The sequence below is a fragment of the Streptomyces sp. NPDC048496 genome (assembly GCF_043200055.1).
Lineage (GTDB): Bacteria > Actinomycetota > Actinomycetes > Streptomycetales > Streptomycetaceae > Streptomyces.
In genome coordinates, this window is record NZ_JBICXB010000018.1 from 1 (window position 1) to 57,238 (window position 57,238).

The 57,238-nt window shown below is 70.5% G+C and carries 50 protein-coding genes and 4 pseudogenes (1 of these 54 cut by a window edge); 27 read left to right on the forward strand and 27 right to left on the reverse strand.

Annotated elements, in window-relative coordinates:
• Positions 1-444: 444 nt before the first annotated feature.
• The 7 genes and pseudogenes from ACGFSA_RS18210 to ACGFSA_RS18240 all read right to left on the reverse strand — a co-directional run bounded on the left by ACGFSA_RS18210 (position 445) and on the right by ACGFSA_RS18240 (position 4,927).
• The gene (locus ACGFSA_RS18210) at positions 445-831 is read right to left on the reverse strand and encodes a hypothetical protein (RefSeq protein WP_393305327.1); all 387 of its coding nucleotides are present in this window, start codon (positions 829-831) and stop codon (positions 445-447) included.
• A 21-nt stretch (positions 832-852) separates the two neighbouring features.
• On the reverse strand, positions 853-1,683 hold the full coding sequence (locus ACGFSA_RS18215; RefSeq protein WP_393305329.1) for a substrate-binding domain-containing protein: 831 nt from the start codon (positions 1,681-1,683) through the stop codon (positions 853-855).
• 15 nt (positions 1,684-1,698) lie between these two features.
• On the reverse strand, positions 1,699-1,905 hold the full coding sequence (locus ACGFSA_RS18220) for a hypothetical protein (protein WP_393305331.1): 207 nt from the start codon (positions 1,903-1,905) through the stop codon (positions 1,699-1,701).
• A gap of 889 nt (positions 1,906-2,794) precedes the next feature.
• Positions 2,795-3,007 (reverse strand): annotated as a pseudogene (locus tag ACGFSA_RS18225) (hypothetical protein); the annotation flags it as partial.
• A gap of 10 nt (positions 3,008-3,017) precedes the next feature.
• Positions 3,018-3,221: pseudogene (locus ACGFSA_RS18230) on the reverse strand (hypothetical protein); the annotation flags it as partial.
• Positions 3,222-3,381: 160 nt separating this feature from the next.
• Positions 3,382-4,068: a hypothetical protein gene (locus ACGFSA_RS18235; protein WP_393305333.1), complete on the reverse strand. Its 687-nt coding sequence runs from the start codon at positions 4,066-4,068 to the stop codon at positions 3,382-3,384.
• Between the two features lie 364 nt (positions 4,069-4,432).
• Positions 4,433-4,927 (reverse strand): NUDIX domain-containing protein, encoded by a 495-nt coding sequence (locus tag ACGFSA_RS18240; RefSeq protein WP_393305335.1) that lies wholly within the window; start codon positions 4,925-4,927, stop codon positions 4,433-4,435.
• A 151-nt stretch (positions 4,928-5,078) separates the two neighbouring features.
• On the opposite strand from ACGFSA_RS18240, the gene ACGFSA_RS18245 reads away from it, so the two are divergent.
• Positions 5,079-6,194 (forward strand): glycerate kinase, encoded by a 1,116-nt coding sequence (locus ACGFSA_RS18245; protein WP_393305478.1) that lies wholly within the window; start codon positions 5,079-5,081, stop codon positions 6,192-6,194.
• A 170-nt stretch (positions 6,195-6,364) separates the two neighbouring features.
• Complete coding sequence (locus tag ACGFSA_RS18250; RefSeq protein ID WP_393305480.1) at positions 6,365-8,911, forward strand: SpoIIE family protein phosphatase; 2,547 nt, start codon at positions 6,365-6,367, stop codon at positions 8,909-8,911.
• A gap of 109 nt (positions 8,912-9,020) precedes the next feature.
• Here the strand turns inward: ACGFSA_RS18250 and pssA are convergent, their stop codons facing one another.
• The 10 genes from pssA to ACGFSA_RS18300 all read right to left on the reverse strand — a co-directional run bounded on the left by pssA (position 9,021) and on the right by ACGFSA_RS18300 (position 20,907).
• The gene (gene pssA, locus ACGFSA_RS18255) at positions 9,021-9,875 is read right to left on the reverse strand and encodes a CDP-diacylglycerol--serine O-phosphatidyltransferase (protein WP_393305337.1); all 855 of its coding nucleotides are present in this window, start codon (positions 9,873-9,875) and stop codon (positions 9,021-9,023) included.
• On the reverse strand, positions 9,862-10,509 hold the full coding sequence (locus ACGFSA_RS18260) for a phosphatidylserine decarboxylase (protein WP_393305339.1): 648 nt from the start codon (positions 10,507-10,509) through the stop codon (positions 9,862-9,864). Before ACGFSA_RS18260 ends, pssA begins: the two co-directional genes overlap by 14 nt.
• A 181-nt stretch (positions 10,510-10,690) precedes the next feature.
• Positions 10,691-11,932, reverse strand: a complete 1,242-nt coding sequence (locus tag ACGFSA_RS18265) for an acyl-CoA dehydrogenase family protein (RefSeq protein WP_393305341.1) — start codon at positions 11,930-11,932, stop codon at positions 10,691-10,693.
• 2 nt (positions 11,933-11,934) lie between these two features.
• Complete coding sequence (locus ACGFSA_RS18270; protein ID WP_030916550.1) at positions 11,935-12,462, reverse strand: MaoC family dehydratase; 528 nt, start codon at positions 12,460-12,462, stop codon at positions 11,935-11,937.
• A gap of 2 nt (positions 12,463-12,464) precedes the next feature.
• The gene (locus tag ACGFSA_RS18275) at positions 12,465-13,484 is read right to left on the reverse strand and encodes an HpcH/HpaI aldolase/citrate lyase family protein (RefSeq protein WP_393305344.1); all 1,020 of its coding nucleotides are present in this window, start codon (positions 13,482-13,484) and stop codon (positions 12,465-12,467) included.
• A complete protein-coding gene (locus tag ACGFSA_RS18280) occupies positions 13,481-15,493 on the reverse strand; it encodes a protein meaA (protein ID WP_393305346.1) in 2,013 nt (670 codons plus the stop codon). The genes ACGFSA_RS18275 and ACGFSA_RS18280 overlap by 4 nt, the downstream gene beginning before the upstream one ends.
• A gap of 1 nt (position 15,494) precedes the next feature.
• A complete protein-coding gene (gene ccrA / locus ACGFSA_RS18285) occupies positions 15,495-16,832 on the reverse strand; it encodes a crotonyl-CoA carboxylase/reductase (RefSeq protein ID WP_358858604.1) in 1,338 nt (445 codons plus the stop codon).
• Between the two features lie 353 nt (positions 16,833-17,185).
• The gene (locus ACGFSA_RS18290; RefSeq protein ID WP_393305349.1) at positions 17,186-17,983 is read right to left on the reverse strand and encodes a GNAT family N-acetyltransferase; all 798 of its coding nucleotides are present in this window, start codon (positions 17,981-17,983) and stop codon (positions 17,186-17,188) included.
• Between the two features lie 127 nt (positions 17,984-18,110).
• Positions 18,111-18,926, reverse strand: a complete 816-nt coding sequence (locus tag ACGFSA_RS18295; protein WP_393305351.1) for a TetR family transcriptional regulator — start codon at positions 18,924-18,926, stop codon at positions 18,111-18,113.
• Positions 18,927-19,125: 199 nt separating this feature from the next.
• Positions 19,126-20,907, reverse strand: a complete 1,782-nt coding sequence (locus tag ACGFSA_RS18300; RefSeq protein ID WP_393305482.1) for a 3-hydroxyacyl-CoA dehydrogenase family protein — start codon at positions 20,905-20,907, stop codon at positions 19,126-19,128.
• 359 nt (positions 20,908-21,266) lie between these two features.
• On the opposite strand from ACGFSA_RS18300, the gene ACGFSA_RS18305 reads away from it, so the two are divergent.
• Positions 21,267-21,854, forward strand: a complete 588-nt coding sequence (locus tag ACGFSA_RS18305) for an adenylosuccinate lyase (RefSeq protein WP_393305353.1) — start codon at positions 21,267-21,269, stop codon at positions 21,852-21,854.
• Between the two features lie 224 nt (positions 21,855-22,078).
• Here ACGFSA_RS18305 and ACGFSA_RS18310 read toward each other — a convergent pair whose 3' ends face one another.
• Positions 22,079-23,671: an alpha/beta hydrolase gene (locus ACGFSA_RS18310; protein ID WP_393305355.1), complete on the reverse strand. Its 1,593-nt coding sequence runs from the start codon at positions 23,669-23,671 to the stop codon at positions 22,079-22,081.
• Positions 23,672-24,086: 415 nt separating this feature from the next.
• On the opposite strand from ACGFSA_RS18310, the gene ACGFSA_RS18315 reads away from it, so the two are divergent.
• From ACGFSA_RS18315 to ACGFSA_RS18360, 10 genes are all read left to right on the forward strand, one after another.
• Entirely contained in the window at positions 24,087-24,530 is a 444-nt protein-coding gene (locus tag ACGFSA_RS18315; RefSeq protein WP_393305357.1) for an SRPBCC family protein, read from the forward strand.
• A gap of 187 nt (positions 24,531-24,717) precedes the next feature.
• Entirely contained in the window at positions 24,718-27,186 is a 2,469-nt protein-coding gene (locus ACGFSA_RS18320) for an MFS transporter (RefSeq protein ID WP_393305359.1), read from the forward strand.
• Positions 27,176-28,189, forward strand: coding sequence for a chitinase (locus ACGFSA_RS18325; protein WP_393305361.1), 1,014 nt, complete (start codon positions 27,176-27,178; stop codon positions 28,187-28,189). Before ACGFSA_RS18320 ends, ACGFSA_RS18325 begins: the two co-directional genes overlap by 11 nt.
• Before the next feature lie 419 nt (positions 28,190-28,608).
• Positions 28,609-29,442, forward strand: a complete 834-nt coding sequence (locus tag ACGFSA_RS18330; protein ID WP_393305363.1) for a M55 family metallopeptidase — start codon at positions 28,609-28,611, stop codon at positions 29,440-29,442.
• Positions 29,435-30,778, forward strand: a complete 1,344-nt coding sequence (locus ACGFSA_RS18335) for a M20/M25/M40 family metallo-hydrolase (RefSeq protein ID WP_393305365.1) — start codon at positions 29,435-29,437, stop codon at positions 30,776-30,778. Before ACGFSA_RS18330 ends, ACGFSA_RS18335 begins: the two co-directional genes overlap by 8 nt.
• A gap of 20 nt (positions 30,779-30,798) precedes the next feature.
• The gene (locus ACGFSA_RS18340; protein WP_393305367.1) at positions 30,799-32,787 is read left to right on the forward strand and encodes a prolyl oligopeptidase family serine peptidase; all 1,989 of its coding nucleotides are present in this window, start codon (positions 30,799-30,801) and stop codon (positions 32,785-32,787) included.
• Positions 32,784-33,728 carry an LD-carboxypeptidase gene (locus ACGFSA_RS18345; protein WP_393305369.1) on the forward strand — a complete coding sequence of 315 codons (945 nt, stop codon included), beginning with the start codon at positions 32,784-32,786 and terminating at the stop codon, positions 33,726-33,728. Before ACGFSA_RS18340 ends, ACGFSA_RS18345 begins: the two co-directional genes overlap by 4 nt.
• Positions 33,729-34,250: 522 nt before the next feature.
• Complete coding sequence (locus ACGFSA_RS18350) at positions 34,251-34,490, forward strand: lipopolysaccharide assembly protein LapA domain-containing protein (protein ID WP_393305371.1); 240 nt, start codon at positions 34,251-34,253, stop codon at positions 34,488-34,490.
• 27 nt (positions 34,491-34,517) lie between these two features.
• Entirely contained in the window at positions 34,518-35,099 is a 582-nt protein-coding gene (locus tag ACGFSA_RS18355; protein WP_393305373.1) for a GNAT family N-acetyltransferase, read from the forward strand.
• A gap of 284 nt (positions 35,100-35,383) precedes the next feature.
• A complete protein-coding gene (locus ACGFSA_RS18360; RefSeq protein ID WP_393305375.1) occupies positions 35,384-35,929 on the forward strand; it encodes a DoxX family membrane protein in 546 nt (181 codons plus the stop codon).
• Positions 35,930-36,287: 358 nt separating this feature from the next.
• Here the strand turns inward: ACGFSA_RS18360 and ACGFSA_RS18365 are convergent, their stop codons facing one another.
• On the reverse strand, positions 36,288-36,803 hold the full coding sequence (locus ACGFSA_RS18365) for a MarR family winged helix-turn-helix transcriptional regulator (protein WP_393305377.1): 516 nt from the start codon (positions 36,801-36,803) through the stop codon (positions 36,288-36,290).
• Between the two features lie 88 nt (positions 36,804-36,891).
• On the opposite strand from ACGFSA_RS18365, the gene ACGFSA_RS18370 reads away from it, so the two are divergent.
• Positions 36,892-37,521 (forward strand): NADPH-dependent F420 reductase, encoded by a 630-nt coding sequence (locus tag ACGFSA_RS18370; protein ID WP_393305379.1) that lies wholly within the window; start codon positions 36,892-36,894, stop codon positions 37,519-37,521.
• A gap of 13 nt (positions 37,522-37,534) precedes the next feature.
• On the forward strand, positions 37,535-37,723 hold the full coding sequence (locus ACGFSA_RS18375; RefSeq protein ID WP_393305381.1) for a hypothetical protein: 189 nt from the start codon (positions 37,535-37,537) through the stop codon (positions 37,721-37,723).
• A gap of 601 nt (positions 37,724-38,324) precedes the next feature.
• Here ACGFSA_RS18375 and ACGFSA_RS18380 read toward each other — a convergent pair.
• Together ACGFSA_RS18380 and ACGFSA_RS18385 are read right to left on the reverse strand one after the other, a co-directional pair.
• The gene (locus tag ACGFSA_RS18380; protein WP_393305383.1) at positions 38,325-40,547 is read right to left on the reverse strand and encodes an NADP-dependent isocitrate dehydrogenase; all 2,223 of its coding nucleotides are present in this window, start codon (positions 40,545-40,547) and stop codon (positions 38,325-38,327) included.
• 181 nt (positions 40,548-40,728) lie between these two features.
• Positions 40,729-42,279 (reverse strand): esterase, encoded by a 1,551-nt coding sequence (locus ACGFSA_RS18385; RefSeq protein WP_393305385.1) that lies wholly within the window; start codon positions 42,277-42,279, stop codon positions 40,729-40,731.
• 589 nt (positions 42,280-42,868) lie between these two features.
• On the opposite strand from ACGFSA_RS18385, the pseudogene ACGFSA_RS18390 reads away from it, so the two are divergent.
• A pseudogene (locus ACGFSA_RS18390) lies at positions 42,869-43,360 on the forward strand (MFS transporter); the annotation flags it as partial.
• Between the two features lie 113 nt (positions 43,361-43,473).
• A complete protein-coding gene (locus ACGFSA_RS18395) occupies positions 43,474-43,791 on the forward strand; it encodes a hypothetical protein (RefSeq protein WP_393305496.1) in 318 nt (105 codons plus the stop codon).
• Positions 43,792-44,011: 220 nt separating this feature from the next.
• Here ACGFSA_RS18395 and ACGFSA_RS18400 read toward each other — a convergent pair whose 3' ends face one another.
• On the reverse strand, positions 44,012-44,371 hold the full coding sequence (locus ACGFSA_RS18400) for a metalloregulator ArsR/SmtB family transcription factor (RefSeq protein WP_266979516.1): 360 nt from the start codon (positions 44,369-44,371) through the stop codon (positions 44,012-44,014).
• A 188-nt stretch (positions 44,372-44,559) separates the two neighbouring features.
• Here ACGFSA_RS18400 and ACGFSA_RS18405 point away from each other — a divergent pair, with 188 nt between their 5' ends.
• The 3 genes from ACGFSA_RS18405 to ACGFSA_RS18415 all read left to right on the forward strand — a co-directional run bounded on the left by ACGFSA_RS18405 (position 44,560) and on the right by ACGFSA_RS18415 (position 47,174).
• Positions 44,560-45,534, forward strand: coding sequence for a cation diffusion facilitator family transporter (locus ACGFSA_RS18405; RefSeq protein WP_393305484.1), 975 nt, complete (start codon positions 44,560-44,562; stop codon positions 45,532-45,534).
• A gap of 153 nt (positions 45,535-45,687) precedes the next feature.
• On the forward strand, positions 45,688-46,146 hold the full coding sequence (locus ACGFSA_RS18410; protein WP_393305388.1) for a hypothetical protein: 459 nt from the start codon (positions 45,688-45,690) through the stop codon (positions 46,144-46,146).
• 125 nt (positions 46,147-46,271) lie between these two features.
• On the forward strand, positions 46,272-47,174 hold the full coding sequence (locus ACGFSA_RS18415) for a hypothetical protein (protein ID WP_393305390.1): 903 nt from the start codon (positions 46,272-46,274) through the stop codon (positions 47,172-47,174).
• Positions 47,175-47,312: 138 nt separating this feature from the next.
• Here the strand turns inward: ACGFSA_RS18415 and ACGFSA_RS18420 are convergent, their stop codons facing one another.
• Positions 47,313-47,666, reverse strand: a complete 354-nt coding sequence (locus tag ACGFSA_RS18420) for a DUF6204 family protein (RefSeq protein WP_393305392.1) — start codon at positions 47,664-47,666, stop codon at positions 47,313-47,315.
• A 66-nt stretch (positions 47,667-47,732) separates the two neighbouring features.
• On the opposite strand from ACGFSA_RS18420, the pseudogene ACGFSA_RS18425 reads away from it, so the two are divergent.
• From ACGFSA_RS18425 to ACGFSA_RS18435, 3 genes and pseudogenes are all read left to right on the forward strand, one after another.
• Positions 47,733-47,895, forward strand: a pseudogene (locus ACGFSA_RS18425) (arginase family protein); the annotation flags it as partial.
• A 195-nt stretch (positions 47,896-48,090) separates the two neighbouring features.
• On the forward strand, positions 48,091-50,061 hold the full coding sequence (locus tag ACGFSA_RS18430) for a DUF5107 domain-containing protein (protein WP_393305394.1): 1,971 nt from the start codon (positions 48,091-48,093) through the stop codon (positions 50,059-50,061).
• Between the two features lie 28 nt (positions 50,062-50,089).
• Positions 50,090-50,632 carry an AAA family ATPase gene (locus tag ACGFSA_RS18435; RefSeq protein ID WP_393305396.1) on the forward strand — a complete coding sequence of 181 codons (543 nt, stop codon included), beginning with the start codon at positions 50,090-50,092 and terminating at the stop codon, positions 50,630-50,632.
• 27 nt (positions 50,633-50,659) lie between these two features.
• Here the strand turns inward: ACGFSA_RS18435 and ACGFSA_RS18440 are convergent, their stop codons facing one another.
• Complete coding sequence (locus ACGFSA_RS18440) at positions 50,660-51,013, reverse strand: VOC family protein (RefSeq protein WP_393305398.1); 354 nt, start codon at positions 51,011-51,013, stop codon at positions 50,660-50,662.
• 82 nt (positions 51,014-51,095) lie between these two features.
• Complete coding sequence (locus tag ACGFSA_RS18445) at positions 51,096-51,905, reverse strand: class I SAM-dependent methyltransferase (RefSeq protein WP_393305400.1); 810 nt, start codon at positions 51,903-51,905, stop codon at positions 51,096-51,098.
• A 328-nt stretch (positions 51,906-52,233) separates the two neighbouring features.
• On the opposite strand from ACGFSA_RS18445, the gene ACGFSA_RS18450 reads away from it, so the two are divergent.
• Positions 52,234-53,502: an aminotransferase class I/II-fold pyridoxal phosphate-dependent enzyme gene (locus ACGFSA_RS18450; RefSeq protein ID WP_393305402.1), complete on the forward strand. Its 1,269-nt coding sequence runs from the start codon at positions 52,234-52,236 to the stop codon at positions 53,500-53,502.
• 101 nt (positions 53,503-53,603) lie between these two features.
• Positions 53,604-54,719, forward strand: a complete 1,116-nt coding sequence (locus ACGFSA_RS18455) for an MBL fold metallo-hydrolase (protein ID WP_393305404.1) — start codon at positions 53,604-53,606, stop codon at positions 54,717-54,719.
• Here ACGFSA_RS18455 and ACGFSA_RS18460 read toward each other — a convergent pair.
• Positions 54,709-55,329, reverse strand: coding sequence for a DedA family protein (locus ACGFSA_RS18460; RefSeq protein WP_393305406.1), 621 nt, complete (start codon positions 55,327-55,329; stop codon positions 54,709-54,711). The genes ACGFSA_RS18455 and ACGFSA_RS18460 overlap by 11 nt on opposite strands.
• Positions 55,326-56,108 (reverse strand): MBL fold metallo-hydrolase, encoded by a 783-nt coding sequence (locus tag ACGFSA_RS18465; RefSeq protein WP_393305408.1) that lies wholly within the window; start codon positions 56,106-56,108, stop codon positions 55,326-55,328. The genes ACGFSA_RS18460 and ACGFSA_RS18465 overlap by 4 nt, the downstream gene beginning before the upstream one ends.
• A 248-nt stretch (positions 56,109-56,356) precedes the next feature.
• Between ACGFSA_RS18465 and ACGFSA_RS18470 the strand changes: the two genes are divergently transcribed.
• Positions 56,357-56,761, forward strand: coding sequence for a hypothetical protein (locus tag ACGFSA_RS18470; protein WP_393305410.1), 405 nt, complete (start codon positions 56,357-56,359; stop codon positions 56,759-56,761).
• 137 nt (positions 56,762-56,898) lie between these two features.
• Positions 56,899-57,238 carry the 5' end (the start) of an alkaline phosphatase family protein gene (locus tag ACGFSA_RS18475; protein WP_393305486.1) on the forward strand. The gene runs 1,742 nt beyond the window's last position, so 340 of the gene's 2,082 nt are visible here — the first part of the coding sequence; the start codon lies at positions 56,899-56,901; the stop codon falls past the right edge of the window.

The window sequence follows — 57,238 nt, forward strand, 5'->3', positions numbered from 1 at the left end:
AGATCGACTACTTCGTCTCGGACGACGGCCTCGACGAACAGGCGCGGTCAGTGCTGGCCGAGTCCGTGGGCGAGCTGATCCTCGCGGACACCGGCAGGTCCTGACCGCTCCTCCGCTCCGACGACCGCGGAGATCGGCCGCCGCCCTCGACCTCCGCCGACTGATGAGCCTCGGACTCACCCGGACCGGCACCACCTGGCACCTCACACCGGCCACCACATAGCGCTAAGGGCTGTCCGGCCCACGGCCGGACAGCCCCAACAAGACTTTCAGCAGCCTTCCAGTGCCGTGACCGGCAGTTTTTTCCCCATGAGGAGCGTCGTCCAGTGCGTGCGATCGCAAGGCGGTCGGAAGCCCTGGTAGCTGAGCTACCGGGGCTTTTGGCCAACGTGGCGAGCGGGCGTGCCGGGCGGCGCGACGGGGCAAAGCCTGCCGGGAGGGGCACTAGGTGGGGAGACCTATGCGGCGTTCCTTGTTGCGGCGCTGCTGGATGACGACGGCGATGACCAGCAGCGCGCCCTGGGCGACGTTCTGCCAGAAAGTGTTGATGCCCTGGACGGTGAGGCCGTTCTCGAGGGCGCCGAGCAGGACGACCGCGAGCAGGGTGCCGCCGATGCCGCCCTTGCCGCCCTTGAGGGCGCATCCGCCGAGTGCGGCGGCGGTGATGGCCTTGAGTTCCAGGCCCTCGCTGCCGGAGACGGGCTGTCCCGATCCGGTGCGTGCGGTGAGCAGGATGCCTCGCAGGCAGGAAGCGGTTTCCGTTACAGCGGTGACGACGGGGCGGCGCAGGGGCCCGGGGAGGCCGGTACGGCGGGTACTGGTCCGCCGCACCGGCGGATGGGGAGTGTCAGGTCAGCTGCACGTGACCCCGGAGGCCTTCCAGTTGGAGGCGTCGACCATCTTGGTGGGCGCGAAGGCCTCCTTCGGGAACTCCTTGCCGTTCTTGAGCTTGTCGTACATGGTCTGGACGGCCAGGGCGCCGACGTCACTGCCGTTGATGAACAGGGCCGCCTTCATGCCGGACGGCTTGCCCGAGCTCCAGTTCTTGCAGGCCAGGTAGGCGCCGAGGCCGATGCCGATGACGTCGTTCGCCTTGAAGCCGGCGTTCTCCAGCGCGGTGACGCCGCCCTGGACGTTCTCGTCGTTGCAGCCCCACATGATCCAGTGCTTGACGTCGGGGTTGGCAGTGACGGTGGCCGCGATCTTGTCCTGGGCGCCGGTCGCGGTGTTGTCCGTCGCAACGTCGATGTTCTTCACGTCCGCACCCGCACCGCCCCCGAACGCCTTCTTGGCGGCGTTCACCCGGTCGGAGCAGACGGTGACATCCTGCTTCCAGGCGGAGATGGTCCGGGTCTCGGCAGGCTTCCAGCCGGCCTTCTTGAACTCTTCGGCGGCGCGCTTGCCGACCTCGCCGCCCATCTGGGCGCCGCTGAACCCGATCCGCGGCACCAGCGCCTCGGGACCGCAGGCGGACGGGTCCGGGCCGGTGGTGCAGATCTGGTCGTCGGAGGTGAGCAGCGCGACCTTGCCGTCCTTGGCGGTCTGGACGAGCTGCGGCCCGACTGCGGGATCCGGGACGACGACGATCAGACCGTTGCTCTTCTGGGCGATCGCGGACTGGACCTCACTGATCGTCTTGTTGGCGTCGTTGCCCAGGTTGACCACCTTCAGGTCGATGCCCAACTCCTTGGCCTTGGCCTAGGCCCCCGCGGCCTCACCGACGAAGTACTCCTGGTCGCCCTGCTTCTGCAGATACGTCAGAGAGATCTTGCCGTCGACCTTCGCAACGCCGTCGTCGCCCGGCTTCGCGGCCTCCTGGCCACTGGAACACGCCCCAAGTGCCAGCGTCGCGACCATGCCCAGAGCGACGGCTGCGACACCTCGACGGCTGCAATGAATGGACATGGTATTTCTCCTTGGAAGGATGGCTGGGGAACACGCGGCGGTGTACGGACGACATCAGGTCACCGAATCACCCAGAATCAAAAAAGGGCTCGTGTCATCCCTGCACGGGCCTTCAGAACCTGGGAGATGGAGTGGGGCTTCCTCTGTCGACGGGGTCCCTTTTCCGTCGACGAGAATCAACTGCGGACATGATTAAACACGACAGCTCAAGAGTCAACGCCCTTGGTGTGGGCAACGTGTTGCCGCGTGGGCCGAGGTGCCGTGCTTTCGCGCACCTCCATGCCACGCGCCGGACCGCACAGCGGTCAGAGGCGGCCGAAGATGTTCGGCCCCTGCGAGCCGTCGGATCCTGCCCGCGGATGTCGGCGGGGACCTGTCGGCCCGCCTTGCGAAGGGCCCGACGCACCAAGCGCCATCCCGCCGTTGACGTCGGTGGCCAACAACGGCCTGGTGTCCGGCGCGGTGAACGGCCGGCAGGACAACCTCCGCAGTGACCAGTGCGGCAAGTTCGCCGCCTGTCTGTCCGGCGCCCCGCAGCGCGTGGAGACCTCCACCGGCGTCCGGTTCGACTCCACTTCCGGTCAACGGGCCCGACACCGACTACTGGCACGCCGGCGGACGCCGGCGCGGTGGTGGTCTTGTGCTGTCAGTCGACGGCCCGGCGCTTGGCTTTCGCGCGCAGGTCGGCGATCCGGTCGTAGGTGCGGTGCGGGCGGCGCGACATCCTCTCGCCCGGATTGCGGCGCTTCTTGCGCCGGGTGGCCCGCTGCTCCAGACGCAGAAGCCTGGCCCGCTCGGATTCCGTCAGCCACTCGCACGGCCGTCGGCGAGCTTGGTGGCGGTCTTCTTCACGGCTTCCGCTCTGTCTGTTGCGTGCGCCCCCGCTCTCTTACTGCTCAGAAACTCGGCAAAAGTAAACACTAAGCAATATTTTTGAACATGGGGGTTGCCCACCATGTTCCCTCCAGCCCGTCGTCACCATCGCCGCGGCGGCCGGCCCGTCGAGCATCCGCCAGGCCGATGGCCGCGCCAGTACCCCGCTGAGCAGCCGTGCGCCGAAACCCAGGGAAGCGAACCAGCAGACGCCTGCACGGGGCGCGCCGGGAGGGGCGCTAGCCGCCGGTCCCCGTGGCTGCCTCGGCGGACAGCCGCGCGAGCAGCGACGGCAGCGCGGTCCCGATGGGCTCCCGGATCGTCTCCTGTGCCAGTTCGTCGTACGGCGTCGGCTCGGCATTCACCACGATCAGCCGCGCCCCGTGCTCCACCGCGATCCCCGCCAGCGATGCGGCGGGCTGTACCTGCAACGACGTACCGACCGGCGGTTGCCCGGGCCCCCGCCGGTCCGGCAGGAGCCGTAGGGGGATGGTGGACGAGTCCTTCCGCATACCTGTGAACGACACCCTCAAGGGCCAGTACTGGGCGGTCAACCAGCATGTGATCAGGGCCTGAGCGAACCCGATCACGCCAAGCCGGTGGTCACCGCCTCCGCTCAACAGGTGTGAACGGGCCGGTCTCGGGATGCCCGAACGCTTCAATGACGATCTTCGATCCGGTCGTTGAACCGTCCAGGCAGAGCGAGCTGCCCATGGAGCGCAGGTCGAGGAAGAACCGCGTGGCCGCGCCGGACTGCTTGAGGTTGTGGATGCGCTCGTTGATGTAGCCGAGATCGTTCAGGACCTTCCTGACCTGGGCGGGGGTGGGGTCCGCCAGGCCGCTGAGTGCCCTGGTGATCCGCTCGATATGGAGGTGGCCCTCGCACTTCTCGGCAGCGTCGAGCTCCGCTCCCTTCGGCGTTGCGGGGGCGTCGGGCGCCGGGCGGGCGCTGGCCGGCGGGGTCTTGTCGATCGGCAGCATCTCCACCGGGGCGGTGGGGGGCTTCTCCCCCGGAGCGATCGGCTCACCGGACGGGGCGTCAGGGAAGCACGGCTGCCCAACCGTGTTCAGCATGTCCATGAAAGCCACCTGCTGATCGGGGCTGGGCGGAACGGCGACGGGCTGGGCTCCGATGCTGTCGGCGGGCCTGCTCCGCGAGCCGCCGGCACCCGTCTGCTCGGTGCCGCAGGCGGCGAGCGCCAGAGCAGTGAGGGCTGTTACCGCGAGGATGAGCCGCGGGCGGCGCGGGGAGCGGGCAACCGTGCCGGTCGGGGCAGAGATTCGTGTCATGTGCGCAGTCTCCGGTCAAGCCGCCCGCTTCACATGAGTACGTGTACTCAGACGAATCCCCCTGCACAACCGGGAGTTGATGAAGCATCGCTGATGGGGCCAAGCGGATTCTCCCACTCCTGTTCTGAGCCCTTGTGAACGCGTTCGCTCACGTTCCGGACGACTCGCTGGGAGCGTGTGCAGTGGCTGTAGGTGGTCAGTGAGTGGCTGACCGTCTGACCGGTCCGGAAGGTGCGCCGGATCGCGGCGGCGGCACGAAGGCGAACGCGTGCGCCCGACAGCCGTCGACCGGATAGCGAACCGACGCGCTGTCACAACCGCGCGGTGCAAGGCGGATAGGTGATGAGAGTCCCGACCGCCCGAGTCAGGAGGCGACGGGCCTGCCGTCCTCCAGCTCCACGGCGCCCGCTCCGGAATCGAGCACCTCCAGCGCCGCCCGGACCCGGTGTCCGAGGGAACCGGGCAGATACCGGTCGAGTGCGCGGCGTTCCACCATCTTCCAGGAGAGGAGCTCCTCCTCCTGCAGCCGGATCGCCGTCAACTGAGCCTCGTCCAGGACCCCGCCGTCGTACAGGTAGGCGGCGATCGGAGGCCGCTCGGGGCTGCGTGCCCAGTCGATCGCCAGCAGCCGTCCCGGCTCCAGATCGAGGCCGATCTCCTCGACCGTTTCGCGGTGTGCGGCCTGCCGCGGGGTCTCGCCCTCGTCGGACTCGATCGTTCCACCGGGCAGGGCCCAGCCGTCCCGGTAGTTCGGCTCGACGAGCAGCACTCGTCCTTCCCCGTCCCGGAAGACGGTTGCCGCGGCGGCCAGCACCTTGGGCAGTCCTGCGATGTACGTGGCGTAGTCAGTGGTGGTCACGTGCGCAGCGTAATGGGGGCCGGCGCGTCCGCAGTTCCGCAGATCCAGGGCCCGGACACCCATGGGCAGAGGGCCGGTGCTCCGGATAGGGTCGGGGCGGCGCGACTGCCTGTTCGAAAGCAAGGGATGCAAGGTGACGGACGGAGCAGTGTTGGAGACCGCCCGCGTGCTCGTCGCGGCGGACAAGTTCAAGGGCTCGCTCACGGCGGTGCAGGTCGCGGAGCGGGTGACGGCCGGGCTGCGGCGCGTTGTCCCCCAGGTGCAGGTCGAGACCCTGCCCGTGGCGGACGGCGGCGACGGCACGGTGGCGGCGGCGGTGGCCGCCGGATTCGAGCGGCGCGAGGCGCGGGTGACCGGGCCGCGAGGGGAGACCGTGACCGCGGCGTACGCCCTGCGGGGCACCACCGCGGTGGTGGAGATGGCCGAGGCATCCGGCCTTCAGCATCTTCCGGCGGGGGTGTTCGCCCCCCTGACGGCCACGACGTACGGCTCCGGCGAGCTGCTGGCCGCGGCGCTGGACGCGGGTGCCCGGACCATTGTGTTCGGGGTCGGCGGCAGTGCCACCACGGACGGCGGCGCGGGCATGCTCGCCGCACTCGGCGCCCGCTTCCTCGACGCGGACGGCAAGCCCGTCGGCCCCGGGGGCGGTGGCCTCGCGGAGCTGGCCGAGGCGGATCTGACCGGCCTCGACCCGCGGCTGGCCGACGTGGACCTGATCCTCGCCAGCGACGTGGACAACCCGCTGACCGGCCCGAAGGGTGCCCCGGAGGTCTACGGGCGGCAGAAGGGCGCGACCGAGGACGACATCGCGACCCTCGACGCGGCACTCACCCACTACGCGTCCGTCCTCGGCCCGGACCACGCGAAACTGCCCGGGGCGGGTGCGGCGGGCGGCATCGGTTACGGGGCGCTCGTCGCTCTCGGCGCCCGGTTCCGCCCCGGCATAGAGGTCATGCTCGACGTCCTCGGCTTCGCCCCGGCGCTGGCCCGCGCCACGCTGGTGATCACGGGGGAGGGCTCCCTCGACGAGCAGACCCTGCACGGCAAGGCTCCGGCGGGCGTCGCGGCGGCGGCTCGCACGGCGGGCCTGGAGGTGGTGGCGGTCTGCGGCCGCCTCGCGCTGCCCCCGGAGGCCCTGGGACGTGCGGGCATCCGGCGCGCGTACGCCCTCACGGACCTGGAGCCGGACCCCGCCGTGTGCATGGCGCAGGCGGGACCATTGCTGGAGCGGGTGGCGGAGGGGATCGCGCGCGACTTCCTGTCGTGAGCAAAGCCCCTGTCGAACTGAGCTGAGTCGAGCTGATCGGGCGGGGTGAGGCCGCGGGCGGGACGGGGCGCCCGCGGCCGGCCCGTTCCGGATCTGTCCCCTGCCCCACCGCTCGCCCCACCCGTCCGGCGGCCCACGCCTTGCGCGACCTTCCCACCCGGGGCACCGAGGTGCGCCGCGGGCGGGCCGGGGCGCATCCTGGCTGTGTGACCTCGTACGGCCTGCCCCCGTACCCTCCGCCCGAGACCATGGTGGTGCCGGGGAGGGCGAGCGGCGGCGGGGTGCCGGACGAATTGTCCCTGGTGCTCGCGCAGGCCGCAGTGAGCGCGATCGAATCCGTCGATGGGTATGCCGGCGGCATATTTCTCTGCTCCCGTGACCCCGAGCTGCTGCGCCTCTCCGTGCTTGCCGGGCTGCCGACCCAGCTGTTCCGCCCCTGGTGGCGCATGCATGTGAACCGGCCCTTCCCCATTGCCGAGGCGTACCGCTCGGGGAAGTCCGTCCACCTCGCCGACGTCGAGGAGGGCATGCGCCGGTTCCCGCAGCTGATGACGGGCATGCCGTTCCCGTTCGGTTCGCTGTACGTGCCCGTCTTCGGCGGCCAGGAGAAGTTCGGCGTCCTCGTGGTGCTGCGCCCGGCCACCCCCGGCAAACCCGTCTCGCAGGCCGACCGGTGCGCACTCCGCGACATCGCCCATCGGCTCGGCGCCGAGCTCGCCGGACTGGCGGCCGGAGGCACCAAGGTCGTATGGGACGGTGAGCCGGTCCCCGTGCAGCTGCCCTCCGTCACCGTGCCACCGGTACGGATCGGGCACTTCGACTGGGACATCGAAACCGGTGCCGTCGACGCCGACGCGGAGCTGTGCGGGATCCTCGGCACCGAGCCCGCGCGGTTCCCGGGCACCATCGACGCCCTGATGGCACTGCTGGCACCGGAGGACGTGTACGGACTGTGGACCCTCGCCCGCCGGGCGGCGAGCGCGGACGGACTGCTCGTACGCAGGATGCGGTTGCGCGGCCCCGACGGCCGGACCAACCTCCTGGAACTCTCCAGCCGCTGGACCCAGCCACCGCACAGCAGTGCGGCCGGGACGCTGACCGGATTCCTGATGGACCTCGGGGCCGGACCGGTCATCGCCGAGGCCGCCGACCGGCTCCCGCGCGGCATGTTCTCGCTCGACCGGCTCGGACGGATCACCTACGTCAACCAACTGGCGGAGGAGCTGCTCGGCCGACAACGGGCCGAGCTGGTCGGAAGCCTCCTGTGGGAGGCCCTGCCATGGTTCGGGCATCCCGCCTACAAGGACCACCACCGGGCCGCACTGCTGTCCCACGAACCCGTGCACTTCCTCGCGCGCCGCACCGAGCGGGACTGGCTGGCGGTATCCCTGTACCCGGGCCACGACGGCGTGACCGCCACACTCTCCGCCACGGAAGAGCCCTCCTTCCCGCCGGACGACTCCGTCGCATGGGGCGAGGGCCTGGGTTCCCCGGTGGAGGGCGCGGCCGGGGTGTACCGTCCCGTCGCCCTCGCGATCGCGCTGACGGAGGCCGTCACCGCCCGCCAGGTGTCCGCGGTGGTCACCCAGGAACTGCTCCCCGCATTCGGCGGCAGGCAGCTGGCGATCTACCTGCTGCATGAACGCCACCTCTCCCTGGCCTGGGAGACCGGCTTCTCGCACGGCTTCCTGAACCGCTTCGACGGCGTCGGGCTCGACGCCCATCTGCCCGGCGTCGAGACGCTCACCTCCGGCCGCCCCATCTTCTTCGAATCCATGCAGCGCCTGGCCTCCGCCTACCCCAACATGCCCCTGGACGTGAGCGTCGGCGCGCGAGCCTTCCTACCGCTCATCGCCTCCGGGCGGCCCGTCGGCTCCTGCATCCTCGGCTTCGAGCAGCCACGCGGCTTCAGCCCCAAGGAACGCACGGTTCTCACCGCGCTCGCCGGACTCATCGCCCACGCCCTCGAACGAGCCCAGCGGTACGACACCGAGTCCGCCGTGGCCCGCGGCCTGCAGAACGCCCTGCTGCCGCACCGGCTGCCCGTACTCGACCAGGTCGACACCGCGGGGCGGTACCTCCCCGGTACCCAGGGCATGGACATCGGCGGCGACTGGTACGACGTCATCGAGACCGACCGGGGGCTGGCCCTGGTCATCGGCGACGTCCAGGGGCACGGTGTCGCCGCCGCGGCGACGATGGGCCAGCTGCGCAGCGCCGTACGCGCCTTCGCGCTCAGCGGGCACGACCCGCAGGAAGTGATGAGCGGCACCAACCGGCTGCTCATCGACCTCGACCCGGGACAGATCGCCAGCTGCTGCTACATCGTCCTCGACCCCGCCACCGGTCGGACGCGGCTCGTCCGGGCCGGGCACCCGCATCCCCTGCTCCGCCACCCCGATGGCACGACCGAGGTCCTGGAACTCCCCGGCGGGGTGGTGCTCGGCGTCACCCCCGAGGCCACCTACCCCGTCAGCAGCCTGCGGCTGCCCCCGGGCGCGATCCTTGCGCTCTACACCGACGGACTGGTCGAGCAGGCGGGGGCCGATATCGACGACGGAGTCGAGCGGCTGCGCGGCATCATCGAGGCAGCCGACGCACCGTCCCTCGCCGGCATGGCGGACCTGGTGATCAGGGAGGCGAGACGGGAGCCCGACCGCCCCGACGACATCGCCGTCCTGCTCGCCGCCCGCTGGGTCGGCGCGCGAGGCGCGTAGCGGGTGCCCGACCGGACATGCGAGAGGGCCCGGACATGCGAGAGGGCCCGGGTGCTGGGGGAGCACCCGGGCCCTCGTCGTACGTTCTGTGCGGCTCTGGCGCGCAGCCCTAGGGCAGCTGAGCAGCCCGGGCCTCGCGCCGGTTGCCGCGGAAGGTGTTCACCCGCCGCGCCGTCGCGAAGAGCGGGATGACCGCTCCCAGGACCACCTGCAGCGCGCAGCCGGTCTGCAGGAGCAGCTGACCGCCGGGGGCGTCGAACGCCCATGCGGCGAGCAGACCCATCGCGGCCACGATCCAGCTGAGCATCGCCACCGCGAGGACGCCCCGCGGCTTCGGGTACTCGACCCGGCTGACCATCAGCCACGCCACTCCGATGATCGCGATGAGCGTCGGTACGAAGGGCAGCTCCAGGAGCACGATCGAGACGACCGTGAGCGCTCCGAAGGGGCTCGGCATGCCCTGGAACATGCCGTCCTTCATGGTCACGCAGGAGAATCTGGCCAGTCTCAGCACCACGGCCAGCAGGACCACGATCGCCGCGAGCGCCGACACCCGCTGGTACGCGTCGTCCGCGACCATGCCGTACACGAGCACGAAGTACGCCGGGGCCAGCCCGAAGCTGATCAGGTCCGAGAGGTTGTCCAGCTCCGCGCCCATCGGCGAGGAGCGGAGCTTGCGCGCCACCAGCCCGTCGAAGAGGTCGAAGACCGCGGCGAGGAGCATCAGGATCACGGCGGTGGCCGCGGAGTGCCGGGCCATGCCGCTCTCGTCGCTGCCCGTGAGGTGCGGGATGAGGATTCCCGTGGTGGTGAAGTACACCGCCATGAAACCGCACGTGGCGTTACCGAGAGTAAGAGTGTCCGCTATGGACAGCCGCAGCGAGAGCGGCATGTCCTCGACGTCGTCCTCGCACTCGCTCTCGGGCACCCAGCCGGCCTGCGTGTCGGGATCAATCACGGTCAATTCGAGTCACCCCCGCGGTGGTTGCCTGGCCGACCTCGACCGCGACCTCGACACCCTCCGGAAGGTAGATGTCGACCCGGGAGCCGAAGCGGATCAGACCGATGCGCTCGCCCTGCTCGACCTTCGTGCCCTGCGGGAGGTACGGGACGATGCGACGGGCGACCGCACCCGCGATCTGCACCATCTCGATGTCGCCGAGTTCCGTGTCGAAGTGCCAGACAACGCGCTCGTTGTTCTCGCTCTCCTTGTTGAACGCCGGAACGAACCCGCCGGGGATGTGCTCGACCGACGTCACCGTGCCGGCCAGCGGCGCACGGTTGACATGGACGTTCAGCGGGCTCATGAAGATCGCGACGCGGGTGCGTCCGTCCTTCCACGGCATGATGCTCTGCACCACACCGTCGGCCGGAGAGATGACCCGGCCCTGGGTGATCTCGCGCTCGGGGTCGCGGAAGAACCACAGCATGCCCGCCGCGAGGGCGGTGGTGGGCACGGCCACCGCGGCCCAGCGTCCGGACCTGCGGGCCCGGGCGAGGCTGAGGGCCGCGGTGGCGACGGTCGGGAGGAGCCACGGCGAAGCTCCGCGCGCAAGGCGGACTCCGCCGCGTGGTGCAGAGGTTTGGCTGTCGGGCATGGATGACCTTCGTAGCGGATGAGGCCGCGCTGGCAACGGGGGACGGCGGCTTTTCCGGCGATGTTATCGGTTGCGGGCCGCAACTGGGCAAGCCAGCAGCCGAGTCGGACGGCTTGAAGTCACCGGCAAAGGATGACAGGGTGTGATCTTCTTCGCTGCCAAATCGCCTCGAAGGGGACAATCAGCCCTGGAATCGGTACTCCTCGAGGAGTCGGCGCCCAATGATCATTTTCTGGATCTCGGCGGTACCTTCACCGATCAACAGCATCGGGGCCTCCCGGTAGAGGCGCTCGATCTCGTACTCCTTGGAGAAGCCGTAGCCGCCGTGGATGCGGAAGGCGTCCTCGACGACTTCCTTGCAGTACTCCGAGGCGAGGTACTTCGCCATCCCTGCCTCCAGGTCGTTTCGTTCCCCGGAGTCCTTTTTGCGTGCTGCATTGACCATCATCGCATGGGCGGCTTCGACCTTGGTGGCCATTTCGGCCAGCTTGAACTGGATGGCCTGGTGCTGGGCGATCGGCTTTCCGAAGGTGTGGCGTTGCTGAGCGTAGGAAACACCCAGCTCGAATGCACGCTGCGCGACTCCGCAACCACGCGCGGCCACATTTACCCGGCCGACTTCGACGCCGTCCATCATTTGGTAGAATCCGCGGCCGGTGGTGCCGCCGAGTACACGATTGGCCGGAATGCGCAGTCCGTCCATGATGAGTTCGGTCGTGTCGACGCCCTTGTAACCCATCTTGTCGATCTTTCCGGGGATGGTGAGCCCCGGCCGGACCTCGCCGAAGCCCGGTTCCTTCTCCACCAGGAAGGTCGTCATCGACTTGTGCGGGGCCGTGCCCTCCGGGTGGCCTTCGTCACTCCGGCACAGTACGGCGACGAGTGAGGACGTGCCGCCGTTCGTCAGCCACATCTTCTGGCCGTTCAGGACGTACTCTCCCCCACTCTCGGCTCCGCTCGAGCGGGAGGCGCCCCCTCCGTCCCAGACGCCCTTGGAGGTGATCGCGGAGACGTCGGAGCCCAGGGCGGGCTCGGACATCGAGAACGCGCCCCGTACCTCGCCCAGAGCCATTCGGGGCAGGAACGTGTCCTTCTGCTCCTGGGTGCCGTGCTGCTTGAGCATGTACGCCACGATGAAGTGCGTGTTGATGATTCCCGACACGCTCATCCAGCCGCGGGCGATTTCCTCCACGCAGAGCGCGTATGTGAGAAGCGACTCACCCAGACCCCCGTATTCCTCGGGAATCATCAGCCCGAACAGGCCGAGTTCCTTGAGCCCCTCGACGATCTCCGTCGGGTACTCGTCGCGGTGCTCCAGCTGGGTCGCGACAGGAAGGATCTCCTTGTCGACGAAATCCCGGACCGTGGAGAGGATTTCCTGCTGGATGTCGTTCAGGCCGGCGGTCTGGGCGAGTCGCGTCATGGCTACTTCTCCACGTTCTTCTGCGAAGGCTGGTTCAGCTCCGGGCGGCCGGGCTGCTCGCCGCCCCGCTCCTTGATGTACGTCTCGGTGGGGACCATCACCTTGCGGCGGAACACACAGACCAGCGTCCCGTCCTGCTTGTACCCCTTGGTCTCCACGTAGACGATTCCGCGGTCACTCTTGGACTTTGAGGGAGTCTTGTCGAGAACGGTCGTCTCGCCGTAGATCGTGTCGCCGTGGAAGGTCGGTGCGACATGCTTCAGTGACTCGACCTCCAGGTTGGCGATCGCCTTTCCGGAGACGTCCGGCACGGACATGCCGAGCAGCAGCGAGTAAATGTAGTTGCCGACTACAACGTTCTTGCCGAAATCGGTCGTCTTCTCCGCGTAGTTGCTGTCCATGTGCAGCGGGTGATGATTCATGGTCAGCAGGCAGAAAAGATGGTCGTCGTACTCGGTGACCGTCTTTCCCGGCCAGTGCTTGTAGACCGCACCGACCTCGAACTCCTCATAGGTACGTCCGAACTGCATGATCAGCCCTCCGGAGCCTCGAACTTGGAGGTGCGCTGCATACCGGCCGCGCGGCCCTTGCCCGCGATGACGAGCGCCATCTTCCGGCTGGCCTCGTCGATCATCTCGTCGCCGAGCATCGCCGAACCCTTCTTGCCGCCCTCTTCCGAGGTGCACCACTCGTATGCGTCGAGGATCAGCTCGGCGTGGTCGTAGTCCTCCTGCGAGGGCGAGAACACCTCGTTGGCCGCGTCGACCTGACCGGGGTGCAGCACCCACTTGCCGTCGAAGCCCAGCGCCGCCGCACGGCCCGCGACCTCGCGGTACGCGTCCACGTCACGGATCTGCAGGAAGGGGCCGTCGATCGCCTGGAGGTCGTGCGTACGGGCCGCCATCAGAATGCGCATCAGGATGTAGTGATACGCGTCCGCGCCGTAGCCGGGCGGCTGCTGACCGACGACCAGGGTCTTCATGTTGATCGACGCCATGAAGTCGGCCGGGCCGAAGATCAGCGTCTCCAGGCGCGGCGAGGCGGCGGCGATGTCGTCGATGTTCACCAGACCCTTGGCGTTCTCGATCTGCGCCTCGATGCCGATCCTCCCGACCTCGAAGCCCATCGTCTTCTCGATCTGGGTCAGCAGCAGGTCGAGCGCGACGACCTGCTGGGCGTCCTGCACCTTCGGGAGCATGATGCAGTCGAGGTTCTGGCCCGCGCCCTCGACGACCGTGATCACATCGCGGTACGTCCAGTGCGTCGTCCAGTCGTTGACGCGGACGACCCGGGTCTTGCCCGTCCAGTCGCCATTGTTCAGCGCGTCGACGATGTGGTGCCGGGCGCCCTCCTTGGCGAGCGGAGCGCAGGCGTCCTCGAGGTCCAGGAAGACCTGGTCGGCGGGGAGGCCCTGGGCCTTCTCCAGGAACCGCGGGTTCGAGCCGGGCACGGCCAGACACGAGCGGCGGGGACGCAGGCGGTTCGGGAGGTGCGCGGCGGAGCCGCTCCCCGGAAGGGTGGTGGCGGGGAACGGGTGGGCGGGCTGGGTCATGCGGGGACCTCCAGAGGGTCGAGCTTGTTCGCTTTCCGGATCTCGTCGACGATACGGCCGATGATCTCCGTGATACCGAAGTCCTTCGGGGTGAAAACGGCGGCGACACCCGCCTCGATCAACACGGCGGCGTCGGCGGGCGGAATGATCCCGCCCGCGATCACCGGGATGTCGTTCGAGCCGGCCTCGCGCAGCCGGTTCAGCACGTCCGGCACCAGCGCGGCGTGCGAGCCGGACAGGATCGACAGCCCGACGCAGTGCACGTCCTCGGCGAGCGCCGCCGAGACGATCTGTTCGGGGGTCAGCCTGATCCCCTGGTAGACGACCTCGAACCCGGCGTCACGAGCCCGTACGGCGATCTGCTCGGCGCCGTTGGAGTGCCCGTCCAGGCCCGGCTTGCCGACCAGCAGCCGCAGCCGTCCGGCGCCGAGGTCCTCGGCGGTGCGGGCGACCTTCTCCCGTACGAGAGCGAGCGGCGTGCCGGCCTCCGCGGTGACGGCGACCGGGGCGGACGAGACACCCGTCGGGGCCCGGAACTCGCCGAACACGTCGCGCAGCGCCCACGACCACTCGCCGGTGGTGACACCCGCGCGGGCGCACTCCACGGTCGCTTCCATCATGTTCTCGGTGCCGGCCGCAGCCTTCTTCAGCGCCGCGAGGGCCTCGGAGGCGCGTGCCTCGTCCCGGTTGTCGCGCCACTCGTGGAGCGCCGCGACCACCCTCGCCTCATTGGCGGGGTCGACCGTCATGATCGCGCTGTCGAGGTCCGCCGTGAGCGGGTTCGGTTCGGTCGTCTCGTAGATGTTGACGCCGACGATCTTCTCCTCGCCGCCCTCGATCCGGGCCCGCCGCCGCGCGTGCGAGGAGACCAGCTCCGACTTCAGATAGCCGGACTCGACGGCCGCCATCGCGCCGCCCATCTGCTGGATCCGGTCGATCTCCGCGAGGGACTCGGTGACCAGGGAGTCGACCTTGGCCTCGATCACATGCGATCCGGCGAAGATGTCCTCGTACTCCAGCAGATCGCTCTCGTGCGCGAGGACCTGCTGGATGCGGAGCGACCACTGCTGGTCCCAGGGCCGGGGGAGCCCCAGCGCCTCGTTCCAGGCGGGCAACTGCACGGCTCGGGCGCGGGCGTCCTTGGAGAGGGTCACGGCCAGCATCTCCAGGACGATGCGCTGGACGTTGTTCTCCGGCTGCGCCTCGGTCAGTCCGAGCGAGTTGACCTGGACGCCGTAGCGGAATCGGCGCTGCTTGGCGTCGGTGATGCCGTACCGCTCGCGGGTGACCTGGTCCCAGATGCGGCCGAAGGCGCGCATCTTGCACATCTCCTCGATGAAACGGACGCCGGCGTTCACGAAGAAGGAGATGCGGGCGACCACATTGCCGAACTTCTCCTCCGGCACCTGGCCCGAGTCGCGTACGGCGTCCAGGACCGCAACGGCGGTCGACATGGCGTACGCGATCTCCTGGACCGGAGTGGCACCCGCTTCCTGCAGGTGGTAGCTGCAGATGTTGATCGGGTTCCACTTCGGGATGTGGTTGACCGTGTACGTGATCATGTCGGTGGTCAGCCGCAGCGAGGGACCGGGCGGGAAGACGTGCGTCCCGCGCGAGAGGTACTCCTTGACGATGTCGTTCTGCGTGGTGCCCTGGAGCTTCGTGGCGTCGGCGCCCTGCTCCTCGGCGACCACCTGATAGAGCGCCAGCAGCCACATCGCGGTGGCGTTGATCGTCATCGAGGTGTTCATCTGTTCCAGCGGTATGTCCTGGAACAGCCGCCGCATGTCACCGAGGTGCGAGACGGGCACGCCGACCCGGCCGACCTCGCCGCGGGCGAGAATGTGGTCGGGGTCGTAACCCGTCTGGGTCGGCAGGTCGAAGGCGACCGACAGACCCGTCTGGCCCTTGGCGAGGTTGCGCCGGTAGAGCTCGTTGGACGCCTCGGCGGTCGAGTGACCGGCGTACGTCCGCATGAGCCACGGGCGGTCCTTCTGGCGGCCGGCCACGTCAGGCATCCCTGAAGCGGTTGATGGCGTCGATGTGCTGCTCGCGGAGCTCCTCGTTGCGCACGCCCAGACCCTCGCGCGGGGCCAGCGCCAGGACGCCGACCTTGCCCTGGTGCAGGTTGCGGTGCACGTCGTACGCGGCCTGGCCGGTCTCCTCCAGGGAGTAGACCTTCGACAGCGTCGGGTGGATCTTGCCCTTGGCGACCAGCCGGTTGGCCTCCCACGCCTCGCGGTAGTTGGCGAAGTGCGAGCCCACGATCTTCTTCAGCGACATCCACAGGTAGCGGTTGTCGTACTCGTGGTTGTAGCCCGAGGTCGAGGCGCAGGTGACGATCGTGCCGCCCTTGCGGGTCACGTACACCGAGGCGCCGAAGGTCTCGCGGCCCGGGTGCTCGAAGACGATGTCGACATCCTCGCCGCCGGTCAGCTCACGGATGCGCTTGCCGAACCGCTTCCACTCGCGCGGGTCCTGGTTGTGCTCGTCCTTCCAGAATGTGTAGCCCTCGGCATTGCGGTCGATGATCGCCTCCGCGCCCATCTTCCGGCAGATGTCCGCCTTCTGCTCGCTGGAGACGACACAGATCGGGTTGGCGCCACCGGCCAGCGCGAACTGCGTGGCGTATGAACCGAGTCCGCCGCTGGCGCCCCAGATCAGCACGTTGTCGCCCTGCTTCATGCCGGCACCGTTGCGCGAGACGAGCTGGCGGTACGCGGTGGAGTTGACCAGGCCCGGAGCCGCGGCCTCCTCCCAGCTGAGGTGCTGCGGCTTCGGCATCAGCTGGTTGGACTTGACGAGTGCGATCTCGGCGAGGCCGCCGAAGTTGGTCTCGAAGCCCCAGATCCGCTGCTCGGGGTCGAGCATCGTGTCGTTGTGGCCGTCCGAGGACTCCAGTTCGACCGAGAGGCAGTGCGCGACGACCTCGTCGCCGGGGTGCCAGGCGTTGACACCGGGGCCGGTGCGCAGGACGACGCCCGCCAGGTCGGAGCCGATGACGTGGTACGGCAGGTCGTGGCGCTTGGTGAGCTCGCTGAGCTTTCCGTAGCGCTCCAGGAACCCGAAGGTGGAGAGCGGCTCGAAGATCGAGGTCCAGACGGAGTTGTAGTTCACCGAGCTGGCCATGACGGCGACCAGCGCCTCACCGGGCCCGAGCTCCGGAACCGGCACCTCGTCGAGGTGCAGCGACTTGCGGGGGTCCTTGTCGCGGGTGGCGAGCCCGGCGAACATCTCCGTCTCGTCCTTGTGCACGGTCACCGCGCGGTACGACTCGGGGATGGACAGGGCCGCGAAATCTGCGGCGGTGCTGTCCTGCGATTGGATCGCGTCCAGGATTTCCTTCACGGTGTGCCTCCGGTGAAGCTGCGGCGAGGGACGCTTGAGAGTCCCTGCCAACGGGGGTGCGGTGCGGTGTGGAGGTGCTGCCGTCGGTTCGGCTGGTAAAGCTTCGGCTTGCTCTGGTGGAGCAGAAGGGTTTGCCTGTGACGCAGGCGCCCGGGCGCGCAGGCACATGGCTTGCGGGGACAGCCGGCGTACGTGAGGTCCTGTACGCCGGCCGCCCGGACAACTTCAACGTATGGCACTCCGTGACACCTGGCAAGGCACTCGGTGCCAACAATTTCTCTCAGCTGTCATCCGCTGGGCACGCATGAGCGGCAACGGGGCTGTTTCGCGTCGTTCTGTCCCTCTGGGGCCGGTCAGTCCTGGCGCCGGTACACATACGGCGTGGTGGTGGACAGAACCCGGAAACCGAGCCGCTGGAGGATCGGTCTGCTCAGGTCGGTCGCGTCGACCTGCAGATACCGAAAGCCACGCTCGGCGGCGATCCGGGCACGGTAGGCGACCAGCGCCCGGTAGATACCCCTCCCACGCCACGGCTCCACGGTCCCGCCGCCCCAGAGCCCCGCAAAGCCGGTGCCCGCGTACAGCTCCATCCGGGCCGAGCTCACCGGCTCGTCGCCCACCATGGCCAGCACCCCGACGAAGCTGTCCGGGGCCTCGGCCAGCCGCGCCAGCACCTGGTGCCGCAGCCGCGACCAGTCCGAGCCGAACGCCCGCTCGTGGGCCGCGGCCATCAGCTCCACACCGGCCGCATCCGTCACCGTGCGCAGCGTGACCCCCTCGGGGAGCTCCACGGACGTCGGGACATCCGCGACCGGCGCGACCAGGAGGGTCTCCGGCGGCTCCGCGACGAAGCCGGCGCCCACCAGCCGCTGCCCCAGGTCGGCCGGCCGATCGTGCGCGTACAGCTTCCACTCGAATTCGTCGTGGCCGAGCGCCGTGAAGTGCTCGATCTGCTCGGCGATGGCCGCATCCGCCCGTACGGCGTCCAGACCGGGGGCCGACCAGACGACACCGTTCCAGTCGTCGGCCGCCCCGACCTGCCGTACGACATCGGCGGTGCGCTCGACGCGGACGCCGGGCCCGTCGGGGCGGGCGTGCTCGCGCAACTCGCGGTCGAAGAGAGTCAGCAGGAGGTCGCGATCATGAGTCATCCGCCCACCCGAACACGGCGGCAGGGGCGCGGCAACCGGGTTTCTCCGCCCGGACGTGCGAATGCCTGACGGGCTCGACTGCGAGCCCGTCAGGCGACGGTGGAGCGCCCGGCCGACAGGCCGCCGCTCAGCGGTCCTTGAGCGCCTGCTGGATCGTGCGCATCACTTCGTCGAGCGGTGCGTCCGTCCGTGCCACCGCGACAAGCACCTCGCCCTCGGTGCTCACCGAAGCGGCGGGCGCCGGCGTCGATTCGGCCCCGGCGATGCGCCCGGCCCCGATGCCCGTCCCGAACGTGTCCCGGACGATCGCGAAGGCGTGGTCGAGCTGGGCCTCCACATCGCCCTGGCCACCCGCCCTCAGCCAGCGGCGCAGCACATGGTTGTGCGCGGTGACGACGGCCGACGCCGCGACCTCCGCCAGCAGCGGGTCGTCGTTGCCGACGTGGTGGTCGTGCTCGTCGAAGTGGCCCAGCAGATAGCGCGTGAACAGCCGCTCGTAGCGGGCCACCGAGGCGATCTCGGCCTCCCGTAGCGTGGGGACCTCACGGGTCAGCTTGTAGCGGGCCACCGAGACCGCGGGCTTGGCTGCGTACATCTTCATGACTTCTTTGATGCCGCGGCAGACGGTGTCGAGCGGGTGCTCGTGCGCGGGGGCGGCATTGAGGACGGCCTCGGCCCGGACGAGAGTGTCGTCGTGGTCGGGGAAGATCGCCTCTTCCTTGGAGCGGAAGTGCCGGAAAAAGGTCCGCCGGGCGACACCCGCGGCGCCCGCGATCTCGTCGACCGTCGTCGCCTCGTAGCCCTTCGTGGCGAAGAGCTCCATCGCCGCGGCGGCCAGTTCGCGGCGCATTTTGAGCCGCTGGGCGGCGGCGCGCGTTCCTGCGGCGCTTTCCGGGGCGTCGGGCGCGGCGGAGACACGGGGGGACCTGGCGGGCTGGGACATGGTGTGAACGTACTGCATCAGTGCAGGAGGGCGCGCCTGCGGGGGCGGGCACCCCGGCCGTACGTCCCACGTCGGAGGCTGCGCGGGCGGATCGAGCAGCCCGCCCCATCCGGCTCCCGGCCCGGGAGCCGCCGGTGCTCCGTGCAGGCGCTCACGCCCGGCCGGAGCACCGGTCCGCCGTGCAGGCGCCTGCCGGTCCTCAGCGCCGGGCATATTCGCGGAAGCCGCGCCCCGTCTTGCGGCCGAGGCAGCCGGCAGCCACCAGGTGCTCCAGCAGCGGCGCCGGGGCCAGGCCCGGGTCGCGGAACTCGCCGTGCAGCACCTTCTCGATGGCGAGCGAGACATCGAGCCCGACGACGTCCAGGAGCTCGAACGGGCCCATCGGGTAGCCGCCGCCCAGCTTCATCGCGGCGTCGATGTCGTCGAGGGTCGCGTAGTGCTGCTCGACCATCTTGATCGCGTTGTTGAGGTACGGGAACAGCAGCGCGTTCACGATGAATCCGGCCCGGTCCCCGCAGTCCACCGGGTGCTTGCGGATCTTCCCGCACACCTCACGGACGGTTGCGTGGACATCGTCCGAGGTCAGCACCGTACGGACCACCTCGACGAGCTTCATCGCGGGCGCCGGGTTGAAGAAGTGCATCCCGATGACGTCCTGCGGACGCGAGGTCGCCCGCGCGCACGCCACGACCGGCAGCGACGAGGTGGTCGTGGCGAGCACCGCGCCCGGCTTGCAGATCTTGTCCAGCGTGCCGAACAACTGCTGCTTGACCGCCAGGTCCTCGGCGACCGCCTCGACCGCGAGGTCGACATCGGCGAACGAGTCCAGCGAACCGGCGGCGGTGATCCGGCCCAGGGTCTCGTCCCGTGCCTCCGCCGTCAGCCGCCCCTTGGTGACCGAACGCTCCAGCGACTTGGCGATCCTTCCCTTCGCGGTGTCCGCCTTCTCCTGGCTGCGCGCGGCGAGCACCACGTCGTAACCGGCCTTCGCGAAGACCTCCGCTATACCCGAAGCCATCGTCCCGGAGCCCGCGACGCCCACCGACCGGACCGTGCGCCCGGCCTCCGCTCCGGCGCTCTCCAGCGGCGTCTGCGCGTCCGGTACCACCGTCTGGCTGCCCGGCGCCACGTACGTGTAGAAGCCGCGGCCCGCCTTGCGGCCGGTCAGGCCTGCCTCGCTGAGCTGCTTGAGGATCGGAGCGGGGGCGTGCAGCCGGTCGTGCGACGCGCAGTACATCGCCTCCAGGACGGTACGGGCGGTGTCGACGCCGATCAGGTCGAGCAGGGCGAGGGGGCCCATCGGCAGCCCACAGCCCAGCTTCATGGCCGCGTCGATGTCCTCACGGGAGGCGTAGTTCGCCTCGTACATCGCGGCGGCCTGGTTGAGGTAGCCGAAGAGGAGCCCGTCGGCGACGAAGCCCGGCCGGTCGCCCACCGCAACCGGTTCCTTGCCGAGCTCGCGGGCGAGCTCCGTGACCGCCTCGACAGCCGGCGGCGCGGTCAGCACCGAGGAGACCACCTCGACCAGCTTCATCGCGGGCGCCGGGTTGAAGAAGTGCAGGCCCAGCACACGCTCGGGGTGCTGCGACTCGGCCGCGAGCCGGGTCACCGACAGGGCGTTCGTGCCGGTCGCCAGGATCGCGGTGGGGGAGACGATCGCGTCGAGCTCGCGGAAGAGCTGCTGCTTGATCTCGTACGACTCGGGAACGACCTCGATGACGAGCTGCGCGTCCGCCACGGCCTGCAGGTCGGAGAAGGTACGGAACCGGGCGAGCGCGTCCAGGCGCTCCTCCTCGGTGATCCGCCCCTTCTTCACGGCGCGGGCGGTGGAGGCCTCCAGAGCGGCGACGGCCTGACGGGCGGCCGCCTCGCTGACGTCGACACCGATGACCTCGCGGCCGGCCCGGGTCAGGACCTCGGCGATGCCGATGCCCATGGTGCCGAGACCGACGACGGCGATGGTGGAGAGAGGGATGTCCATCATGGGACTCCAGAGAATGAGTGACGACTGAGTGGGCGCACGGCGCGCACGGATCAGCTGGGGCCACAAGGGGGCCAACCAGCGCATGGCGTGCGGGATTTGTGTGTCGAGGGGTTCCTGGCCGGGGGTGCGGGAGGCACGCCCGGACGGGAGAGGGGGCGACGGACTCTGTCCCGGAGTCGCGTCTCACAAAGCTGCCGAACCGACAAGCGCTCCGGGTGGCTGCGTCACCAGGCCACTGGAGTCGCGGGGGAGTGTGTCCCGCTCACATGAGATTAACCGGCGAGTAACGAGCGCGCCAGCCCCGAGTCGCTGTGTGCCGGCTCACACTCACCGTGGCCGCCGATACCCTCAGAGTCATGGACGAGGAGTTCCGGTCGCTGACCGACCGGCTGGCGGACGAGGCGGGGGAGTCGGCGGCGTACCGCAGACTGCTCGCCACCGACGACGACGAGGAACTGGCCCGGGTTCTCGTCGAACGGGAGCGACCGCTCTGGGCGCGTGAGATCGCCGCGTTCCGGCTCGGCTGCGGCGGGGACCGACGGGCCTTCGAGGCACTGGTCCTGCTGCTCAACCACCGCGACCCGGAGCGCTGCGTCTCCGCGGCCCACGCCCTGGTGCGCCTGGGCGACCCCCGCACCCCGCGTGCCGCCGCCGCGCTCGCGACGAACCCCCTGCGCACCGCGTACGCCCTGCACCCGGTCCGTCTGCTCACCGCCCTGCGGGCCCCCGAGTCCGTCCCGGCGCTGATCGGCACCCTGGAGCGGCTGCTGGGGCCGGACGAGCCGCACTGGCGGGTCGCGCTGGCCTGTGTGGAGGGTCTGGGACAACTCGGCGACGCGCGGGCCCGCCCGGTCCTGGAGGGGGCACTGCCGCACCCCAGGCTGGCCGGAGCGGCGGAGCGGGCGATCAGCCGGCTGCCGTCGCCGGGCGCGTCCGGCGATTGAGGACGCAGCAGCGGCCGGGCGGGGCCGGCTCCCTTCGCCGGACCCGGCCCCGGTCCTCTCAGAGCCTGTCGGGTGACCTTCGATCGGAGAGCGGACGCGGCGTGGTGCGTGCGATTCCAAGGCGCCGGGATGGCCTCGTAGCGGAGCTACTAGGGCATTTCGGCAACGCCGGAAGCGTGCGTGCCACGCCGTGACCGCCCGATCAGAGGTCGCCCGACAGGCTCTCAGCCGTGGAAGCCGAGCAGCCCGTGCAACATGCCGCCCTTGCTGTCCGCGCGCTTCGCCGACTTCGCCGCCTCGGCGGTCAGCGGCTTCGGCTCGGGCGACGTCCCGCACACCGCATCCACGTCGGCGAGGCTGCCGCCGCCGCGAGGGACGGTGCCCTTGGCGAGATAGTCCGTCAGGTATTTGTCCAGGCATGCGTTGCCGCTCAGCGTGACACCGTGGTTGCCGCCGCCCTGCTCGACGACCAGGCTGGAGCCGCGGAGCCGCCGGTGCAGGGTGACCCCGCCCGCGTACGGTGTGGCCGCGTCCTCCGTGGCCTGGAAGAGCAGCACCGGCGGGAGCGCGTGGTTCGAGACCCGCACCGGATTCAGCGGCTTCACCGGCCAGGAGGCGCACGGTGCGTTGTACCAGGTGTTGCTCCAGGCGTAGAAGGGCGCTTTGGCGTGCACCTTCCAGCTGTCGTTGCGCCAGGTGTTCCAGCTCAGCGGCCACGGGGAGTCGCGGCACTGCACGGCCAGGTACACGGAGTAGCCGTTGTCGCCGTTCGCGTCGACGGCACCGAGCTGGTCGTACGCGGCGACGAGTGCGTCCTGGTCCTTGTGGTTCACGTACGCGGCGAACGCGTCGGCCAGATAGGGCCAGTACCCGTTGTAGTAGCCGCCCGGCAGGAAGGTGTCCTCCAGCTCGCTCGGGCCGACCTTCTTGCCCGCGGGCTGTTTCCGCACCGCGTCGCGCATCCGGTACCAGGCCGCCTCGACCCTCGCCGGGTCCTTGCCGAGCCGGTACGTCTCGTCGTGCTTCGCCACCCAGGCGGCGAACGCCTTCTGGCGGGCGTCGAACGCGTAGTTCTGGCCGATGTTGTCCTGGTACCAGACACCTTCCGGGTCGACGTTCGAGTCGAGCACCAGCCGCCGCACCCGCTGCGGGAACAGCTTCGCGTACACCGCGCCCAGGTACGTACCGTACGAGTACCCGAAGTAGTTGATCTTCGGGGCGCCGGTGGCCTGCCGGATCACATCGAGGTCCTTGGCGGCGCTGACCGTGTCCATGTACGGCAGCAGGTCGGGGTACTTCCTGCCGCACTCCGCGGCGAAGTTGCGCGCCCGGTCGCGGCGGGTCCGCTCCTCGGCGAGGGTCTGCGGCACCGAGTCGGGCCGCGGCGGCTTGAAGTACTTGGGTACGCAGTCCAGCGCCGGGGAGCTCTTCCCGACCCCGCGCGGGTCGAACCCGATCACGTCGTACTGCGCGGCGACGTCCTTCGGGAGAGAGGAGGCCACGAACCCGGCCATGGCCAGCCCGCTGCCGCCGGGGCCCCCGGGGTTGACGAACAGCGGGCCCTGCGAGGTCTTCGCGGTGTGCGGGATCCGGGACAGGGCGAGGGTGATCCGCCGGCCCGACGGGTCGTCATGATTGAGCGGTGTACTGACCTTTGAGCACTGCAGTTTCGGATAGGCCTTGGTGCCGCAGCCGGTCCAGCGGAGTTGCGCGGCATGCGGTGCGACGTCGGTGGCGGCCGCCGGGGACGGCACGGCGGTCACCAGACCGGCGACCGTCGCACCGACGGCGATCAGAATTCCTGAACGATTCGTCATATGGCCTTCCGTGGTGGAGGGAATGCGGCTGCTGTGGCGCAGCCCCCGCCGCATGCTCCCCACATTCGGACACGGAAGGACATGATCGGGTGAGAGTTGACCCGTTTGCCGGGTTGGTGACGGACGGTCAGGGCAGGGTCGGCCGGGTGGGCCCGGGACCGTCCGGCGGCGGCTGCCGGTCGCGCCGTTCCTGCTGGACGGAGATCCGGCGTGCCTCGCCGCTGGTCCGGCCGGTCGCCGAGGAACGGGATGGCGGGTGCCATCAGTACGCCTCCTCGGTAGCGCCGGAGAGGGAACGGAACATTTGTTCCCGTGATCGTTTTTTCCCCTTCGGACCGGCCCGGATTTTGAGCGGCGTGCCGGAGGTGATTGGCTCAGCACACCCCCGAACAACCGAAGTGCTGGAGGAACAGCCATGGCGCAGGTCGAGGCCACGACAGAGCGGATCATCGCGGCGGACGCGGAGACGGTGTTCGACGCGCTGGCCGACTACCAGGAGGTCCGGGGCAAGGTCCTGCCCGGCCACTTCAGCGAGTACGAGGTCCGCGAGGGCGGTGACGGCGAAGGTACCCTCGTCCACTGGAAGCTCCAGGCCACCAGCAAGCGGGTCCGCGACTGCCTGCTCGACGTGACCGAGCCGACCGACGGGCAGCTCATCGAGAAGGACCGCAACTCATCGATGGTCACCACGTGGACCGTCACCCCGGCCGGTGAGGGCCGGTCCAAGGCCGTCGTCTCGACCGTCTGGAACGGCGCGGGCGGCATCGGTGGATTCTTCGAGAGGACCTTCGCGCCCAAGGGCCTTGGACGCATCTATGACGAGCTGCTGCAGAACCTCGCGACCGAGGTCGAGAAGTAGCCTCATGTATCGCTGACCGGCCTCACCGGTTCGGGTGGTTTTTCCGACCGGTTGGTTGTGCGCCGTAGTGGCTCCCACCGGGGGATAAGCCCCCTGAGTGCGCCGTCAGCGCCCCCCGTCGCGTTTGCCCTCCCTTGTCGCGCAATGCGAGAAATGGGCGGCGCAGATGCGGCGAGGGGAGCGGCACGTGGCGGGTGGAATCACTCTGGTGAAGGACGAGCCGGACGGTGCGGAGGACGACGTCGAGGCGGCGATCGCGGATCCGCACGGTGCTCGGACCGCCACCCTGCCCGGTGCGGAGACTCCGCCCTCGCCGCCACCGGGTCCCGACGCCGCGGAGATCAGCCCCCGCCGGATCCGGCTGGTTTTCCTCGGGCTGATGCTCACCCTGCTGCTCGCGGCGCTCGACCAGATGATCGTCGCCACCGCGCTGCCGAAGATCGTCGGTGAGTTGCACGGCCTGGAGAAGATGTCCTGGGCCGTCACCGCCTATCTCCTCGCCTCCACCATCGGGCTGCCGATCTACGGCAAGCTCGGCGATCTCTTCGGCCGCAAAAGCGTCTTCCAGTTCGCCATCGTCGTCTTCGTCGTCGGCTCCGCGCTGGCCGGCTGGTCCCGGACCATGGACGAGCTGATCGCCTTCCGCGCCGTCCAGGGCATCGGCGGCGGCGGGCTCATGATCGGGGTCCAGGCGATCATCGCGGACGTCGTACCGCCCCGCGAGCGCGGCCGTTTCATGGGGCTGATCGGCGCCGCCTTCGGTCTCGCGTCCATCGCCGGACCGCTGCTCGGCGGCTTCTTCACCGACCACGCGTCCTGGCGCTGGTGCTTCTACATCAACGTTCCGTTCGGACTGGTCACGCTGGCCGTCATCACCGTCGTACTGAGACTCCCCAAACCCGACGTCCGGCCCCGGCTCGATGTGCTCGGCGCGCTGCTGCTGGCCGCCGCCTCCACCTGCGTGGTGCTGCTGACCAGTTGGGGCGGTACGGAGTACGCCTGGGGCTCGCGCACCATCCTCGGGCTGGCCGCCGGGGCCGCCGGAACGACTCTGCTCTTCCTGGCCGTCGAGCGCCGCGCGCCCGAACCCGTGATCCCGCTGAGGCTGTTCCGCGACTCGATCTTCAACGTGACCGCGCTCGTCGGCGCGGTCGTCGGCGTCGCCCTGTTCGGCGCCGCCAGCTATCTGCCGACGTTCCTGCAGATGGTCGACGGCGCCACCGCCACCGAATCCGGGCTGCTGATGCTCCCGATGATGGGCGGCATCGTCGGCGCGTCCGTCGTCTCCGGCCAGCTGATCTCCCGTACCGGCCGCTACCGCGTCTACCCGATCCTCGGGAGTGCGATCTCGGTCGTCGGCATGTGGCTGCTCTCCCGTCTCGAAACCGACACCCCACGCCTCGAATACAGCATCGCGCAGGCCGTCCTCGGCATCGGGATCGGCCTGATCATGCCGGTACTCGTCCTTGCCGTGCAGAACTCCGTACCACCCGCCGACCTCGGCACCGCCACCAGCGCGAACAACTACTTCCGGCAGATCGGCGGCAGCGTCGGCGCCGCTGTCTTCGGGACGCTCTTCGCGGGCCGTCTCGCCGACGCCCTCGCCGTCCGCCTCCCGTCAGGCGCCGCCCTCCCCGACCCCGAGTCGCTCACCCCGCAGCTGGTCCACGCCATGGAGCCGGCCCTCCGCGACAGCTACATCCAGGCGTACGCCGACGCGATGCCGCGGATTTTCCTCTACCTCGTGCCGGTGCTCGCACTCGGCCTCGTCATCGCCTTCTTCCTCAAGGAGAAACCGCTGGTGTCCCACCACAGCCCCGAATCCGCAGCCGCCGAGTCCGCCACCCCCATCCCGGCCGCCCGCACCACCCACGCCCCTCCACCGCCTGTCCACCTGTCGGGCGTCCCGGTGTGCGGCTGCGTCCAGCACCCCGACGGTACGAAGGTCCCACGCGCCGCCCTCACCCTGATCGACATCCAGGGGAAGCAGGTCGGCCGCGGCGCGAGCGGCGACGACGGGCGGTACGCGCTGAGCGTGCCCGGCTCCGGTTCGTACGTCCTCATCGCGGCGGCCGGAGGGCACCAGCCGCAGGCCGTCAGTGTCACCGTCGGCGAGCGGCCCGTCGAGCTCGACGTGGTGCTCGGCGGTGCGGGCCGGCTGGCCGGGACCGTCGTCACGGCCGACGGGATCCCGGTGCGGGACGCCGCCGTCACGCTCACCGATGTGCGCGGCGAGGTCGTCGCGTCCACCCGCAGCGGCCGTGAAGGCGGCTATGTGATCTCGGAGTTGGTGGCCGGTGAATACACCCTCGCCGCCAGCGCCCCCGCCTTCCGGCCCGCCGCGCTGCCGGTCAGTGTGCAAGCGGCCAGGGAGACCCGGCAGGACATCGAACTGGCCGGCGGCGCGGTGCTGCGCGGCGTCGTACGGGCGAGCGGCGGACGGCCCGTCGAGGACGCCCGGGTCACGCTCCTGGACGCGGCGGGCAATGTCGTCGGCACCCTGACGACCGGGCCCGACGGGGCGTTCCGCTTCGTGGACCTGTCGACCGGCGAGTACACCGTCATCGCGGCGGGGTACCCGCCGGTGGCCACTGTCCTCCAGGTCGCGGGCGGCGGACGCACCGAACGTGACCTGCAACTCGGTCATGAGGACTGACGCCGCGTCAGTGGTGACCGCCGCCGTCGCCGGACTCGTCGCACTCGGGCTCGCCTGCTCGGCCTGTACGACGGGGGCGGCGGCGAACCAGGGCGGAACCTCGTCCCCCCGCCCCGGCGGCCCCGCGGCCGCCACCACCGCCTACACCCCGTACGTCAACGCCACGACCGCGGCCGACACCGACTCCGTGGGTTCCCCCGACACGTACAACCTCGCCTTCGTCGTCGCCGGCGACGACACCTGCACCCCGCGCTGGGGCGGCACCGCCGAGGCCACCAGTGCGTCGGTGACCTCACGCGTCGCCCGGCTGACGTCGACCGGCGCGAACGTCCGGGTCTCGTTCGGCGGGGCCGCGGGGACCGAGCTGGCGCTCGCGTGTGACAGCGCCGAGGAGCTGGCCGACGCCTACGCCCGGGTGCTCGACGCCGTCGGTGCCACCAAGGCCGACTTCGACATCGAGGGCGACGCACTCACCGACCGGGCGTCGATCACCCTCCGCGACAAGGCGCTCCGCCTCCTGCAGAAGCGGCGGCACCTCGATGTCACGTACACCCTGCCCGTGATGCCGGACGGCCTGGAGTCCACCGGTACGGCTCTCCTGAGCGACGCCGCCGGGCAGAACGTCGACATCTCCGCGGTGAACATCATGGCCATGAACTACGGCTCCTCCCACGACGGTGACATGGGCGACTACGCGCGGCAGGCCGCCGAAGCCACCCATGACCAACTCGCCGACGTACTCGGGCTGTCGGACACCGAGGCCTGGCAGTCGCTGCACATCACGGTGATGCTCGGTGTCAACGATGTGGCAGGGGAGACGTTCACCCTTGCCGACGCCGCATCCCTGCGCGCTTTCGCCCGGCGGACCGGTGTCGGCGCGCTCTCGATGTGGGCCACCTTCCGCGACCAGGAGTGCACCGACGAGGACACGTCGAAGGCGAGCAGCACCTGCAGCGGAGTCGAGCAGAAGCCGGGAGCGTTCGCGAGCGCGCTGGGGGGATGACGGCCGTCAGCGCCCGGCGTCACTCGGTATGTCACTTCGTACGTCTGAGTGCGTCGTTCCCCATCCCATCGACGGCGGCTCATCACCACGGTGTGACCCGGTGGACCACCGCGTGACCCACGGGCAGGCCACGGCGTGCCGACTGGGGCCCGGGTACGGGATCCGGACCGTTGAAGGCCGGGCATCGGGGTCCCCGCGCCGACGGGCCGTACGACTGACCCCGCAGCGGACTGGACCTCTGGAGCCGACAACACCTCTGGCCTGGGACTCCGCCGCCGCGTACGGTGTTGCCGCATGAAGATCTCCCTTCGCGAACGGCCGCTTCGGGAGCCTGTCGGGCGTTCCTCCGGGGCCGAGGCAGGCAACTGCTGCCACGGCCGGAACGCATGCCTGCTGACCTGCGAGAGGACCGATACACCGTGAAGATCCTCATCAGCGCGGACATGGAAGGCGCCACGGGCGTGACCTGGCCGTCCGATGTGCTGCCCGGGACGCCGCAGTGGGAGCGCTGCCGATCGATGTTCACCTCCGATGTGAACGCGGCGGCCCTCGGCTTCTACGACGGGGGCGCCGACGAGGTGCTGATCAACGAGGCCCACTGGTCCATGCGCAACCTGCTGCTGGAGCGGCTCGACGAGCGGGTCCAGATGCTCACCGGGAGGCACAAGTCCCTCAGCATGGTGGAGGGCATCCAGCACGGTGACGTCGACGCGATCGCCTTCGTCGGCTACCACACGGGAGCCGGTACGGAGGGCGTGCTCGCCCACACGTACCTGGCCAACTCCATCACCGGCGTCTGGCTGAACGGGGTCCGCGCCAGCGAGGGACTGCTCAACGCCCATGTCGCCGCGGAGTACGGCGTGCCCGTCGTCCTCGTCACCGGCGACGACCTGACCTGTGTGGACGCCGACGGATACGCCCCCGCCGCCCGCAAGGTCGCGGTGAAGGACTACGTGTCGCGGTACGCCGCGGTGTGCCGGACCCCCGCTCGTACCGCGGCCGATATCCGCGCGGCCGCCAAGGAGGCCACCTCGCTCGCCGGGCGCGTCGAACCGGTGCGGGGCGGCCCGTTCACGGTGGAGCTGGAGTTCGATGCCGAGCATCTGGCCGCAGCGGCCACCGTTGTTCCCGGCGTGGTGCCCAGTGGCGAGCGGCGCGTCGCCTACACCAGCGCGACGATGTACGAAGGTATTCGCACGTTCAAGGCGGTGACGACGATCGTGTCGTCCGCCGTGGAGGAACAGTATGGCTGAGGCGACCACCCCCCAGGACTCCGTCGACGGCCTGGCACTCGACGAATCCGTGACGTTCACGTCCGAACTGATCCGGATCGACACGACCAACCGGGGCGGCGGCGACTGCCGGGAGCGCCCGGCCGCCGAGTACGTCGCCGAACGGCTGGCCGCCGCCGGGCTGGAACCCCAGCTGCTCGAACGCACCCCGGGCCGCACCAACGTGGTCGCCAGGATCGAGGGCACCGACCCGTCCGCCGACGCGCTCCTCGTCCACGGGCATCTCGACGTCGTGCCCGCCGAGGCCGACGACTGGACCGTGCACCCCTTCTCCGGGGAGGTCCGCGACGGTGTCGTCTGGGGCCGCGGCGCCATCGACATGAAGAACATGGACGCGATGGTCCTCGCCGTCGCCCGGGCCTGGGCCCGGGCCGGTATCCGGCCCCGCCGGGACATCGTGATCGCGTACACCGCCGACGAGGAGGCCAGCGCGGAGGACGGCTCCGGCTTCCTCGCCGACCGGCACCCCGAACTCTTCGAAGGGTGCACGGAGGGCATCAGTGAGTCCGGCGCCTTCACCTTCCACGCCGGACCGGGGATGCCTCTCTACCCCATCGCCGCGGGCGAGCGCGGGACCGGATGGCTGAAGCTCACCGCCCACGGCAAGGCCGGGCACGGCTCGAAGGTCAACAGGGCCAACGCGGTCACCGCACTCGCCGCGGCCGTCGCCCGGATCGGCGCGCACGAATGGCCGGTACGGCTCACCCCGACCGTACGCGCCGCCCTCACCGAGATCGCCGCCCTGCACGGCATCCGCGCCGATGTCGACGCCCCCGGGTTCGACGTGGACGAACTGCTCGGAAAGCTCGGACCGGCCGCGGCCCTGGTCGAGCCGACCGTCAGGAACAGCTCCAACCCGACGATGCTCGAAGCCGGGTACAAGGTCAATGTGATCCCCGGCCACGCGGTCGCCTACATCGACGGCCGGACGGTGCCCGGTGGCGAGGACGAGTTCCACGCCACCCTGGACCGGCTGACCGGACCGGGCGTCGACTGGGAGTTCCACCACCGCGAGGTCGCTCTGCAGGCGCCGGTCGACTCACCGACGTACGCGAAGCTGCGCGCCGCCGTCGAACGCTTCGACCCGGACGGCCATGTCGTGCCGTACTGCATGTCGGGCGGCACGGACGCCAAGCAGTTCTCCCGGCTCGGCATCACCGGCTACGGCTTCTCACCGCTGAAGCTCCCGGTCGGCTTCGACTACCAGGCGCTCTTCCACGGCGTCGACGAACGCGTGCCCGTCGAAGCACTGCACTTCGGCGTCCGCGTACTCGACCACTATCTGCGCACGGCCTGACCCGCACGGGGGGATTGAACATGGTGTCCACAGAGCCTTACGGAACATGGCCGTCGCCGATCGACGCACGGCTGGCCGCCTCGCACGACGGCCGCCCGGAGTACGTCGGCGCGGTCGGCGACGAGATGTGGTGGACGGAGCCGCGCCCGGCCGAGGCGGGCCGCCGCGCCCTGGTCCGCCGCCGGGCGGACGGGACCACCGAATCCGTGCTGCCCGTTCCGTGGAACGTACGCAGCCGCGTCATCGAGTACGGCGGACTGCCCTGGGCCGGTGCCGGGCGCGCCGACGCCGGACCGCTGATCGTCTTCGTGAACTTCACCGACCAGCGGCTGTACGCGTACGCGCCCGACGGGCCCGACGAACCATGGCCGCTCACACCGGTCTCGGCCGTCGGCGGCGGACTGCGCTGGGTCGACCCGCAGCTGCGCCTCGACCGGGGCGAGCAGGGCGAAGTGTGGTGCGTCCTGGAGGAGTTCACCGGCGAGGCACCCACCGATGTGCGCCGGGTGATCGCCGCCGTACCGCTGGACGGATCGGCGGCCGACGACCGCGGCGCGGTACGCGAACTCTCCGACGGCCGGCACCGCTTCGTGACCGGGCCGAAGCTGTCGCCCGACGGGCGGCGCGTCGCATGGATCGCCTGGGACCATCCGCGGATGCCGTGGGACGGCACCGAGGTGATGCTCGCCGACGTCAGCGACGACGGCACGTTCCGCAACACCTCGAGCTTCGGCGGCGGACCCGGGGAATCGGTGCCGCAGATCGAGTGGACCACCGACGGACAGCTCCTCTTCGCGAGCGACCGCAGCGGCTGGTGGAACCTGTATCGCGCCGATCCGCACCGGGGCGCGGTGGCGCTCTGCACGCGGGAGCAGGAGTTCGCCGGGCCGCTCTGGAAGATCGGGCTCAGCTGGTTCCGCCCGCTGGAGAACGGACTGATCGCCACCATCCACGGCAAGGGCACCACCACCCTCGGCATCCTCGACCCGGAGACCGGCGAACTCGCCGACGCCGCCGGTCCCTGGACCGAGTGGGCCGAGACGCTCGCCGTTCACGGCAGCCGGGTCGTCGGCGTCGCCGCGGGCCCGCAGAGCGCGTACGAGGTGGTGGAGCTGGACACCGCGACGGGCCGCACCCGGATCATCGGCGCGCAGCACCGCGACGCGGTCGACCCCGCGTACTACCCCGCACCGCAGAACCGCACCTTCACCGGGCCCGAAGGCCGTGACATCCACGCCCACATCTATCCGCCCCGCAACCCTGAACGGGCAGGCCACGAAGGCGAGTTGCCGCCCTATGTCGTGTGGGCGCACGGTGGTCCCACCGGGCATGCCGCGCTCGTCCTCGACCTGGAGATCGCCTACTTCACCTCGCGTGGCATCGGCGTCGCCGAGGTCAACTACGGCGGCTCCACCGGCTACGGCAGGGCCTACCGCAACCGGCTGCGCGAACAGTGGGGCATCGTCGACGTGGAGGACTGCGCCGCCGTCGCCCGGGCGCTGGCAGCCGAGGGCACGGCCGACCCGGACCGGCTCGCCATCCGCGGCGGCAGCGCCGGCGGCTGGACCACCGCCGCGTCGCTGACCAGCACCGACGTCTACGCCTGCGGCACCGTCAGCTATCCGATCCTCGACCTGACCGGCTGGGGCACCGACGAGACCCATGACTTCGAGTCGCAGTATCTGGAGTCCCTGATCGGCCCGCTCGCCGAGGTCCCGGACCGCTACCGCGCGCGGTCGCCGATCAACCACGCCGACCGGCTGACCACACCGTTCCTGCTGCTCCAGGGGCTGGACGACGTGATCTGCCCACCGGTCCAGTGCGAGCGGTTCCTGACCGCCATCGAAGGGCGCGGCATCCCGCACGCGTATCTCACGTTCGAGGGGGAGAGCCATGGATTCCGGCGGGCCGACACCATGATCGCCGCACTGGAGGCCGAACTCTCCCTCTACGCCCAGACCTTCGGCATCGACCGCCCCGACGTACCACAACTGGAGCTGAAGAAGTGACGCTGACTCCTCTGACCCGCGCCGCCCGCCTGCGACCGGGTGCCAGGGTCGCCGTGGTGTCGCCCAGCGGACCCGTGCCGGGCGACCGCCTCGAGGCGGGTCTGGACGTGCTGCGCGACTGGGGCCTGGAGCCCGTCGAGATGCCCCATGTCCGTGATGTACACCCGGAGTTGGGCTATCTCGCCGGTACGGACGAGGCGCGCGCCCGCGACCTTGAGCAGGCCTGGTGCGACCCGTCTTTCGACGCGGTGCTGTGCGCCCGCGGCGGATACGGGGCGCACCGCATGGTCGACCTGGTCGACTGGGCGGCGATGCGCACGGCCGGGCCCAAGGTGTTCGTCGGCTACAGCGACATCACCGTGCTGCACGAGGCGTTCGCCCAGCGCATGGGGCTCTCGACGCTGCACGGACCGATGGTCGCCGCGGAGACCTTCCTCAAGGACCCGGACACCCAGGAGTCGCTGCGGGCCACCCTGTTCGAGCCGGAATCGGTACGGACCCTGGGCCTTCGCACGGCCGGGGTGCTGGTGCCCGGCCGGGGCAGCGGCATCACGTACGGCGGCTGCGTGAGCCTGCTCGCCGCCGACATCGGCACCCCGCAGGCCCGGACGTCCGCCCGCGGCGGGCTGCTGATGATCGAGGACACGACGGAGGATCCGTACCGCCTCGACCGCATCTTCACTCAACTGCTGCGGGCCGGGGCGCTGTCCGGGATATCCGGGGTCGCCTGCGGCTCCTGGCAGGGCTGCGAACCGTACGAGGAGGTGCGTGCGGTCCTGGCCGACCGGCTCGGCGGGCTGGGCGTGCCCGTCGTCGAGGAGCTGGGCTTCGGCCACGGCCCGACGGCGCTGACGATTCCGCTCGGCGTGCCCGCGGTGCTGGACGCGCCGGAGGACGGCGGTCCGGGCACGCTGACGGTCGAGGTGCCCGCGCTGATCTGAACAAAGTCCGGCTGGTGAACCGGCTGGTCTCACCGGTGCGGGTGCCCGACGTCGCCCGGCCGTTCACCGTGCAGCTGCCGGGCATCGCGCACCGGTACTGGGTCCTGTCCGGTCGATCTTCTTGGATCAGCCCGGGGCGTCTGGTGCGGCGCATCGCAAGGCGGAGGATCGTCCTCGTACTGGACGTACGTGGGCGGCTCCGACAACGCGGCGAGGTGCCGTGCCAGACGCCCCGGGCCCACGAAGATCGGCAGGACAGGACCTAGGCGGGGCACCGGCTCGAATGCGTGATCGCGGCCGGCGGCAGCGCGTACTTCGGCAATCGCGGCATCACACCGGTCACCGTCGTCAGCAGCCCGCAGGACACCGGCGTGCCGGAGCTGCCCGTGGTTGCAGGACGGGTGTACCGACCCGGAACGGACCGTCACCTGTACGGCCGCACGCCACCGCCCCCGGGCGCGGGATGGGGGCATCCTGGAGTCGGGGGCGGTGGCGTATCAGGACCAGGGAAGGGGCCCAGCCATGAGCCCGAAGAACGTATCGAGCGGTGGCAAGGGCAGCGTCGGACCGTTCTCACCGTCCCGCATCGTTGTCCTCGTCATCGCGGTCCTGTCGGTCGTCTTCATCGCCGAGAACACCGGCGAGGTCACCATCCGTCTGCTGGTCCCGCTGGTGACGCTGCCCCTTTATGTGGTGCTGCTCGCGATGTTCGCGGCCGGCATGGTGTGCGGCGGCTATCTGTTCCGCCGCCGTCCCAGGTGAGCCCGGCACGCCGTCTACGCTGTCCGGATGTCTGACAACGTTTACCTGGCCGAGGGCTCGCGGGTGGGGATCCGCCCCTTCACCCCCGCAGACGCCGAGGAGTTCACCAGCCGGGTCAAGGAGAGCGGCGACCTGCACCGCCCGTGGCTGTTCCCGCCCGACGACGCGCGCGCGTACGCCGCTTACGCGGGCCGGCTGATCGAGGACCCCACGAAGGCGGGCTTCCTCGTCTGCGAGCGCACAGCCGTCGACGACGGGAAGGGGAACGCGGCCGGAAGCGACCCCATTGCAGGCTTCATCAACATCAACAACATCGTCGGCGGCGCCTTCCGCTGCGGCGCGCTGGGATACGGAGCGTTCGCCCATGCGGCGGGGCGCGGCCTGATGAGCGAAGGCCTCGGTCTGGTCCTGCGGCACGCCTTCGGCCCGCTCGCCCTGCACCGCCTGGAAGCGAACATCCAGCCCGGCAACACGGGCTCGATCGCCCTCGTGCGCCGGGCCGGCTTCCGCCTCGAAGGCCTCTCCCCGGACTTCCTCTTCATCGACGGGGCGTGGCGGGACCACGAACGGTGGGCGATCACGTCGGAGATGCTCGCCCCAGGTCCTTGATCCGTAAGAAAGGCCCCAGGGGGTGTCCCGTCCTGATCCGCCGGACACGCCTCAGGCAAGCACGGTTCCCCCGAGCGCCGCGGAACGGAGGGGGAAGCGCTGTGGCAAGGCCGGTTCGCGCGGCCCCCGGGGGCGCGGCGTGCGCCCGGGGGCCGGGCCGATGAGAAGGATCCCGCGGGCGGTCGTCGATCGCGAGTTTGTTGAACTTTCATGCATCGACTACGCTCGGGAGCATGAACTTGAATGTTCAAGTTCTATTTTTCGTCTAGAAGGGCACCTGCCGCATGACTTCCGCCGTCCACCCCGCCCGCTCTTCCTCCATCGGTAGCGCCAAGAGTCCCTCGTTGCACGCCTACGATGTCGGGCTGCTGATCCTGCGCCTGGTCCTTGGGCTGACTGTCGCAGCGCATGGCGCGCAGAAGCTGTTCGGTTGGTTCGGCGGCGGCGGGCTCGAAGGTACCGGCCAGTTCTTCGCCATGAGTGGATATCCCTCCGGCAGGACGATGGCGCTCATTGCGGGGCTGAGTGAGACCCTCGGCGGACTCGGTCTCGTCTTCGGCCTGCTCACGCCGCTTGCAGGCGCCTCCGTCCTCGGCACGATGATCAACGCGCTGGCCGTCAAGTGGGGCGGTGGTTTCTTCGCCCCTGAGGGCGTCGAGTACGAACTCCTGCTGGCTGCAGGTGCGGCCGGGCTGGCCCTCGCCGGGCCCGGCAGGCTCGCCGTCGACCGCTTCCTGCCCGGTCTGCGGGCGCACCGGCTCCTGTACGGCGTCGCCGCCGTGGTGCTGGCGGTGGTGATCGCCGGCCTGGTCCTGCTCATCCGTAACTGACCACTGTCGTCCGCCCGCTAGCGATACCGGGTAAATCCGTGCGGGGATGCGCCAAGGCCGTACGCCAAAGACCATGACGTGATGTGGCGCCGGCCCGCAAGGGCTGGCCCACCGCCGAGGACATGCGAGCCCGCCCGCTCGCCCTCGACGCTGTCGTCGCACGTTGGGGCGCCGACGTGAAGACCGGAGCGGCGGCAGGGTCCGTGATCCGAAGGAGGCGGACCGCTCGGAGGACTGCATGGCGTGATGACCGCAGCGGCGGTACGGCCGGGCGTCGCTGAAGGTGCGTGCCCCCTCCGCATGGGCGTCCGCTGTGGTGTGCCGATCCCGTACTCGTCCGGAAGGACCTGGGGCGTGCTCAGTGTCGAGAAGGCGCTGCAAGGTGCCGGCGCTGCGTGACCGGCTCCGTGTCGGCTCGGGGGCTGTCGGGTGCGGTCTTCCGCAGGCGATCCAGCAGGTCGTCGAGTGCGTCCGCGTCGGCATCGCTGAAGGCGGCGAATGCGACACGCAGGTTGCGTGCGTGCGGGATCGCGGCACGGTCCAGGACTTCGCGGCCGGCCTCGGTGATGGCGGCGTAGGAGACGCGGCGATCCGCTGGGCACGGGCGGCGTTCGATGTAGCCGGCCGCCGCTATTCGGTCGACGAGCCGGGTGGTGCCGCTGGTGGTCAGTGCGACCTGGTCGGCCAGTGCGCTCATGGTGAGCTGACCATCCTTCGAGCGGGCGAGCCGCAGCAAGGTCTCGAACCAGGCGTGCGGTATCCCGGCCTCGGCCTGCATGGCAGTTCCCAACTGCCTTTCGAGACGGGTGTACGCCTCCAGTAGGCGGCCGAATGTCGAGATCAGTGGGTCGTCGATCGGATCAGAGGAAGGCATGGGGAGAGTGTAATTCCAAATAGTTGCAGAGTCAGGCATCGATGGTTACCGTGTCAATACCTGCTGCATCAACTATTTAGGAGTTGTAGTGCGCATCGCGATCATCGGGGCCGGCAACGTCGGCTCTGCCCTGGCGAAGGCTGCTGTCGGCGCAGGACACGCCGTGTGGGTTGCCGCCACCACGAAGGACAAGGCGGCAGAGGTCGCCACCGCGACCGGCGCACGAGCGTCCGGGAGCAACGTCGAAGCCGTGGCCGACGCGGAGGTCGTTGTCCTGGCCGTGCCCGGGAGCGTCGTGGCCACGGTGGCCGAGGAGCTGGCCCCGGCCGTGGCGGGCAAGGTCGTCGTCGACGCCACCAACCCGCTCAACGCCACCTTCACCGACCTCGACATCGAGGAGACGGCCGCCGCGCAGTCCGTGCAGCGTCGCCTGCCGGACGCGGCTGTTGTGAAGGCGCTCAACACCGTCTTCGCGGGGCGGCTGGGCTCCCCGGTGGAGGGCGGCACCAAGCTCGATGCCTACTACGCCGGTGACGACGCCGACGCCAAGGCGGTCGTTGCTGAGCTGCTGGGGTCGCTCGGCTTCCGGCCGATCGACGCAGGCGGCCTGCGCATGGCCCGGTCGCTGGAGGAGATGGCCTTCCTCAACATTTCGCTCAACGCCGGCAACAACTGGCCCTGGCAGACCGGTTGGGCGTTGCTCGGCCCGACCGGCTGAGCGAGGTAATCGTGTGCGCCTGGCAGCCGAGGCCGTCGAACGCGGCTGGGCCGTGACCCATCCGCTGGCCGGAATCCGCCTCACCCCGGGCATGGTGCTGGTCTACGGGCCCCGTGACGAGGCCGAACTCGACGTCGTCACGGCCATCGTCGCCACCAGCCACGCCTGGGCCACTGGGCGCTGGACACCGAGCGTGCGATGACTGTCAGCCTTGGCCCGCCCGAGCGTTACGGGCGGGCCAAGGCTGTGGCGTGAGTTCCGGCGGCGGCGGTGTCAACGAGCCGGGCGGAGATTACGGCCTCCCCCGCGATAGGGAGCGGGCTCCCGACACCCTGCGACTGAGAGCCTGTCGGGTGACCTTCGATCGGAGAGCGGACGCGGCGTGGTGCGTGCGATTCCAAGGCGCCGGGATGGCCTCGTAGCGGAGCTACTAGGGCATTTCGGCAACGCCGGAAGCGTGCGTGCCACGCCGTGACCGCCCGATCAGAGGTCGCCCGACAGGCTCTGAGCTTGCGGCGTTGTCGTCAGTCATCGACGCTCCGCGTCGACTCCCTCCTCCGCCTTGCCATCGAAGCCGCATGACGCCGCTCGCTGATCCACTCCCTACCGCGGGGGAGGCCGTTGCCGCGTAGCGGGCGCAGCCTTTTCCGCGAGGAGCGGGACCGCCTGGTCCGCGAGCACACCGGCGGCGGACGCCGGGAACACTCCTGAACTCTCCCCGCACATGGGACCGCCCCGGCCGCATGTGCGGCCGGGGCGGAACGGTCACTGCGGGTTTCGCGGGGACCCGGGGCTGCCGTGGGCTAGCCGAGGGAGGCGATGGCCTCGTTGAACGTCGCCGACGGGCGCATGACGGCCGACGCCTTGGCGGCGTCCGGACGGTAGTAGCCGCCGATGTCGACCGGCGAGCCCTGCACCGCGATGAGCTCGTCGACGATCGTCTGCTCCTGCTCGGTCAGCGTCTTGGCGAGACCGGCGAACGCCTCCGCGAGCTGCGCGTCGTCGGTCTGCTTCGCCAGCTCCTGGGCCCAGTACATCGCCAGGTAGAAGTGGCTGCCGCGGTTGTCGATGCCACCCAGCTTGCGGCTCGGCGACTTGTCCTCGTTGAGGAAGGTGCCGGTGGCGCGGTCGAGGGTGTCGGCGAGCACCTGGGCGCGCGCGTTGCCCGTCGTCTGCGCCAGGTGCTCGAAGCTGACGGCGAGCGCGAGGAACTCACCCAGGCTGTCCCAGCGCAGGTAGTTCTCCTTGACCAGCTGCTGGACGTGCTTGGGAGCGGAGCCACCGGCGCCGGTCTCGAACAGGCCGCCGCCGTTCATCAGCGGGACGACCGAGAGCATCTTGGCGCTCGTGCCGAGCTCCAGGATCGGGAACAGGTCGGTCAGGTAGTCACGCAGCACGTTGCCGGTGACCGAGATGGTGTCCTCGCCCCGGCGGATGCGCTCCAGCGAGAACGCGGTCGCCTCGACCGGCGACAGGATCTTGATCTGCAGACCCTCGGTGTCGTGGTCGGCGAGGTACGTCCTGACCTTGGCGATGAGCGTCGCGTCGTGCGCGCGGCCCTCGTCCAGCCAGAACACGGCCGGGGTGCCGGTGGCGCGGGCGCGGGTGACAGCGAGCTTGACCCAGTCCTGGATCGGCAGGTCCTTGGTCTGGCACATGCGGAAGATGTCACCGGCGGCGACCGTCTGCTCCAGCACCACATTGCCGGAGCCGTCGACGACGCGGACCGTGCCCGGGGCGGCGATCTCGAAGGTCTTGTCGTGGCTGCCGTACTCCTCGGCCTTCTGCGCCATCAGACCGACGTTCGGCACCGAGCCCATCGTCGACGGGTCGAACGCACCGTGCGCCCGGCAGTCGTCGATGACGGCCTGGTAGACGCCCGAGTAGCTGCTGTCCGGCAGGACAGCCAGGGTGTCGGCCTCCTTGCCGTCCGGGCCCCACATGTGGCCGGAGGTGCGGATCATGGCCGGCATGGACGCGTCGACGATGACATCGCTCGGCACGTGCAGGTTGGTGATTCCGCGGTCGGAGTCGACCATCGCCAGGGCGGGACCCTCGGCGAGCTCGGCCTCGAAGGAGGCCTTGATCTCGGCGCCCAGGTGCGGCACGCCGTCCAGGCCGTTCAGGATCGTGCCGAGGCCGTCGTTCGGCGACAGGCCGGCGGCGATCAGTGCCTGGCCGTACTTCGCGAACGTCTTCGGGAAGAAGGCGCGCACCACGTGACCGAAGACGATCGGGTCGGAGACCTTCATCATCGTGGCCTTCAGGTGCACCGAGAAGAGCACACCCTCGGCCTTGGCGCGGGCGATCTGCGCCTTGAGGAACTCGTGCAGGGCCGCCGCCCGCATCACGGACGCGTCGACGACCTCGCCCGCGAGCACGGGTACCGACTCGCGCAGGACGGTGGTGGTGCCGTCGTCACCGGCGAGCTCGATCCGCAGGGAGCCGGGCTCGGCAATGACGGCGGACTTCTCGGTGGAGCGGAAGTCGTCGGCGTTCATCGTCGCGACGTTCGTCTTCGAGTCGGCCGTCCAGGCGCCCATGCGGTGCGGGTGCGTCTTGGCGTAGTTCTTCACCGACGCGGGGGCACGGCGGTCGGAGTTGCCCTCGCGCAGGACCGGGTTGACCGCGCTGCCCTTGATCTTGTCGTAGCGCGCGCGGACGTCCTTCTCCTCGTCCGTCTGCGGGTCGTCCGGGTAGTCCGGCAGCGCGTAGCCCTGCTGCTGCAGCTCGGCGACGGCCGCCTTCATCTGCGGGATCGACGCCGAGACGTTCGGCAGCTTGATGATGTTCGCGCTGGGCGTCTTGGCCAGCTCGCCGAGCTCGGCGAGAGCGTCATCGATGCGCTGGTTCTCGTCGAGGTGCTCCGGGAAGCTGGCAATGATCCGCCCCGCCAGGGAGATGTCGCGGTTCTCCACGGTGACCCCGGCCGTCGAGGCGTATGCCTCGATCACAGGCAAGAACGAATACGTCGCCAGGGCCGGGGCCTCGTCGGTGTGCGTATAGATGATGGTCGAGTCAGTCACCGGGTGCTCCGCTCCACGTCTGCAACATTGCTTGATATCAAGATATCCCGTGACCGCCGCCTGTTCGACAGGGCCCTGCTGACCGGGCGGCGGTCCGTGAAGATCATCTGTGGGCGGATCCGGGCAGTGGCCCCGAGGGTCGGAGCGGGCACGGGTGGTACGAGCGGCCGCCCGCGTCGTGTCAGTCGTCGATCGCCGCCCCGTACAGCGCGTCCAGGGACGGACCGCCGAAAGCGCTCGCCCCATAGCTCCATGAGCCGGAGGTTGTCAAGCCGCCGGTGCCCGCGGAGAAGACCCAGACGTAGCCGTCGTTCGTGTTCTCACCGGGCGCCGAGACGAGCAGACCGAAGCGTCCGTCGTCGTTGGGGTCGGTGAAGGAGACCTGGCCGCCGAACTTGTCGCCCTTCTCCACTGCGCCCGGGACCTTCGCGGTTCCCTGTGTCACCGACAGCGCGCCGGTGGCGGTCAGCCCCCGGGCCGAGCCGCGCAGCACCGTGAAGGCGCCCGCGTCCGCGACGCTGCCGACGTCCTCGCCGGAGATGCCGACCGCCAGGTCCGCGAATCCGTCCTTGTTCGTGTCGCCGATGGAGAGGTCGGTGCCGAAGCCGTCGCCCCGCTCGTTCGATCCCGGTACGCCGGGAGAGTTCTGGGTCCACCAGACGGGCGGGGTGCCAGGGCCCTCCCGGCCCGCGGGGCCGGCCGCGCTGCCGTAGTAGACGCCGACCACGCCGCCGGTCATGCTCGCGCCGCCGTCGTCCGGGCTGTGCGGCTCGCCGGTGGCCAGGTCGTCGTATCCGTCGCCGTTGATGTCGCCGGAGGCGACGACCGGGCCGCCGCGTACCGCGGTGACCGGCAGCGGCTCGTCGTTGGAGGCGGTGCCGGGGAGGATGTACGACCAGCCGTGCCCCGGCTCGCCACCGACGCTGGTTCCGGAGACGACCAGGTCGGCGTAGCCGTTGTTGTCGTAGTCGCCGGTCGTCATCGACGCGGGCCGGATGCCCGGCGCCTCAGCGGCGGCGGACCCGGTGCGCGCCTTCTTCGACGGCGAGGAGAGCGTCGTACGCGACTTCAGTACGGGCTGCCGCGTCTGCGGGCCGACACGCTTCGTGCTGGGCTCGGTGGCCGGCTCGAACTGGTACGTGGTCAGTCCGACCGAGTCCATGACCGCCAGTAGATCGCCCGGGGTGGTGTCGGAGAACCGGGCCGCTGCGAGCGAGGCGCCGAACCTGCCGCCCGCGGTGGGCTCTTCGGCCTGCAGCCAGTTGCTCACCGACCCGCTGAGCCCCTTCGACGTGCCCCAGAGGACGACGACGCCGCCCGCGTTGGAGACGGTGCCGATGTCCTCGCCGGGGATGCCGACGATCGCGTCGTCGTAGCCGTCGCTGTCAAGGTCGCCGGTGGCCAGGGTCTTGCCGAAGCCGTCACCGGCCTCGGCGGCGCCGGCCACACCCGAGGTGTTCTGGCTGAAGGCCCTGGCGTTGGAGGTGCCCATGCCCTTGGGTCCGCCGTACTGCACGGTGACCATGCCCGCGCCCTTGTGCCCACCGACGGCCGCACCGGGAGCGCCGACGAGCACGTCGTCGTAGCCGTCGCCGTTGAAGTCGGTGTTGCGGTCGTTGGCGTGGGTGCTGCCGGGAGTGCCGGCGTACGCGGACGGGGCAGCGGCGATGGCCGCCCCCGCCACGAGGAGAAACGATGCCGCGGCAACGGCGGCCGAGCGGTGCTTGCGCATGAGCGGCTCCTTGGCTCACGAAGGGCCGGGCTTGCTCGGGGGCACGGGGAGTGTCCGGAAAGGGCCCGTTCCTTGTCCATCGCCGTGTTTGACAGCGCATGGGCCACAAGGGTTGTACGCAGAATGTGCCCGGATTTCCGAAGAAGATCCCGACGCTGCGGTCCGGGGGGCGCATGGTCGAAGTGGTCCTGGGTGCCGCGTCTCGTGTCGGACCCAGGTTGCCGCCCCGCGGTTCGGGGGCCGACGGGGCGATGGTCCTCTGACCGGTGTGGTCCCGGGATGCGGGTGTGGGGCGTCAGCGTGAGGATCGGAGTACGGGTGGTGGCCCGGTAGCGTCCCGGCCCTGAGAGCCTGTCGGGTGACCTTCGATCGGAGAGCGGACGCGGCGTGGTGCGTGCGATTCCAAGGCGCCGGGATGGCCTCGTAGCGGAGCTACTAGGGCATTTCGGCAACGCCGGAAGCGTGCGTGCCACGCCGTGACCGCCCGATCAGAGGTCGCCCGACAGGCTCTGAGGCCGGTTCTCCCTTCCGGCGCTTCCTGGACCGTCCCCGTGTAGGGTCTCGCGGCTCGTGGCACGGCCCGTGACCGTTGACCAGCGGTTTTTCTGCTGTCTCAGGTCGATGGCACAGCCGCTCAGTCTCACGAACGTGGCATTTCCTCACCGGCTGCGTCCTGCGCACCGGCGCATTCGCCCTGCTGGTCCTCGCCGACACCCTCCCGGCGCTCGTCATCGCGTCCGCCGCCATCGGGCTCGCCGGGGCCCTGTTCAACCCTGCCGTCCGCGCCTACCTCGCCGCCGGAGCGGGCGAGCGCCGAGTGGAGGCATTCGCCGCCTTCAACGTCTTCTACCAGGCCGGCATCCTGCTCGGCCCCCTCGTGGGCCTTGCCCTGCTCGCCTGGGACTTCCGCCTCGTGTGTACGGTCGCGGCCGCGGTCTTCGCACTGCTCGCCGTCGTGCAGGCCCGCGCCCTGCCCCCGTGCAGCCCGGCCGTCGACGCCGAGCGCCCGGGCGGGCTGCGCGGTATCGCCGCGGACTGGCAGACCATCGCCACCAACCGGCCCTTCGTTCCGTTCTCCGCCGCGATGGCCGGCTCATACCTCCTGGCCTTCCACACCTACCTCGCCCTGCCTCTGCTGCCCGGCCCCCACCATCGGGCCGACGGCCTGTCGGCGGGGGTGGGACGACCGGCCTGGTGCTGTGCGCGTGCCTGCTGGCCGCCGGCTCGGCTCTGCTGTACCCGTTCGAGATGGACACCCTGGTCCGGCTGTCCGGCGAGCGGTTGGTCGCCACGTACTACGGCGCGTACAGCACCGTCTCCGGGATCGCGGTGGCCGCAGGGAACCTGGGCGTGGGAGGCCTGTTCGACCTCGCCGCCCGCCTGGGCGCACCGTGGCTGCCCTGGGCGGCGCTGGCCGCCGTGGGCGGTGGTTGCGCGGCGGCCCTGATCGCACTGCGCCGCACCGGCCATCTCAACCCTGCCACCGCTGTCCCGGCGCCGGCGGCGGCCTGACGGCCTCCCCCGCGACAGGGAGTGGATCAGCGAGCCCCTGGCCGGGTGTGCGCCTCAGAGCCTGTCGGGCGACCTCTGATCGGGCGGTCACGGCGTGGCACGCACGCTTCCGGCGTTGCCGAAATGCCCTAGTAGCTCCGCTACGAGGCCATCCCGGCGCCTTGGAATCGCACGCACCACGCCGCGTCCGCTCTCCGATCGAAGGTCACCCGACAGGCTCTCACGCGTGGGGCGCACGCCCGGTCAGCCGGTGATCGGCCAGCTCCAGGGCTTCGGCCACCACACGTCGCAGATGCCCGTCGGGCAGCGTGTAGATCACTCGCCGGCCCTCCTTGCGGGTCGTCACCAGCCCGGACATGCGCAACCGGGCGAGATGCTGGCTGACCGCCGGCCGGGCCGCTCCTACGGCCTCCGCCAGTGAGGTGACGTCCGCCTCGTTCGCTGCCAGGACATGCAGCAGCGCCAGACGGGTGCGGTCCGCCAGAAGGCCCAGGACCTCGGCCGCGACGAGGAAATGCTCAGTGCCCACCTCTCGCGGCTGCGAACCCTGCGCAGGTGATAGATGCATGCGTGCATTCATACGCACATAATAGGCGGGTGGGATCTCCGTCCACCCCGCCGCCTGACGAAAGCGAGCGCGCTGTGAGCCAGCATCACCATGGTCACGCCGAACCGGGTGCCGGGCGCGGGCATGACCACAGTCACGAGGACGCGCACGACCACGGATACCTGCGGAGCCACGAGCGCGACGGCTCGCGCTGGTCGCGGGTGCGGCACCAGGTCTCCCATGTGGTCACGCCGCACCGTCACGAGGTCATGGACAAGGTCGACTCGGCGATGGAGACCTCCAGGGAGGGGATGCGCACCCTGTGGCTGTCCCTGGGCATCCTGGGGGCGACCACGGTGATCCAGATGGTCGTCGTCCTGCTGTCGGGGTCGGTCGCACTGCTGGGCGACACCATCCACAACGCCGCCGACGCATTGACCGCCATCCCTCTGGGCATCGCGTTCGTTCTGGGCCGCCGTGCGGCGAACCGCCGCTACACCTACGGTTACGGACGCGCCGAGGACCTGGCCGGCGTCGCCATCGTGCTCACCATCGCCGCATCCTCCGCCCTGGCTGCGTACGAGGCGGTCGACCGGCTTCTCAGGCCACGCGACATCACCCACCTGTGGGCGGTCGCCGCCGCCGCGGTGGTCGGCTTCATCGGAAACGAATGGGTGGCCCGCTACCGCATCCGCACCGGCCGTGCGATCGGCTCCGCCGCCCTCGTCGCCGACGGACTGCACGCCCGCACCGACGGCTTCACCTCGCTCGCCGTCCTCCTCGGCGCCGGCGGCGCGGCACTCGGGTGGCGGGCCGCCGACCCGATCGTCGGGCTGCTCATCACCGTCGCGATCCTCATGGTGCTGAGGGAAGCCGCCCGCGAGGTCTACCGCCGGTTGATGGACTCCGTCGACCCCGCCCTGGTCGACACCGCCGAAACCGCTTTGCGCGCCGTGGACGGAGTGCGCGACATCGGGCAGGTCCGCATGCGGTGGATCGGCCATGCGTTGCGCGCCGAGGCTGACATCGTCGTCGACCCGCAGCTCACCGTGGTCCAGGCCCACGCCCTGGCCGTCACAGCCGAGCACGCCCTCATCCATGCCGTCCCCCGCATGGTCGGCGCCACCGTGCACACCGACCACACCGCCGACCACGGCGACCCCCACGCCGCCCTCGCCCACCACTTCGCCACCTGACCTCGGCATCACGTGGGGCGGGCCGGTCGGCGACGAACGGTATGCACTCATCGCCCGCATCCGACGGCCGAGGGGCCCCGGGTACCCGGCAGGGGTATGCTCGTACGGGTCGGCGACCACAGGCGCGCGGCAACGCGGAGGAAGGGAGCTGCAGTGGGCATCGGACAACCGAGCGAGCGGGGCATCGCCCGGCTCATCGCGGTCTGTGCCGTCCTGCTCGGCCTGTTCCTCATGCACGGCGCGCCGGCCACCGCCGCCGAGGGCTGTCACGGTGCGATGCCCTCTGTCACCGTACCCATGCACGCTGTCACCGGACCCATGCACGACGGCCACGCCGCTCCGACGATGACCTCAGCGGCGCTGCCGACCACCGCACAGAGTGCTCAGGCCGCCCGGGCCGGTGACGGTTCGGGGATGCACGGGGTGCAGTGCGTCTCCACCCCCGCGCACGAGCGGAACCCGCTGCCGACGGCCGGCCTGTCCGCCGCCGTCGCACTGCCGGCCGCATGGTTCCCGGCGGGATTGCGGGCGGCCACCGGCTGGACACGGCGGCGCGGGCCGCCGGCGGGCGGGCGGGATCTCCTCATCCAGGTGTGCGTCGCGCGGACGTGACAGGCACCGCGCCGAACCCCGGTCACCGACCGGGCCGGCCCCGTGTCCTGCCCTTCCCGCGCGCCACCGGCGTGGTGCGCCCACCCGGAAAGACCCCTCTCATGTTCGCCTCTTCCCGTTTCACCATGCGTCGCCGCGCAGGCGCGGCGGCCGGCACCGCAGCGGCCCTCGCGCTGACCCTGGCCGCGTGCGGCTCCTCCGGCGACTCCTCGTCCATGCCCGGCATGGACCACGGCGCGAAGGCCTCGGTTTCCCCTTCGCACAGCGCGTCGCCTTCGATGAGTGACATGCCCGGCATGGACCACATGGCCGCCGACAACGGCCTGTCCGACAACAAGGACGGCTACCGACTCACCTCCCACGACGCCACACTGCCTCCCGGTGAACGGGCCGCGTACCGGTTCACGGTCAACGGCCCGGACGGCAAGCCGGTCACCGACTTCGCCGTGGACCAGACCAAGCGGATGCACTTCTACGCCATCCGCTCGGACCTGACCGGCTTCCAGCACATCCACCCGGTCATGGCCGCCGACGGCACCTGGACCGCCGACCTCACCTCCCTCGCCCCCGGCTCCTGGCGCATGTTCGCCTCCTTCACCCCGGACACCGGCGCGGGGAAGGGCAAGGACTTCGTCCTGAGCCGCAGCGTCACCGTCCCCGGGACAACCACGAAGACCCCGCTGCCCGCAGGGGCCGGCAGCACGGAGACCGACGCGTACACCGTCACCGTCAAGGGCGAGCCGATGGCCGGCATGGCGCACCCGCTGACCGTCACCGTGTCCAAGGACGGCGAGCCGGTCACCGATCTGCAGCCCTACCTGGACACCTACGCCCACCTGACCGCCTTCCACGAGGGCGACGCCGCATTCGCCCACCTTCACCCGACCACCAAGGTGAACGGTGACCACGGTGGCCCCGACCTGGCTTTCCACGCCGAACTGCCCACCTCGGGCAACTGGCGGCTGTTCCTGCAGTTCCGGACCGGCGGCAAGCTCCACACCGCTGCCCTGACCCTGCCCGTGGGCTGAACCCGGAGGGGCGCCGCCCGCGCGGATGCTGTTGCGCATTCGTCAGCAGTATCCCGGGAGGCGGCGCCCCTCGTCAGGAATCCGGCCGGTCGAAGGTCGCGCAGTGGAATGAAGGGGCCGGCAGCTCTCGATGCGGCGTCACGCCGAGTTCGCCGCGCGCCGCCCCTTGTAATTGATCTTCATGGTGTCCATGTCCGTGGCGGTGGAGCGCAGTTCACGGAAGCCGTAGCCGTACTCCTTCAGCGCTGTCTCCGCCCGGTCCTCGGCGATCGCCGACGCCATCTCCTCGCCGTCGTCGGCGTCCGACACGACCACGTACCGGAAGCTGAAGTGCTTGAGCACCGCGTCGTAGGTGAGTGAACCCTCCTCGGTGAACTGCATCGCCGCCAGGCCGTGCTGCTCGACCTCGGCCAGCAGTCGGGCGCGCGCCTCGTCGGTGAGGCCCTCGAAGGTGCCGCGCACGATCACTCGGTAGGTGTGCTGCGTGCTCATCGTGTCCTGCCGCTTTCATCGCATGAGTCGTCGAGGATCAAGGCTACGACGGCGAGGATGAACGGCGTGCGGAATATTGCCGTCGTCGACGTCCCGTCCGACTTCGGACTGCGGCCGCCCGCTCCCGGCACTGTCCCCGGCTGCTACCAGCCGGCCGGTGCACTGCGCGAGCAGCGGATCGTACAGAGGCTCGGGGCGCCTGGAGGGCGGCGTCGTCCGCTCGCCGCGTCGCGTCGGCGTCACGGTGTACGACCCCGATCCCGACCCCGACGGCACCGCCGGAGCACTGCTCGCCGGCCTGCTGGTGGCGGCTTTTGTCGAAGTCTGACGGCTGCGCCCCTGGCCGGGGCGGCCTCCAGCGTGTTCCATGGTCATCGGGGGGCGCCCGGACCTGCGGCGGCCCGCGCGAGGGAGCGAGGTTGCCTTGGCCACGACCGTACGACGTGCCGTACTGACTCTGCCCGCCGCACCGCTGGGCCCGGAGAACCCGCTTCCGGCGCTGCGGCCGCTCGACGAGATGCATGTCGTCGACGACCGGGCCCGCGCAGGACTGCCGCGTGACATGGCACGGCAGATCGGCTACGAGCCGCTGGGCACCGTCCTGCCGGTCCGCATCCTCGACGGGTACGGGCGCGAGCGCACGCCCACCGGCCTGGACGCGATCATCATCGAGAACGACCGGCTGCGGGCCACCGTCCTGCCCGGGCTCGGCGGCCGGATCCACTCCCTCCACCACAAGCCGACCGGCCGCGAACTGCTCTACACCAACCCCGTCCTGCAGCCCGCCGACTTCGCGCTCAACGGCGCCTGGTTCTCCGGCGGCATCGAGTGGAACATCGGCGCCACGGGGCACACCACGCTGTCCTGCGCCCCGGTGCATGCCGCCCGTGTCCCTGCCCCCGACGGCGGCGAGATGGTCCGGCTCTGGGAGTGGGAGCGGCTGCGCGACCTTCCGTTCCAGGTGGATCTGTGGCTGCCGGAGGACTCCGACTTCCTCCATGTCGGCGTACGGATACGCAACCCGCACGAGCACACCGCGCCCGTCTACTGGTGGTCCAACATCGCCGTCCCGGAAGGCGAACGCACCCGGGTCCTGGCCCCTGCCGACGAGGCCTGGCACTTCGGTTACGAACGGACACTGACCCGGGTCCCCGTCCCGGAGACCGGTTCCGTCGACCGTACGTACCCACTGCTCAGCGAGTTCCCCGCCGACTACTTCTACGAAGTGCCCGACGGCGCCCGCCGCTGGATCGCCTCCCTCGACGCCGAGGGCCAGGGCCTCGTCCAGACCTCCACCGACCTGCTGCGCGGCCGCAAGCTCTTCGTCTGGGGCAACGGGCCCGGCGGACGCCGCTGGCAGCAGTGGCTCACCGAACCCGGCACCGTCGGCTACGCGGAGATCCAGGCCGGACTGGCCCGCACCCAGCTGGAACACATCCCGCTCGAACCCGGCGCCGAGTTCAGCTGGCTGGAGTCTTATGGTCCGCTGTCCGCGGACCCCCGGGTCGTGCACGGCGACGACTGGACCGCGGCCCGCGCCGAGACCGAACAACGGCTGGCCGAGGCGCTGCCGCGGGCCGACGTCGATGCCGCGTACGCGGCCTGGCGCCCGTACGCCGACACAGAGCCCGGCGAGTCCCTCGCCACCGGCTCAGGCTGGGGTGCCCTCGAAGTCCGGCGCGCCGGACACAAGTTCCCCGGCACGCCGTTCACCGAGTCCACCCTGGGCGAGCAGCAGGCGCCCTGGCTGCACCTGCTCGACCGGGGCGGCTTCCCCGAACCGCGACGCGTGGCGCCGCCAGGACCGTCGCTGGTCTCCACGCACTGGCGCGACATGCTGGAGACGGCAGCCGCCGAACCCCTCACCGAGTACCACCTCGGCGTCGCCCAGTGGCACGCCGGCGACCGCGCCCAGGCGGTCCGCAGCTGGGAACGCGGTCTCGCCCTCGCTCCGTCCCGCTGGCCGCTGCTGCGCTGTCTGGCCGTCGCCGCCCAGGAGGGCGGCCAGCGCGACCGGGCCGCAGACCTCTACACCGAGGCGTTCGGTGACCTGTGCGCGGAGCGCCGGGACGACGGCGATGTCTGGACGGCAGCCACCACCGCTGTCGGCCGCGAGGCGATCGAGGCGCTGCTGGCGGCCGGGCGGACCGAGGACGCCCGGACGGTCTGGACCGGACTGCGCCCGGCGATCCAGCAGCGCGGCCGGTTCCGCCTGCTGGAGGCCCGACTCCTGCTGGCCGAGGGAGATCGCGCTGCCGCCCGTGCCGTCTTCGACGAGGGCTTCGAGGTCGCGGACCTGCGGGAGGGGGCGGAGATCCTGGACGAGGTGTGGTCCGCGCTCACCGACGAGCCACTGCCCGATGTGTACAACTACCGGATGCGTCCGAAGAGTTGACCGGGCGCACCGAGGAGAGGAGCGGCGCGTGATCATCTGGGTGAACGGGGCGTTCGGCAGCGGCAAGACCACACTGGTGGCCGAACTGCACCGGCGGTGGCCCGAGGCCCTCGTCTACGATCCCGAGCGGATCGGTTACGTCCTGCGGGACATCGTGGAGGTGCCGAGGGGCAACTTCCAGCATCTGCCGCTGTGGCGAAGGCAGGTTGCCTCGATGGCCATCGGGCTGGTCGAGGAGTACGGGCGGCCCGTCCTGGCCCCGATGACCGTCGTCGATCCGCAGTACGCGGACGAGATCTTCGAAGCCCTGGAAGCAGCTGGGGTGACGGTCCATCACTTCTTCCTCGAGGTGCCCGTCGATGTCCTGGAGCGACGACTCGATGCCCGGGTCGTCTCCCCGGACGACCCCGTACGCGACGAGGCCGCCCGGCGGTGGTGCAAGGCGCAGATCGCGCAGTGCGTGTCCGCGGTCGACACGCTGCGGGCCGGGACGGTGCTCCTGGACGGTGAGCGGCCCACGCGCGACCTGGCGGACGAGGTGCTGACGCACGTGGGCGCGGAGTCGCAGTAGGGGGCTCCGCGACCGGAACCTGCCGGGTCAGACGGGCAGGTTCCGGTCGACGTACTCGAAGACCGAGCCGTCCGGATGGACGGCGATCAGGTTCCGGCCGACCGGAGTCGGCACCGGGCCCGCGACGATCCGGGCGCCGACCCGGACGAGGGCCTCGTGGGCGTCGTCGACATTCTTCACCGCGATCGTCGCCGTCACCTTGCGCAGGATCTCGAGCTCCGACTCGGGGCCGCTCATCAGCAGAAAGCAGCTGATCGCGGCGACCGAGACCCCGCCGCGCTCGAAGCGCAGCGCCGAACTGGCCGTGAGGTCCTCGTAGAAGGCCACCGCGGCCTCCAGGTCATCGACGCAGATACGCAGCGTGGTTCCCAGAATTTCCATGCGGAACAGGGTAGTTGGCGGGCCGGACCCATGTGATCGATTCCACCCGCCGGTCCCGGTGCCCCTCCGGCACCAGCCGGTGTCAGGCGCGGCAGAGCACCTCGCCGTGCGGGACCATGAACCATGCGTCGTCCTGTTCGCCCCAGGTGCGCCAGGCCGCCGCGATGTCGGTCAGCTGTTCGGCGGTCGCGTGGCCGCCGTCCACGGCCAGCTTCGCGTACACCGAGGCGACCGTGCGGTCCGCCCACAGGCCGCTCCACCAGGCGCGGTTCTCCGGCGTGGCGTAACACCAGGTGGCGGCTGACGGGGTGATGTCGGTGAAGCCGGCCTGCCGGGCCCAGGAAAGCAGTCGCCGGCCCGCGTCCGGCTCGCCGCCGTTGGCGCGGGCCACTCGTCCGTACAGCTCCTGCCACGCGTCCATGGCGGGCATGTCCGGGTACCAGGCCATCGCCGCGTAGTCGCTGTCGCGGGCCGCGACGATGCCGCCGGGGCGGCAGACCCGCCTCATCTCGCGCAGTGCTTGGACCGGGTCGCCCACGTGCTGCAGCACCTGGTGGGCGTGCACGACATCGAAGGAGTCGTCGGGGAAGTCGAGGGAGTGTACATCGGCGGTGGTGAACTCGACGTTGTCCAGGCCGCGTTCGTCGGCGACCTCGGCGGCCTGGTCCAGGATCTCGCGGGTGGTGTCGACGGCGGTCACCCTGCCGGGGGCGACCAGTGCCGCCAGATCCGCGGTGATGGTGCCGGGACCGCAACCGACGTCCAGCACCGCCATGCCGGGCCGGAGTTCGCCGATCAGATAGGCCGCGGAGTTGGCGGCAGTACGCCAGCGGTGCGAGCGCAGCACCGATTCATGGTGGCCGTGGGTGTAGACGGCGGTCTCCTTCGGCATGGCTGTGCGTCCTCTCCCGGAGCGTGATGCGAAGCGCTGAGCGATGCGCCCACCGTACGCGGAGATGTCGGATGGTGAGATAGGCGTCTTGATATTTGGAACAATGGTGATGGCTCACAGAGGCATCGGGCAGCTTGCCGCATCCGCTGTCCGGTTCGCTGCTGGTGCTGCCGGATGTGGGACAGGGGATGCCGGGGCGGCGCACGGGCGACTCTGCCGGGCGGTGTCGCTCAAACCTCCGTATAAAGGGCCCTGGGAGCGAGACGGCACCAGGCAGGGCGAGCCGGAGCCGGACAGGGTGACGGAGCGGCGGCGAAGGAGACCCGGGATGGCGCGGGAGCGGACCGAGCGGGCCGGGCCGGGAGGGGATGCCGGGCGTGCCCCGTGGACCCCTCGGGAGGATCGGGGGCCCGTACGCTACGGGCCGCCCGCCCCAGATCCGGGGCTGCCCGTGCTGCCCGAGCTGGCCCGTGTGGTCGCCGCGGCAGCCGGGCGCAGCGAGCCCGAACCGACCGGCGGCGGCGAACCCCTGCGCGAGGCGGCCGCCGCCTACTGGACCCGGCGCGGGCTGCGCGGTGGACCGGAGTGCATCGCCGCCGCCCCAGGCGCCTCGCCGCTGCTGCTCGCCCTGATCGCCGCGCACGGAGGCGATGTCCTCACGCCGCGCCCCTGTCCCGCCACCTGGATCCCGCAGGCCCGGCTGCTCGGCCGGCCCGCCTACCATGTGCCGACCCCGGCCGAGTGCGGCGGCGTGCCCGACCCGTACGCACTGCTGGAGACCGTACGAAGGGTGCGTGCCGAAGGCGGCCGGCCCCGGCTGTTGCTGATCTCCGTCGTCGACGACCCGACCGCCACCGTCGCCCCACCGGAACTCGTCCGCGAGGCGTGCGAGGCAGCCGTCGCCGAGGGGATGCACATCGTCAGCGACGAGACCTGGCGCGACACCCTCCACCGCCCCCACGACACGGTCCTGCTCAGCCCCGCCGAGATGTGCCCCGACGACGTCACCGTCGTCTGCGATCTGGCCGGGGCACTGACCCCGTCCGCCTGGCCGGTCGCGGTCGCCAGATTCCCGGACACCGAACGGGCGGCGGTGCGGCACGCCCGTACCCTCGACATCCTCACCGCCCTGGGCGCCCTCGTCGCAGGCCCGGTCGCCGCCGCGGCCGCCCACGCGCTGACCGAACCGGAGGCCGTCACAGCCCGGGTCCGCCGGGCCGCCGCGCTGCAGGCGCAGGTCGCCGCCGCTGCCCACCGGGCGGTGCTCGCCTCGGGCGCGCTGGCCCGGCCCCCGCAGGCGGGCCGCCACCTCTACGCCGACCTGGGGCCGCTCCGGGCCCGGCTGGCCACCCGCGGTGTCACGGACTCCCTGGAACTGGAGGAGTACCTCACCGAACGCCTCGGCGCGCCCACCCCCGGCGGCCACCGCTTCGGGGACGAACTGGGCGCGCTGCGGGTGCGGCTGGGCACCGGACCGCTGCTCGGATCAACCCCGGAGCAGCAGATGGAGTCCCTCACTGCGGTGGAGCCCCTGAAATTGCCGCATGTCGCCCGAGCGCTGAGCATTTTCGGAACAGCCCTCGACGAACTCCGATGAGGAACCGAACTCCGATGACGTACGCGCCGGTCTGCCGACGACGCACTGGCATACGTGGGCGCTGACGTACCGACGACGCCTTCCGGGACGGGAGTCCTTCGATGACGGAACAGACCGAGCGCTCCGATGCCGGGGCCGCGCCTTCGGCCCCCCTCGGCGAGATCGTCCCGCCGCGCCCCCTCGGTGAGGTGCGGGTCTGGCCCGCCGGCTTCGCCGACCGGCTCACCGCCCCGCTCCCGGGTGTCAGGGGCATGCACAGATTGGCCCGTGAGCGCGCCATGCGGCCCAACGCGGAGGGGCTGCGCGGCATCCACCGGCTGCCGTACGCCCCCGAACCGCTGCCCGCCACCGACGCGGGCACGACCTCCGTCACCTGGGCCGGGCATGCCAGCTGGATCATCCGCACCGGCGGGCTGACCATCCTCACCGACCCCGTCTGGTCCCGCCGCATCCTCGGCACACCCGCCAGGATCACGCCCATCGGTGTCCGCTGGGAGGACCTGCCGCCCGTCGACGCGGTCGTCATCAGCCACAACCACTACGACCATCTCGACGCCCCCACCCTGCGCAGGCTGCCGCGCGACACCCCGCTGTTCGTCCCCGCCGGGCTCGGCCAGTGGTGCCGTCGCCGCGGCTTCTCCTGCGTCACCGAGCTCGACTGGTGGGAGTCGGCGGTGCTGCGCGGCGTCCGTTTCGACTTCGTGCCCTCCCATCACTGGTCCAAGCGGACCCTCACCGACACCTGCCGCTCCCTGTGGGGCGGCTGGGTCGTCAGCGCCATCGACGGCGGCGACGGGCCGCGGGTCTATTTCGCCGGGGACAGCGGCTACGGGCACTGGTTCACGGAGATCGGCCGCCGCCACCCCGGGATCGATCTGGCCCTGCTGCCGATCGGGGCCTACGAACCGCGCTGGTGGCTCGGCGACGTGCACACCGACCCGGAAGAGGCCGTGCAGGCGTACGAGGATCTCGGCGCCCGCGCGATGGCGCCGATGCACTGGGCGACGTTCCTGCTCTCCGCGGAGCCCGTACTCGAACCGCTCATCCGGCTCCGTACCGCCTGGCAGCGCGCCGGACATCCGCGCGAACACCTGTGGGACCTGCCGATCGGTGGCTCCCGGCTGCTGGACGGGAGCCATGCCCCGCAGACACCCCGCACCCCGCAGAAGCACCGCACCCCGCACACCCCCCGGGCGCCCCGGGGCGTCAGTGGCTGAACCGGGCCCGCATCCTGCGCCACACCGCGGGAGAACCACTGATCAGCAGCGTCAGACCGACCGCCACGACCACGCCCTGCCACGGCTCCGGGAACAGCGAACCGCCCAGAATGCCGATCAGCTGATACGTCGCCGCCCACGCCAGACAGGCCGGTATGTCCCCCCGCGCGAACCTCCGCAGCGGCATGCGCCCCAGCAGACACGCCAGCATCACCGGAATCCGCCCGGCCGGCACCAGCCGCGACAGCACCAGCACCACCGCGCCGTGCTCGTCCAGCTTCTGCTGCGCCTGCGCAAGCCGCTCCGGCGCCGCCCGGGCACTGATCGCCCTCAGCCACTTCGAGCCGTTCTTCGACCGCACCCCGCGCTGCCCCAGCCAGTACAGACAGATGTCCCCGAGGAACGCCGCCGCCGACGCCACCCCGAACACCACCAGCAGCGCGAACGGGTCCGTCTGGTGGAACGCCACCACGGCCGCCGAACTCACCAGCGCCCCAGTCGGCACCACCGGCACCAATGCACCCAGCGCCACCAGCAGAAACAGGGACGGATAGCCGACGGCCTGCTGCGTCGACTCAGGGGGCAACTGCCCCACGACCTCCGGGATCACCTGGCGGCCTCCGGCCGCACATGCTCGCCGTGGTTCAGCCGGTGCACCGCCACGTCCGGCGCCAGCAGCGCCGCCTTCCGGACGAACTCGTCACCCGGTGAGTGGAACTCGTGCGGCCGGACCCCGTCCATTCCGATCGGCCAGTACGTGCCGTAGTGCACCGGCACGGCCGAGCGCGGCACCAGCCGGGCCAGCGCCTGCGCGGCGCGGCCCGCGTCCAGATGCGTGCGGTCGAGATACGGGCCCCAGCCGCCGACCGGCAGCAGCGCCACATCCACCGGGCCGACCGCCTCCGCCATGCCGTCGAACAGCCCGGTGTCCCCGGCGAAGTACGTGCGGGCCTCGCCCTCGACGACATAGCCCAGGGCGGGGGAGCGGTGCGGACCCACCGGGAGCCGCCGGCCGTCGTGCTGCGCGGGGACGGCCCGCACCAGTAGCTCACCGACGCGCACCTCGTCCCCCGCAGCCACCTCGGTGATCCGCAGCCCGCGCACGCGGCGCAGCGTCCGCAGCCCCGGTACGGAACGGACGGCGCCCACCGGCACGATCAGCCGGGTGCCGGGGGCGAGACGGGCCAGCGACGGCAGATGCAGGTGGTCGGAGTGCAGATGGGAGACGAGGACGACGTCCGCGACGGTGGCCTCGGGGCCCGGGAGCGCACCCCGGCGACGGCGCAGATGCGCGAAGCGGCGTACGAAGAGGGGGTCGGTCAGGACGCGGACTCCGGAGTCCTCGATGGTGCAGGTGGCATGACCCCACCAGGTGACTTCCACCGGCACCGTCTGTCTCCCGTCCTTCGTGGCTCGCTGTTCCGGTCCCTTGAGCGTAGTGCCGGAGCGGGTGGGGGAGGATGCGTCCGGCCGCTGGACCGGAGAGGCTCCCTCAGTCCGTCAGCGCCCCCGCTGCCGCCCGGCGCCGGGGGCGCATGTGTGTGCCGGCACGTACTTCTCCCGCCCTGACATGTGCCTTTTTGTACGGGAGTCGGAGGGGTAGGGTCGCCCTTACGCCTAGCACGGGGGGAACGCCCATGGAGGACGTACGGGTGGCGGCCATCGCCAGTCTCACGCCGCTTGAGGAGCTCGACAGCGACCCGTTCCTGGTGGACACGCGCAGCCAGCACGCCATGTGCGCCCGCTGGGCCGCGGACAAGGGCTATGTCGTCACGCGGCAGTTGCGGTTCTACGGGCTGCGCCCCGACCACCACGCTCTGTGGGCGGATGTCGACGACGGCGATGTCCAACTCTTCGTGGCGCCCAACGACCGGGTGCTCGCCCGGGCACTCACCTCGGTGCCGGAGTTCGCCGCGGAGTGCGAGCGGCGAGGCGTACGCCTGGAGTTCGCCGGTTACGACGAGCCTTCGTACAGCTCCCGTACGAAGGCGAGCGTGCACCGCAGGCTCTCCATGCCGACCGCCGGATACGACGGCTGCTGACCGTCGCCCGTCCCGGGCTCCGTGCCGTGCGAACCTGCTGTGAAAGGCTGGGGCGGGGTCCGGAACGGCAGGGCCCGGACGTGTGAGGTGGGAACGGCGTGGTTGACGGGCGATGGCGTACGGCCGGAAGCGCCCTGATGCGAGTGATCGTGGTGTGGGGCGTCTCGACCCTCACCATGCTGGTGCTCGCCGGGATTCTGCCCGATTTCCAGCTCCAGTCGGACAACGGCGACAGCTTCACCAAGATCGCGTTCACCGCCGCCTGGGGCGCCGGCGCGTTCGGTCTGCTCTCCGCGCTGGTCTGGCCGGTCCTCGTGCGGGCCCTGCTCATCGTGCCCGCCTTCGTCCTCGGGATGCTGGTCTTCTTCCTCAACGGCTCGCTGCTGCTCGTCGCCCTGCGACTCATACCGGACGGGCGCGGCGCAGCCAACCCGGAGACCGCGGTCGTCGTCGCCGCCGTGATGTCCGCCGTCGCCT

Bases quoted from the DNA above. Each gene is read 5' to 3' on its own strand.
- ACGFSA_RS18445 (WP_393305400.1), bottom strand. From the start codon at position 51,905: ATGCCGAAGGAGACCGCCGTCTACACCCACGGCCACCATGAATCGGTG.
- ACGFSA_RS18220 (WP_393305331.1), bottom strand. From the start codon at position 1,905: ATGTCCATTCATTGCAGCCGTCGAGGTGTCGCAGCCGTCGCTCTGGGC.
- ACGFSA_RS18440 (WP_393305398.1), bottom strand. From the start codon at position 51,013: ATGGAAATTCTGGGAACCACGCTGCGTATCTGCGTCGATGACCTGGAG.
- ACGFSA_RS18325 (WP_393305361.1), top strand. From the start codon at position 27,176: ATGAGGACTGACGCCGCGTCAGTGGTGACCGCCGCCGTCGCCGGACTC.
- ACGFSA_RS18275 (WP_393305344.1), bottom strand. From the start codon at position 13,484: ATGACCCAGCCCGCCCACCCGTTCCCCGCCACCACCCTTCCGGGGAGC.
- ACGFSA_RS18420 (WP_393305392.1), bottom strand. From the start codon at position 47,666: ATGAGCACGCAGCACACCTACCGAGTGATCGTGCGCGGCACCTTCGAG.
- ACGFSA_RS18350 (WP_393305371.1), top strand. From the start codon at position 34,251: ATGAGCCCGAAGAACGTATCGAGCGGTGGCAAGGGCAGCGTCGGACCG.
- ACGFSA_RS18235 (WP_393305333.1), bottom strand. From the start codon at position 4,068: ATGACACGAATCTCTGCCCCGACCGGCACGGTTGCCCGCTCCCCGCGC.
- ACGFSA_RS18455 (WP_393305404.1), top strand. From the start codon at position 53,604: ATGACGGAACAGACCGAGCGCTCCGATGCCGGGGCCGCGCCTTCGGCC.
- ACGFSA_RS18365 (WP_393305377.1), bottom strand. From the start codon at position 36,803: ATGCCTTCCTCTGATCCGATCGACGACCCACTGATCTCGACATTCGGC.
- ACGFSA_RS18310 (WP_393305355.1), bottom strand. From the start codon at position 23,671: ATGACGAATCGTTCAGGAATTCTGATCGCCGTCGGTGCGACGGTCGCC.
- ACGFSA_RS18335 (WP_393305365.1), top strand. From the start codon at position 29,435: ATGGCTGAGGCGACCACCCCCCAGGACTCCGTCGACGGCCTGGCACTC.
- ACGFSA_RS18300 (WP_393305482.1), bottom strand. From the start codon at position 20,907: ATGGACATCCCTCTCTCCACCATCGCCGTCGTCGGTCTCGGCACCATG.
- ACGFSA_RS18305 (WP_393305353.1), top strand. From the start codon at position 21,267: ATGGACGAGGAGTTCCGGTCGCTGACCGACCGGCTGGCGGACGAGGCG.
- ACGFSA_RS18340 (WP_393305367.1), top strand. From the start codon at position 30,799: ATGGTGTCCACAGAGCCTTACGGAACATGGCCGTCGCCGATCGACGCA.
- ACGFSA_RS18415 (WP_393305390.1), top strand. From the start codon at position 46,272: ATGCGTCGCCGCGCAGGCGCGGCGGCCGGCACCGCAGCGGCCCTCGCG.
- ACGFSA_RS18360 (WP_393305375.1), top strand. From the start codon at position 35,384: ATGACTTCCGCCGTCCACCCCGCCCGCTCTTCCTCCATCGGTAGCGCC.
- ACGFSA_RS18315 (WP_393305357.1), top strand. From the start codon at position 24,087: ATGGCGCAGGTCGAGGCCACGACAGAGCGGATCATCGCGGCGGACGCG.
- ACGFSA_RS18265 (WP_393305341.1), bottom strand. From the start codon at position 11,932: ATGACGCGACTCGCCCAGACCGCCGGCCTGAACGACATCCAGCAGGAA.
- ACGFSA_RS18470 (WP_393305410.1), top strand. From the start codon at position 56,357: ATGGAGGACGTACGGGTGGCGGCCATCGCCAGTCTCACGCCGCTTGAG.
- ACGFSA_RS18400 (WP_266979516.1), bottom strand. From the start codon at position 44,371: ATGAATGCACGCATGCATCTATCACCTGCGCAGGGTTCGCAGCCGCGA.
- ACGFSA_RS18260 (WP_393305339.1), bottom strand. From the start codon at position 10,509: ATGCCCGACAGCCAAACCTCTGCACCACGCGGCGGAGTCCGCCTTGCG.
- ACGFSA_RS18290 (WP_393305349.1), bottom strand. From the start codon at position 17,983: ATGACTCATGATCGCGACCTCCTGCTGACTCTCTTCGACCGCGAGTTG.
- ACGFSA_RS18270 (WP_030916550.1), bottom strand. From the start codon at position 12,462: ATGCAGTTCGGACGTACCTATGAGGAGTTCGAGGTCGGTGCGGTCTAC.
- ACGFSA_RS18295 (WP_393305351.1), bottom strand. From the start codon at position 18,926: ATGTCCCAGCCCGCCAGGTCCCCCCGTGTCTCCGCCGCGCCCGACGCC.
- ACGFSA_RS18355 (WP_393305373.1), top strand. From the start codon at position 34,518: ATGTCTGACAACGTTTACCTGGCCGAGGGCTCGCGGGTGGGGATCCGC.
- ACGFSA_RS18385 (WP_393305385.1), bottom strand. From the start codon at position 42,279: ATGCGCAAGCACCGCTCGGCCGCCGTTGCCGCGGCATCGTTTCTCCTC.
- ACGFSA_RS18450 (WP_393305402.1), top strand. From the start codon at position 52,234: ATGGCGCGGGAGCGGACCGAGCGGGCCGGGCCGGGAGGGGATGCCGGG.